At 40.4% G+C, this 48,070-nt stretch carries 49 protein-coding genes; 16 read left to right on the top strand and 33 right to left on the bottom strand.

What is annotated here, in order from left to right; all coding sequences use genetic code 11:
* On the bottom strand, positions 1–476 hold a 476-nt coding region (locus EG2_RS14750; RefSeq protein ID WP_156424246.1), incomplete at its 3' end, for a hypothetical protein.
* A gap of 115 nt (positions 477–591) precedes the next feature.
* Here EG2_RS14750 and EG2_RS14745 point away from each other — a divergent pair.
* Positions 592–1,161 carry a hypothetical protein gene (locus EG2_RS14745; protein ID WP_060815223.1) on the top strand — a complete coding sequence of 190 codons (570 nt, stop codon included), beginning with the start codon at positions 592–594 and terminating at the stop codon, positions 1,159–1,161.
* A gap of 210 nt (positions 1,162–1,371) precedes the next feature.
* Here EG2_RS14745 and EG2_RS14740 read toward each other — a convergent pair whose 3' ends face one another.
* The 13 genes from EG2_RS14740 to rpsP form a co-directional block, all read right to left on the bottom strand.
* The gene (locus EG2_RS14740; protein WP_060815222.1) at positions 1,372–1,803 is read right to left on the bottom strand and encodes a DUF961 family protein; all 432 of its coding nucleotides are present in this window, start codon (positions 1,801–1,803) and stop codon (positions 1,372–1,374) included.
* A complete protein-coding gene (locus EG2_RS14735; RefSeq protein WP_060815221.1) occupies positions 1,803–2,153 on the bottom strand; it encodes a hypothetical protein in 351 nt (116 codons plus the stop codon). Before EG2_RS14735 ends, EG2_RS14740 begins: the two co-directional genes overlap by 1 nt.
* A gap of 18 nt (positions 2,154–2,171) precedes the next feature.
* Complete coding sequence (locus EG2_RS14730) at positions 2,172–3,110, bottom strand: LPXTG cell wall anchor domain-containing protein (protein ID WP_082709576.1); 939 nt, start codon at positions 3,108–3,110, stop codon at positions 2,172–2,174.
* A 99-nt stretch (positions 3,111–3,209) separates the two neighbouring features.
* Positions 3,210–6,803: a SpaA isopeptide-forming pilin-related protein gene (locus EG2_RS14725; protein ID WP_060815219.1), complete on the bottom strand. Its 3,594-nt coding sequence runs from the start codon at positions 6,801–6,803 to the stop codon at positions 3,210–3,212.
* A 428-nt stretch (positions 6,804–7,231) separates the two neighbouring features.
* Positions 7,232–7,903, bottom strand: coding sequence for a hypothetical protein (locus EG2_RS14720; protein WP_060815218.1), 672 nt, complete (start codon positions 7,901–7,903; stop codon positions 7,232–7,234).
* A 359-nt stretch (positions 7,904–8,262) separates the two neighbouring features.
* Positions 8,263–8,610, bottom strand: coding sequence for a 50S ribosomal protein L19 (gene rplS / locus EG2_RS14715; protein ID WP_002357176.1), 348 nt, complete (start codon positions 8,608–8,610; stop codon positions 8,263–8,265).
* 257 nt (positions 8,611–8,867) lie between these two features.
* On the bottom strand, positions 8,868–9,623 hold the full coding sequence (gene trmD, locus EG2_RS14710) for a tRNA (guanosine(37)-N1)-methyltransferase TrmD (RefSeq protein ID WP_082709577.1): 756 nt from the start codon (positions 9,621–9,623) through the stop codon (positions 8,868–8,870).
* Positions 9,613–10,137 carry a ribosome maturation factor RimM gene (gene rimM / locus EG2_RS14705; protein WP_060815216.1) on the bottom strand — a complete coding sequence of 175 codons (525 nt, stop codon included), beginning with the start codon at positions 10,135–10,137 and terminating at the stop codon, positions 9,613–9,615. Before rimM ends, trmD begins: the two co-directional genes overlap by 11 nt.
* Positions 10,138–10,185: 48 nt before the next feature.
* Complete coding sequence (locus EG2_RS14700) at positions 10,186–10,662, bottom strand: GNAT family N-acetyltransferase (protein WP_060815215.1); 477 nt, start codon at positions 10,660–10,662, stop codon at positions 10,186–10,188.
* A gap of 30 nt (positions 10,663–10,692) precedes the next feature.
* Positions 10,693–11,496, bottom strand: coding sequence for a hypothetical protein (locus EG2_RS14695; RefSeq protein ID WP_060815214.1), 804 nt, complete (start codon positions 11,494–11,496; stop codon positions 10,693–10,695).
* A 74-nt stretch (positions 11,497–11,570) separates the two neighbouring features.
* A complete protein-coding gene (locus EG2_RS14690; protein ID WP_060815213.1) occupies positions 11,571–11,834 on the bottom strand; it encodes a hypothetical protein in 264 nt (87 codons plus the stop codon).
* Positions 11,835–11,945: 111 nt separating this feature from the next.
* Positions 11,946–12,191 carry a KH domain-containing protein gene (locus EG2_RS14685; RefSeq protein WP_003127686.1) on the bottom strand — a complete coding sequence of 82 codons (246 nt, stop codon included), beginning with the start codon at positions 12,189–12,191 and terminating at the stop codon, positions 11,946–11,948.
* An 11-nt stretch (positions 12,192–12,202) separates the two neighbouring features.
* On the bottom strand, positions 12,203–12,478 hold the full coding sequence (rpsP, locus tag EG2_RS14680; RefSeq protein WP_003127685.1) for a 30S ribosomal protein S16: 276 nt from the start codon (positions 12,476–12,478) through the stop codon (positions 12,203–12,205).
* A 278-nt stretch (positions 12,479–12,756) separates the two neighbouring features.
* Here rpsP and EG2_RS14675 point away from each other — a divergent pair, with 278 nt between their 5' ends.
* Positions 12,757–13,308: an NADPH-dependent FMN reductase gene (locus EG2_RS14675; RefSeq protein ID WP_003127684.1), complete on the top strand. Its 552-nt coding sequence runs from the start codon at positions 12,757–12,759 to the stop codon at positions 13,306–13,308.
* Positions 13,309–13,481: 173 nt separating this feature from the next.
* On the opposite strand, the gene EG2_RS14670 is transcribed toward EG2_RS14675, so the two are convergent.
* Both EG2_RS14670 and EG2_RS14665 read right to left on the bottom strand, forming a co-directional pair.
* Entirely contained in the window at positions 13,482–13,997 is a 516-nt protein-coding gene (locus EG2_RS14670; RefSeq protein ID WP_060815212.1) for a dihydrofolate reductase family protein, read from the bottom strand.
* Between the two features lie 34 nt (positions 13,998–14,031).
* Entirely contained in the window at positions 14,032–14,589 is a 558-nt protein-coding gene (locus EG2_RS14665) for a DNA-3-methyladenine glycosylase I (protein WP_060815211.1), read from the bottom strand.
* A 96-nt stretch (positions 14,590–14,685) separates the two neighbouring features.
* Here EG2_RS14665 and EG2_RS14660 point away from each other — a divergent pair, with 96 nt between their 5' ends.
* From EG2_RS14660 to EG2_RS14650, 3 genes are read left to right on the top strand one after another with little or no spacing between them, the layout of a single operon-like run.
* Positions 14,686–15,072: a GntR family transcriptional regulator gene (locus EG2_RS14660; RefSeq protein ID WP_060815210.1), complete on the top strand. Its 387-nt coding sequence runs from the start codon at positions 14,686–14,688 to the stop codon at positions 15,070–15,072.
* Positions 15,069–15,950 (top strand): ABC transporter ATP-binding protein, encoded by an 882-nt coding sequence (locus EG2_RS14655; protein ID WP_060815209.1) that lies wholly within the window; start codon positions 15,069–15,071, stop codon positions 15,948–15,950. The genes EG2_RS14660 and EG2_RS14655 overlap by 4 nt, the downstream gene beginning before the upstream one ends.
* Before the next feature lie 12 nt (positions 15,951–15,962).
* A complete protein-coding gene (locus EG2_RS14650; protein ID WP_060815208.1) occupies positions 15,963–17,120 on the top strand; it encodes an ABC-2 transporter permease in 1,158 nt (385 codons plus the stop codon).
* A gap of 76 nt (positions 17,121–17,196) precedes the next feature.
* Here EG2_RS14650 and EG2_RS14645 read toward each other — a convergent pair whose 3' ends face one another.
* The 4 genes from EG2_RS14645 to EG2_RS14630 form a co-directional block, all read right to left on the bottom strand.
* Positions 17,197–17,400, bottom strand: a complete 204-nt coding sequence (locus tag EG2_RS14645; protein WP_060815207.1) for a CsbD family protein — start codon at positions 17,398–17,400, stop codon at positions 17,197–17,199.
* Positions 17,401–17,754: 354 nt separating this feature from the next.
* On the bottom strand, positions 17,755–19,173 hold the full coding sequence (ffh, locus tag EG2_RS14640; RefSeq protein WP_003127677.1) for a signal recognition particle protein: 1,419 nt from the start codon (positions 19,171–19,173) through the stop codon (positions 17,755–17,757).
* 15 nt (positions 19,174–19,188) lie between these two features.
* A complete protein-coding gene (locus EG2_RS14635; protein ID WP_003127676.1) occupies positions 19,189–19,527 on the bottom strand; it encodes a putative DNA-binding protein in 339 nt (112 codons plus the stop codon).
* On the bottom strand, positions 19,517–19,990 hold the full coding sequence (locus EG2_RS14630; protein ID WP_060815206.1) for a 2-thiouracil desulfurase family protein: 474 nt from the start codon (positions 19,988–19,990) through the stop codon (positions 19,517–19,519). The genes EG2_RS14635 and EG2_RS14630 overlap by 11 nt, the downstream gene beginning before the upstream one ends.
* Positions 19,991–20,133: 143 nt before the next feature.
* Here EG2_RS14630 and EG2_RS14625 point away from each other — a divergent pair, with 143 nt between their 5' ends.
* Together EG2_RS14625 and pnpS are read left to right on the top strand one after the other, a co-directional pair.
* A complete protein-coding gene (locus EG2_RS14625; RefSeq protein ID WP_060815205.1) occupies positions 20,134–20,841 on the top strand; it encodes a response regulator transcription factor in 708 nt (235 codons plus the stop codon).
* Entirely contained in the window at positions 20,838–22,580 is a 1,743-nt protein-coding gene (gene pnpS / locus EG2_RS14620) for a two-component system histidine kinase PnpS (RefSeq protein ID WP_060815204.1), read from the top strand. Before EG2_RS14625 ends, pnpS begins: the two co-directional genes overlap by 4 nt.
* A 74-nt stretch (positions 22,581–22,654) precedes the next feature.
* Here pnpS and EG2_RS14615 read toward each other — a convergent pair whose 3' ends face one another.
* Entirely contained in the window at positions 22,655–23,566 is a 912-nt protein-coding gene (locus EG2_RS14615; protein WP_005471921.1) for a phosphate ABC transporter substrate-binding protein PstS family protein, read from the bottom strand.
* A gap of 589 nt (positions 23,567–24,155) precedes the next feature.
* Positions 24,156–25,334 (bottom strand): pyridoxal phosphate-dependent aminotransferase, encoded by a 1,179-nt coding sequence (locus EG2_RS14610; RefSeq protein ID WP_060815203.1) that lies wholly within the window; start codon positions 25,332–25,334, stop codon positions 24,156–24,158.
* Positions 25,335–25,501: 167 nt separating this feature from the next.
* Between EG2_RS14610 and EG2_RS14605 the strand changes: the two genes are divergently transcribed.
* Entirely contained in the window at positions 25,502–26,236 is a 735-nt protein-coding gene (locus EG2_RS14605) for a DUF2087 domain-containing protein (RefSeq protein ID WP_060815202.1), read from the top strand.
* A gap of 170 nt (positions 26,237–26,406) precedes the next feature.
* Here the strand turns inward: EG2_RS14605 and EG2_RS14600 are convergent, their stop codons facing one another.
* From EG2_RS14600 to EG2_RS14580, 5 genes are all read right to left on the bottom strand, one after another.
* The gene (locus EG2_RS14600) at positions 26,407–26,925 is read right to left on the bottom strand and encodes a prevent-host-death protein (protein ID WP_005471914.1); all 519 of its coding nucleotides are present in this window, start codon (positions 26,923–26,925) and stop codon (positions 26,407–26,409) included.
* A gap of 196 nt (positions 26,926–27,121) precedes the next feature.
* Positions 27,122–29,248, bottom strand: coding sequence for a heavy metal translocating P-type ATPase (locus tag EG2_RS14595; protein WP_060815201.1), 2,127 nt, complete (start codon positions 29,246–29,248; stop codon positions 27,122–27,124).
* A 141-nt stretch (positions 29,249–29,389) separates the two neighbouring features.
* Positions 29,390–29,599 carry a copper chaperone CopZ gene (copZ, locus tag EG2_RS14590; protein WP_060815200.1) on the bottom strand — a complete coding sequence of 70 codons (210 nt, stop codon included), beginning with the start codon at positions 29,597–29,599 and terminating at the stop codon, positions 29,390–29,392.
* 3 nt (positions 29,600–29,602) lie between these two features.
* The gene (locus EG2_RS14585) at positions 29,603–30,049 is read right to left on the bottom strand and encodes a CopY/TcrY family copper transport repressor (RefSeq protein WP_060815199.1); all 447 of its coding nucleotides are present in this window, start codon (positions 30,047–30,049) and stop codon (positions 29,603–29,605) included.
* Between the two features lie 114 nt (positions 30,050–30,163).
* Entirely contained in the window at positions 30,164–31,150 is a 987-nt protein-coding gene (locus EG2_RS14580) for an aldose epimerase family protein (RefSeq protein WP_005471910.1), read from the bottom strand.
* A gap of 145 nt (positions 31,151–31,295) precedes the next feature.
* Here EG2_RS14580 and EG2_RS14575 point away from each other — a divergent pair, with 145 nt between their 5' ends.
* A complete protein-coding gene (locus EG2_RS14575; RefSeq protein WP_082709575.1) occupies positions 31,296–31,658 on the top strand; it encodes an iron-sulfur cluster biosynthesis family protein in 363 nt (120 codons plus the stop codon).
* A gap of 92 nt (positions 31,659–31,750) precedes the next feature.
* Here EG2_RS14575 and EG2_RS14570 read toward each other — a convergent pair whose 3' ends face one another.
* Genes EG2_RS14570 through map form a run of 3 tightly spaced genes read right to left on the bottom strand, consistent with a single transcriptional unit; the run spans position 31,751 to position 34,705 of the window.
* Positions 31,751–32,965, bottom strand: a complete 1,215-nt coding sequence (locus tag EG2_RS14570; protein WP_060815197.1) for a glycosyltransferase family 4 protein — start codon at positions 32,963–32,965, stop codon at positions 31,751–31,753.
* 19 nt (positions 32,966–32,984) lie between these two features.
* Positions 32,985–33,908 (bottom strand): YihY/virulence factor BrkB family protein, encoded by a 924-nt coding sequence (locus tag EG2_RS14565; RefSeq protein WP_003127661.1) that lies wholly within the window; start codon positions 33,906–33,908, stop codon positions 32,985–32,987.
* Between the two features lie 32 nt (positions 33,909–33,940).
* Positions 33,941–34,705: a type I methionyl aminopeptidase gene (gene map / locus EG2_RS14560; protein WP_003127660.1), complete on the bottom strand. Its 765-nt coding sequence runs from the start codon at positions 34,703–34,705 to the stop codon at positions 33,941–33,943.
* Between the two features lie 171 nt (positions 34,706–34,876).
* On the opposite strand from map, the gene EG2_RS14555 reads away from it, so the two are divergent.
* Positions 34,877–35,317 carry a flavodoxin gene (locus EG2_RS14555; RefSeq protein WP_060815196.1) on the top strand — a complete coding sequence of 147 codons (441 nt, stop codon included), beginning with the start codon at positions 34,877–34,879 and terminating at the stop codon, positions 35,315–35,317.
* A gap of 68 nt (positions 35,318–35,385) precedes the next feature.
* Here the strand turns inward: EG2_RS14555 and EG2_RS14550 are convergent, their stop codons facing one another.
* Entirely contained in the window at positions 35,386–35,973 is a 588-nt protein-coding gene (locus tag EG2_RS14550; protein WP_003127658.1) for a TetR/AcrR family transcriptional regulator, read from the bottom strand.
* 231 nt (positions 35,974–36,204) lie between these two features.
* Between EG2_RS14550 and EG2_RS14545 the strand changes: the two genes are divergently transcribed.
* The 6 genes from EG2_RS14545 to EG2_RS14520 all read left to right on the top strand — a co-directional run bounded on the left by EG2_RS14545 (position 36,205) and on the right by EG2_RS14520 (position 41,752).
* On the top strand, positions 36,205–37,440 hold the full coding sequence (locus EG2_RS14545; protein WP_060815195.1) for an aminopeptidase: 1,236 nt from the start codon (positions 36,205–36,207) through the stop codon (positions 37,438–37,440).
* 197 nt (positions 37,441–37,637) lie between these two features.
* The gene (locus EG2_RS14540) at positions 37,638–38,285 is read left to right on the top strand and encodes a metal-dependent transcriptional regulator (protein WP_005471905.1); all 648 of its coding nucleotides are present in this window, start codon (positions 37,638–37,640) and stop codon (positions 38,283–38,285) included.
* A gap of 12 nt (positions 38,286–38,297) precedes the next feature.
* On the top strand, positions 38,298–39,821 hold the full coding sequence (zwf, locus tag EG2_RS14535) for a glucose-6-phosphate dehydrogenase (protein ID WP_060815194.1): 1,524 nt from the start codon (positions 38,298–38,300) through the stop codon (positions 39,819–39,821).
* Positions 39,822–39,919: 98 nt separating this feature from the next.
* A complete protein-coding gene (gene thiD, locus EG2_RS14530) occupies positions 39,920–40,726 on the top strand; it encodes a bifunctional hydroxymethylpyrimidine kinase/phosphomethylpyrimidine kinase (protein ID WP_060815193.1) in 807 nt (268 codons plus the stop codon).
* Positions 40,708–41,187 carry an ECF transporter S component gene (locus tag EG2_RS14525; protein ID WP_029487174.1) on the top strand — a complete coding sequence of 160 codons (480 nt, stop codon included), beginning with the start codon at positions 40,708–40,710 and terminating at the stop codon, positions 41,185–41,187. Before thiD ends, EG2_RS14525 begins: the two co-directional genes overlap by 19 nt.
* 7 nt (positions 41,188–41,194) lie before the next feature.
* On the top strand, positions 41,195–41,752 hold the full coding sequence (locus EG2_RS14520; protein WP_060815192.1) for a TIGR01440 family protein: 558 nt from the start codon (positions 41,195–41,197) through the stop codon (positions 41,750–41,752).
* Positions 41,753–41,895: 143 nt separating this feature from the next.
* On the opposite strand, the gene EG2_RS14515 is transcribed toward EG2_RS14520, so the two are convergent.
* Both EG2_RS14515 and gltB read right to left on the bottom strand, forming a co-directional pair.
* Positions 41,896–43,329 carry a glutamate synthase subunit beta gene (locus EG2_RS14515; protein WP_060815191.1) on the bottom strand — a complete coding sequence of 478 codons (1,434 nt, stop codon included), beginning with the start codon at positions 43,327–43,329 and terminating at the stop codon, positions 41,896–41,898.
* A 1-nt stretch (position 43,330) separates the two neighbouring features.
* A complete protein-coding gene (gltB, locus tag EG2_RS14510; RefSeq protein WP_060815190.1) occupies positions 43,331–47,818 on the bottom strand; it encodes a glutamate synthase large subunit in 4,488 nt (1,495 codons plus the stop codon).
* Positions 47,819–48,070 lie beyond the last annotated feature (252 nt).

Raw genomic sequence — 48,070 nt, 5'->3', positions numbered from 1 at the left:
TTTTTCTCTCGTTGCTCTTCTACTAAATCACAAAAAAAGGCTTCTTCTAGTTGCCCAGCCATCTCATTAAACCGATCTTGAAAGGGGCCTAAATCTAACGGCAATCGAACATGAATCAAGCCATTTTTATAGTGATAAAAAATTTTAGGATAGTACACCACTTTCCGACGACCATTTTTCAATACTCTTTCAAGAATCAATCGTCGACTATGTACCATCCCTGCTAATTTTCCTTTATGAATCAATCGTTGATAAATATTATAGGACCAAAAATACAAACACATATATGAAAATAGACCAGCTAAACCAAATGCGATTATCCAATAAACACAGCACCATTCCCATGTGATCGTTGTGTAAAAGAGAGAAAAGAATCCACTCATTAGCAACAGAACCGGCAACATAAGATAAAAAATAAATCGTTCAGAGGCATGTTTATGCCTGTTTCGAATACGAGTACCTTTGTATTGAAACATTTATTCTCGTCTCCTTTTTGTCTTTAAAAACTATCAAAAGGTATTTATATGAATTAATGTCCACTTTTTTCTTTATTTATCTTTGTTATAATAAAAAAGAAAGGAGGATACTCACATGCAACATTCTGATATTTCTTCATACTTAAATATTATTTTAATCGCTATCAATATAAGCATAGGGTTATACACATTTAGTACTAATCAAAAATCTAATCGAATAAATCCTATCATTGACCATTTGTTACACAAAGTTTTTATTCCTTTTCAAAACACTATTGGCAAATCTTTATTTAAAGAAGTGGACGACCAAAATATCAATACAATTCATAAAAATCTAACTCTACTATATGATGAAATTCACAATACTGATTTAGAATTTGCTTTGTCCTATACAACTACGTATTATTTACAAAGAATATTAAATTTAGGTATTCCAACTAATGTTAGACAATTCAAAAAATATAATTATGAATATAAAAATTTTTCTCATTACTACTACAAAGACTTAAATAAATTTAGAAGAAAATCTGGACTTCCTCGATACAACAACATGTATAGAATAAACTTTGGGCTTTATAAAAATAAAATATGGGTTTATTCTCGTCATTTTTATTATTATTTATTACTAATAACATCTATTTTTTTCATTGAATTATTAATATATTGGATGAAAAATTTTAATTAAAACTAGTGCCATAAAAATCAGCCAATGCATATACAATACAATACTTAAATAATACAAAATGCGTAAAGGATAAATTATATCTAACCACCATCTAAATCCTAAATAAATCCAAAAATTTACCCAAGCAATGCTGAAAACTAATCTAATTCCCCCATATCGTCTTCTCCTTCCTTATTCAATTCTACAAAAAAGAAAGAGTAGTGGTATTCACTACTCTTTCTTTACATTACCTTTGTTTGGTTCTGTTTTTTCTTTTGCAGAAAGAACATGATTTGAGGTAGCCATTTGAAAAATGTTTTTTCCTGTTTTTTTATAACGAAGCGCAGATACTTTCAAATCATTCTCTGCTCGATTACTCATTGATTCGTGATCAATAGAAATCCAAAAACGAAATTCCACCTCTTCTAATTCCACTACATCGCCAAAACTTAATCCATCCAAATTTGTTTTTGGTGGAAAATTCACCACGAACATTGTTTCTTGGGTAGCACTTGAAAATTCAACTGGACGCTCTTTAATTTCTCCTGTGTTTTCATTATCTTCATACAGCATACGTGGACGTTGTGCCTTGACAAAATAGATTTCTCCTAGTGTTTCTTTTACCAACCCTGGGACAATTCCTTGATCAAATTCTAGTGTCATTAGTTATTTCCTCCTTTTACTTCTACACGATCGACTAACAAATAAAACCTATTACGTGCTATTTTGTTTGTTTCACCGTCATTTCCAATATTTCGTACATCTGCTCGACGAGAAATTCTAGGATTTGCCAGTAACACTTCTGCATTGTATCGCATGGCTTTAGGCGCACCACCGACAGCTACACGCACTTCAATTTCTCCCATCTTTTCAGAGTTCATCTGAAAAATCTCCCACTCTACTTTCTTCATATTTCCTCGACGATCTCGTTCACCTGTCGAGCCAACGTGTTTTTGATTAAAACACTTTCCCAATACTTCTTCCTGACTAATTGCAACATAAGATAAACCCATTTTTATTCTCTCTCCTTACTAAATAGTTTTCTTAAACATATGACGCAAATGACGCCATTGTTTTTTACCATAAAAAATGCCCCCGGTTACTGCTGTTAAAAGAGAACCAAGGATAGTTAAACTAATTTGAAGTTCTTCACCTGTTTTTGGCAATACTTTTGTTTTCCCATCGATTGTTTTGATTTCAATATTGCCGCTAGGTAGTTTTTTTACAGGAATGGATAAATCTTCTACCAAATTCCCTTGATTATCTTGTACAAGTGGTACACCATCTTGTACCCCAACAATCGCTTGACCAGTCGCTACTTGTAAAGGAGTTTCAGGTGTTGGGACATGATTAATTTCTTCTAAATTACTTGTCACAATAGGAATTGATTTTTCGGTACCCGTTCCTTGTACAATTTTTCCATCTGAACTGACTGAAACAGTCATTTCCTTTTCCGATACAGTCTTTATATGATTTTCAGGTGTTAAATTTTTGGGAGCTCCTAAATCATTTTTCTTTTCTGTTTCTTTTGGTGTATCTATTGTAGTAGATGAAGAACTAAAATCGTCTATTTTTGAATCATTATCTACCGAACTAGTTCCCGAATAAGACTCACTTGTAGTTGGTGTAGTATCTTTATCATTCGTTGTTTCTCCAGTAGAAGGCGATACAACTGGTGTTTCATTTTCTGAATTTTCCGTTAGATCAGGAACAACGGGTGTTGTTGGTTCAGTTACTTCTGAAGATATATCCGGATTAACAGGAGTTGGTTGATCCGGAACAGACTCATCTATTTTAGAAATATCTGGAATTGGAATAACAGGTGTTGTTTCTTCTATCACAGGTGGCGTAACTGGTGTAATACCTATTTCATCTGCAAAAACGTTTATTCCACCAGCAAGAACTACGGAACTAAATAAACATGCGAAAAATAGCTTCTTCATTCTCTTTTTCCTTTCTTTTTTCTTCATAAAACGAAGAACATTTCTTATCTTTTCAAATGTTACTTATGCAATAACTTTTTTAAAACCAAACAAGCGATTAGGCATCTAACCGCTTGTTTGTCCTACTTAGTCTTTGACTTTGCGTAACTCGTAAAATGTAAGACCTGCTGCTAAAACAAATAGCACACCAATGATCATCCATAATACAGTATCTTCTGATCCTGTTTTTGGCAACATTGGTACTACTGAAGCTTGTTTCACCTCTTTAAAAGGTTGTGATTTTTCAGGAATTTTTGGTTCCGGTACTTTTGGAACTTCTACAAAATAAACCGTTTGATCTTCTGATTTTAAGTCTACGTTGTGGTTTGCGATTTGTTCAAATCGAACTTCATAATCGTTTTCATCTTTTGGTTCACTTTGGGCTTCTAACCATTCTGCAAAAGATAATCCTTTGCCTGCTAGCTTACGTCCATCTACCAAAAATTCAAATAAGAACTCTAAAGTTGTCTTATCTGCTTTGAAAATTTTTTCAGCACTTGTACCGTCTAATTTCACACCATCAGGTGTAATATAACCTTGTACGAGCACTTTGTACGTTTGACCAACAATTAAGTCGTTCAACTGTACCCATTCTTTCACTTTTTGATTTGGTAAAGCTTGTAATTGTTTTTCGCCGTTTTGACCTGTTGCTTTTGTATGAATCATAGGGTTCACAATACGAACCGTTTGTCCTTTATCGTGAATATCTGTATGAGACGCAACTAAGCGTCCGTCACGATAGATATTTTCAAATACGACTATCTCTTTTCCAGCTAATGCACTAGCATCAAAGACAAAGTCAAGGGAAATCATTCCGTTAGGATTTTTTGCGACAAACACTTTACTTGCGGTAATTTGTTTACCATTTACTAACAACGGTACGTCTTTTCCTGCTGTGATAGATTCTTCCTTATCCATCAAAACACCATTGACGGTATAAGTTTTTCCGATGATTAGATTACTGTATTTTACAGTGTCTGTAATCGTTACTTTTTTCAATGGGGTCACTCTTTGTTGGTTTGTATACTTACCGATAGCTGTAGTACCAATTTTAGGTGGAATCCGTTTGTTTTCCACTTCTAGTGCAATCACTGTACCGTCTTTATCAACCGTTACAGTAAATGGTACGTCTTTATCTAAGACCAGATACCCTGCTAATGGTTTCACTTCTTTAAAGAAGTAATCGCCAACCAATAAGTCTTTCACATTGATTTTACCTTTTTTGTCTGTTTTGAATGTACCAACAAAGGTTGTGCCTGTTTCATCTTTTTTGAATAGGTCAAATTCAACACCAGCAATCGCCGTTTTTTGATCAAAATTCGTACTAGTATCATATTTGAAAACCTCTACGTTGGCTTTCGCTAAACGGTTAGCGAAGTAGATTAATTCAATCGTATTGGTGTCGTCTGTTACTGAAAAGACATAAGGCGTTTTATTTAGAACATATTTTTCAGGTGCTTTGATTTCTCGTAACTCGTAACGATTTTTTCCGTATTTCAATGTATCCGTTGTGACAAAGTACCCTTTCTCGTTTGTTGTAAATATGTCTGAAACCTCTGTATCATTCGGTAATGCCATCGATACATAGCCACCTTTACCATTGTTTGCGTATTTATCCCAAATTTTGAATTGGGTACCAGATAGAGCAATGACTTTCCCTGTTTCTTGATCCACTTTCACCACTTTAAGACGTTGTTCGATTACTTTGTCTTCTAAAACATAATGGAAGGTTTGCCCATTTTCAGAAATTGTGACTTCGAATGGTTCAAACAGTTTATATCCTTCTTTTCCTTTGGTTTCAGAAAGAATGTACGTATCAAAGACAACGGTATTTTTACCAAAAGTAGCGTAACCATCATTATCTGTCACAACTGTTTTCACCACTTTTCCAGTTGTTTTTGACGTCAAAGAGATTTCAATACCAGCTAATTTTGGTTTGTTGTCTGGATTGGTTGAATCGACTAAATCTTTATTTGCGACTTTGACTAAATCAATGGTTCCTTTGATCACTTGATCTTTTGCGATCGTATTGACAGTTTTTCCAGGTTCAACGACGATTTCAATTGCTTCATCAGAAAGTACATAACCTTTTGGTGCTTTGATCTCTTTTAAAACATATTTACCAGGATCAAGATCTTTGATTTCTGCCTGTACCTTGCCATTGATATTTTTCAATGTAATTTCTTTGATTTTCTTCCCATTTGCTTGATACAAGCCATACACTGCATTTTCTAAAGAAGCTGCACCTTGTGCTTTCACACCGGTTTCTGCATCTTCTTTAAAGACACGAATGTTTCCTTGTTTCAAAGTGGTCAAATTGACAACAGAGTCACCAGGTACAAAAGGATTCAGCACCCCAATTGTTTGAGCACCTGGACGACGATACGCTAATGGCACGCCTAATGCTTCAATTTGATTGAAATGAATTTTTGCCTTTTCTGGTGCCTCTTTTGTGATTGTAATCCATACTTCATTATCATGAATAGATACATTAACACCTTTTGGCTTTTGAATGTCTTTTACACGTTGTAGAAAGTCATTGCCACTTTTTACTTTTAACGTTTCGCCAATTTTTACCGTATGTGTTTGATTATGAAAAGTAGCTCTTACATCAAAATTATTAAGCAAACGTTGAATTTCTGCTTTTCGACGATCATAGTCAATACGGATATTTTTAATTGGAATTTTTGTGCCCAAAACTTCCCAAATCATAAATTGTGCCGCAATGTATTGTTCATCGGATTTGTCTTTGCTTGTGACATATCCTAAATAAGAGATCAAGCTTGTTTTTTTTCGTATATTTAAATCTTTCAAATAGTTTTCTAAAGCAGTAGCTGTATAAACTTGACCTTCTGCGGCTGCGACACCAGGTTCAATACAAAATGCTACTTGTCCATTAATCTCAAAACGAACCATGTAATTTAAAGTGAAATTGGGATTATTGGCACTAGAAATAACACCAATATTTTCGCCCCAATCAATTTTCCGACCACCCAAAACTGCTGTATTGGTTGCACGTCGCACCCGTGCACTTCGAGCGGTTTGTGGTACAATCAATGTAACTTCTTTTGAAGAAGTAGAAGAAACAGCTTCTTTTTTTATTTTCTCTTTTTGTGTATCACCTGATTCCTCAACTTTTTTCAATTCAGGTTCATGAGATTCTGTCGAAAGAGCTGTTTTCTCTTCTTTTTCAGAAGAAAGTGAAGTATTAGAATTCATTTCTTCTTTCGTCAATTCAATCGGAGTCGTTGCCTCTTTTGAATCTTCTGATTGAACTGATTCTGTTCCTTCGTTTATTACAGTAGAACAACTTTTTTCTGATGAATTTTCCTTTTCAAAAATTGTTTGAACTTCAGGTGTTTCTATTGGTATTTCTTCTGCCACAACTGGACTATCTCCTGGTTGTTGGCTTTTACCGATGGTTTCATCGAGTACGCTTTTTTCGTTCATTGAAGGTGCTTCTGTTGGTGGAACAAATTCTGTCGATATCTCTTCTTTGGCAGTCTCTTTTGGTAAATCGGATTGTACTTCAACTTCATTTGAAGTAGGAGAAACTTGAGAAACAGTTGTTCCTTGAGTTATTTCTTCTGCTTGTGTTGTCAGTGAGCCTACCCAAAAAAATACTTGACAAAAAGCTGCCAATAAAGCAACTTTCAAGCAAAGCTTTTTGTTTCTTATCATATCAAGAAACCTCCTTTTATAAATTTTTTATAAAAAAAACGTCGATAACTTAATAAGTATCGACGTAAACTATTTATTGTGTTCTTAATCAAAAAATCTAAAGAAGCATAGCCTATTATGCATATTGTATCTATCTTAATATTTGATATATTCCTATCATACCTACTACTCTCATTTTGAATTTGAAGGAGAAAAATTCAAAACTCATCTGTACATTTAGCTTTTAAATCAAATTTTTTACCTTTTGTAATAGAAATAAATATTTTTCGTTCACATCTCTATTTTCTATTAAAATACAAAGTTTAAGCAGTAACATGAAAATAAGCAGTGAATTCAGTATTGTATTTTAAACCTCATAAATCATGAATAAACTGCTATGGATATTTAAAATAATGGTACAGATAAAAATATGCTGAAAAATACTTTGTTTATTCATATCTTGAACATATTTTTTTTGATCTACAACGCAAATTATTTCTCTGTTTTTTTATTTTTATTTCTTTATAATCATACCCAATTTCGCTCATCAATTCTTCCCATGTCTTATTTGTCCGTCTCATAATTGTATATACAGATGGAAGATGTTTGGATTTTGAATAGTTTTGAAATTTTGTCATAGATAAATCATCTTCCATATTAAGTCTAATTATTTCATTCTTAAGCTCTAAAAGTATCTCAAAATTAGTTAATCCCTTATTCACTTCCTTTTTAAAAAGAAAACGAATGTCGCCCAATCTATTCTTTAAAGTGCTTAAACACGGAACATCTTTACCAGCAGACTTTTTTTCATAAACGCGTTGTGATTTTATTTTTTCTGAATCAATAAATATTTGTGCCACTTTTATTAATTCATCGGTCTCCATTCTAGCCCATTTTTTAGATCCGTTATTATCAATTCCAATGCTATTCAGCAAATTATTCCACGAGCCATATTTATTAATAATAAACCACATGCTGGGAGCTGAATGTGGATTTTTCGATAACTGTTTCTGATATTCTCGACTAGATTTTATTTCGTAAGTTTCAATAAACTGACTAATTGTTAATATAATTTTTAAATCGCTTTGATCCTTCCAAACAATACGCTTATCTTTTCCCATTACAAAAAACTCCTAAAATTATTTAAATAGAAACCTATCACATAAACTTTTTAGCACAATCGTATATGTTTTGCTTTTTTCGAAAGCATTCAACCTTTTTAGCAACTCGGGTTCAAAAATTGCTAAATTCGGTAAGTGTTTAGGTATTTTTCGTATTAAATTTGTCGTCAAAATGACTACTAATTTTTTCGGTATTTTGACGATAATAGTAGTCAATATTGGGAGATTCAGGACAATTTGAGAGAACATTAGAAAAAAAGGCCCAAAACATATTAAAAATGTGATAGAGAAAAAAGAAAAAGTCCTTGATATACAAGGACTTTTCACAGATTTCAGATTTCCAAGGAAGTTTTCCGTGTTTATCTTCTGATTTCTTTGATACGAGCTGCTTTTCCGTGTAATGCACGCAAGTAGTACAATTTTGCACGACGTACTTTACCGTAACGAACAACTTCGATTTGTGCAACACGTGGTGTGTGCAATGGGAAGGTACGTTCAACACCTACACCGTTTGATACTTTACGAACTGTATAAGTTTCGCTAATACCAGCTCCGCGGCGTTTGATAACAACACCTTCAAATAACTGGATACGTTCGCGAGTTCCTTCGACAACTTTCGCATGAACGCGAACAGTGTCCCCAGGACGGAAAGCTGGGATGTCAGTACGTAATTGTTCTTGAGTTAATTCTTGAATCAATGGATTCATCTTTATCATTCTCCTTATTCCCAAACATTCTTAAAGCAATTTGCTCCAGCGGAATATCGTAATAGTTGAGTTTACACTCACTGAAATATCTTACCATAACTTTCCAGCTCATGTAAAGACAAATTTCTTGTCACCAGCGTTTTTTTCCGACATTTATTTTGTCTCTGTAAAAAAGACAACGGACTAGACTGGTGCTTCTAGTACCCGTTGTGGTGGTTTCATTTGATTGCAGGTGCGATTCCAGCGACTGAGATTTTTTACTTTGATTCATCCTCTGCAGAAGCTTCTTCGGCGATCTCTTGTAACATTTTTTTCATTTCTGCTGTTAGGGGATAATCCACCAACATATCAGGTCGTCGATAATAAGTTCGTCTCAAGGATTCTTTTAAGCGCCATTCTTCGATCAATTTGTGATTGCCGTTCATCAAAACTGATGGGACCGTCATTCCTTGAAATTCTGCTGGTCGCGTGTACTGCGGATGTTCAAGCAACCCTGTGGAGTGAGAATCAGTCTGCGCAGACGTCTCGTTTCCTAGTACTTCGGGCAACAGGCGAACCGTCGCGTCGATCATCACCATCGCGCCCAATTCCCCGCCAGTCAAAACATAATCCCCGAGAGAAACTTCATCCGTCACTAGCGAACGGATTCGTTCATCATACCCTTCATAATGTCCGCAGATAAATACCAGATGCTCTTCTTGTGAAAAGGATTCAGCCATTTTTTGATCGAATTTCTTACCGGCAGGGTCTAACAAGATAATACGTTTTTTGGTTTGCGGAGTGGCAGTTTCGATCGCTTTTAAATTATCATAGATCGGCTGAACTTTCAGCAGCATCCCTGCCCCTCCGCCATAAGGGTAGTCATCTACTGTTTGGTGTTTGTTGTCCGAAAATTCGCGAAAGTTCGAGACATTGATTTCTAGAAGCTCTTTTTCCCGAGCTTTTCCAATGATCGATTCCCCCATAGGGCCCTCAAACATTCTTGGGAATAAGGTTAAAACATCAATCCTCATCATCCAACAACCCTTCTGGGATCTCAATATGAACTTCGCCTTTATCCAAATCAATTTTCTTTACCACTGATTCGATGTAGGGAATCAACGCATCTTTTTTCCCTTTGCGTTGGACTACCCAAACATCATTGGCTCCGGGAGATAGAATCTCTTTGATTTTGCCTAGTTCTCTGGCTTGTTCATCAATGACGGTCAAGCCGATGATTTCATGATAGTAATATTCATTTTCTGCAAGTTGTCCCAACTCATCTTTTGTCACTTTTAAGATACCGTCTCGCAAAGGCTCCACATCATTGATTGTGGGGTACCCCTCGAATGTCAATAAATCAAAATTCTTGTGTTTACGATGACTAGCGACGGTTAATTCCAGCGGTGCTTTATTTTCTCGAAACAGTGTTAATCGTTGCCCTTTACGGTAGCGTTCTTCTGGGAAATCGGTTTGCGAGATCACTCGTACTTCTCCCCGGATTCCGTGGGTATTGACAATTTTTCCTACATTTAAAAATTCAGTCACGATTGGTCCTCATTTCCTTTATAATCCTTCTCATTTTAGCATGGGCAGTTAAGGAATTCTAGTGTTTTCCCGAGGTGGAACTGCTTGGATCATCAACAAGCATGGATTTTCCGCTCCCCAAAGGGTGGGAAATGTTTCGACAGGCAAAAACCCCATCGCCTCATAAAAACTTCGTGTACGTTGGTAGTGTTGGTCTGGATGCGTCTCTGCCAATGTCTTAACCTGTAAAAAGGCCATACTTTCTCGTTGGCACCAACGGATGGCTTCTTGGATCAATTGGCTGCCGATTCCTTGATGGTGATCGGCTTTCAATACGCCCATAACATAAATCTCAGCAGTCGCTGGACTTGTTTTTACAAGGGTCAAAAAACCTTTGTTTTCTACAACGATCATTTCTTGATAGGCACTTTTTTCAATATAATCGGCAGTGCTTTCAGGCAGACCAAACCATTCCGGCAAGTCAGTCAGAATGGTTTGTGCGATTTGTTTCTTTTCTTGAGGATCAGATAAATACGTAATCTGCATGTCTTCCTCCTACACGTTAGATTGGCTCTTTTATTGATTCATTGAGACAGCCATTTTCAATGCGGATAAAGGATCTTGATGTTGCAAGGTATAAGTGATCTTACCGTCTTGCCAAGAAACGGTGTTAGCCGTGTAATCTGATTTTCCCATATCAATGGTGATTTGCCCAATACCTGGAGCAGGCAGCATAGCTTCTTCTAAGTAGGACACGATTTTTTTTGCTACTGGCACGGGGTCTTGATTCTCTTGATTGACACCACGGACCGTCAAATGCCAGTTGCCTTCTTGCCAGCTTAGATAACTAGAACCAGCAGCACCTTGCATATGACCAGTGATGTTATGTCCTAGATCGACCGCCTGTCCGCCTTCATCAAGGTTCGCATGTACAGCGGCCGCTGCTTGGTCTTCATTTTCGTAAGCAGCATTTTTGTAGCTAGCGATTGGTGTCTCATTGTTCAATGATGGATCATTCAATTCTCGTTGATCATCTAACTGATAATAGAGGATAGAGAGTTGATCTGCCCCTTCGTCGGTTGCAGCATTCAAGGTCTTTTGCTCCGTCATCGGTACCTCTGATGGCAAGCGATCCTGCGGAAAAGCAGCTAACAACTGATCCAGTGTTCCTGCTTGGGTAACTCTCTTACTTGACTCAGTTTGCGCGGCACTGCTGGAGACTGCCTCACTACTACTGCTACTGCTTTCAGAAGAAATGATTGTACTAGTATGAGTGCTTGAATGGGTTGACTCAGACGTATCCGTATTATTTTTCGTGTCACATCCTGCTAATGCCCCAATGGCCAATACTGTCACTAGGAGTCCTACTTCTTTTTTCATGATGGTTTCCCCCTTTTTATTGAGCATACCCTTTCCAAAATAAAAAGACAAACAACTTTGCTTGTCTTTAAATACTAGCTGATTACGCTCGAAATCCAATTTTGTAAAGCCTGCCAACCGTCTTTCAGCCATTGAATTCCTTGATCCAGATAGGTTGATAACTGATCCCAGCGGAAATCTCGTGTCCATTGACTAACTTGAGTAAAAATCACATCCCGATAGATCCATAATAAAAATAGCAAAAACAGCACACCTAGCGTGCGCCAGATAAATGAGCCTACTTTATAGATAAAAACTAAGACTAAAATAAAGATGATCCATGCGACTATTTGTGACATACTCCCGCCTCCTTTTTCTTATTATCTCAAAAATCAGCCGATCTGTCATAGGTCTTGAGCATGAACTAACAGGATAGAAAAAAAGCATCACTCAATGAGTGATGCGATCAATTACTTTCCATCAATGATATTTAAACGGACCTTTTTGGGACCGTTGGTGCGAACCCCGTAAACGATCGTCCGGATTGCTTTAGCCACCCGACCTTGTTTACCAATGATTCGTCCGATATCTTCCGGAGCAACTGTAAGATTATATTCAAAGAAATCTTCTGATTCAACCACATCAAGCTGGATCTCCTCAGGTTTGGTCACTAATGGTGAAACGATCGTTAAGACTAATTCTTGCAAATCATTCATCCGTCGTCACCTTATTTCTTAGTGAATTTAGCTTCGTGGTGTTTTTTCATTACGCCTTCTTTTGAAAGAATATTGCGTACTGTATCAGAAGGTTGCGCACCTTTTGATAACCAATCAAGAATCAAATCTTCTTTGATTGTCACTTCAGCTGGGTCTTGCAAAGGATTGTAAGTACCTACTGTTTCGATGAAACGTCCGTCACGAGGAGAACGTGAATCTGCTACGACAATACGGTAAAAAGGTTTCTTTTTAGAACCCATGCGTTTTAAACGAATTTTTACTGCCATTATTTACACCTCCATTGTTTTAATCACAAGAGCTAGTTTAACAGGTTTTACTGACGGTGTAAAGAGTTTTTTCTTTACAGTCTCTTTTTTTCTGTTTCTTTCTTCTATAGGTTATCTTTTGCCAGATTTTCCTGCAACGCGTATCATTAGAGAGAGACAGTCATTATAGCTGAGACATCGCTTTATGACTGGATTTTCTAGGCAAAGGCTTTTTATTTGTCAGTTTTACTTACTTTTGGTAAGATAAAACATGTAAAAGATATGAGGAGGAATTCAACATGACAAAAAAAATTGGTTTTATCGTTGGTAGTTTACGCGAAGGCTCTTATAACAAGCTGGTAGCGAAGAAATTTGCAGAATTATTGCCAGAAGGTTTCGAAGCTGTCTTTTTAGAAATCGGCAATCTACCATTTTATAATGAAGACTTGGAAGTAGAAGGCAAAGTGCCTACTGAATGGACAACATTCCGTAATGAATTGCAAAGTGTGGACGGTGTATTCTTCTTTACACCAGAGTACAATCGTTCTGTACCAGCAGCATTGAAAAATGCCTTGGATGTTGGTTCACGTCCTTACGGAGCAAGCAGCTGGAGCGGGAAACCTGCTTTAGTCGTAAGTGTTTCACCAGGTGCGATCGCTGGTTTTGGTGCGAACCATCACCTACGTCAATCATTGGTATTCTTAGATATGCCAACCTTGCAACAACCAGAAGCTTATATCGGTGGAATCATGAACTTAATCGATGAAAACAATACGATCAAAGAAGATACCGTCAACTTCTTCCAAACAATCGTTGACAATTACATCGACTTGTTCAACCGTTACAACTAAAAACCGGTCACGATTTTGTGACAGTCAAATAAGAAACGCACACTCACTGATCTATCCCATAAAGGAAACCAGTGAGTGTGCGTTTTTTTGGTGGATGGTTCAATGTAAACTCTGAGTGAATCATAAGGAAGTATCTGGAACACAGAAAAAGAGAAACTCAGAAAGCACACCATCTATTTTCGTTGATAGTGGATCTCTACGAGTTCACCCATTTGCGTCATATCCACGAATTGTAAACGAGCAGCATACTCTCCTGGCTCAAACAAGCGCTTGCCTGTCCCTAATAATACAGGAGCGATCTGTACATACCATTCATCAATCAGATCTGCTTCCAATAAAGGATGCAGTAAATTTCCACCGCCAACCAACCAAACCGTTTTCTCTTTTTTCAATTGTGATAAAAAAGCAACCGGATCTTGATCCACAACCACTGCGTCCGTTAAATCGGTCTGCATCTGACGGGAAAACACATAATTTTCTTTTTCCGGATAGAGCTTCTCCGTCGCCAGCATTTTTTTTGCTTCTTCGTACGTCTTACGGCCCATTGCTGTTGCATCAATCGTTTCAAAAAATTTCTCATACGTAGTACTTGTCCCCGTATCGGTCTCCAACAACCACTCCAATTGATCTTTTGCTCCAGCTAAATAGCCATCTAAACTGATAGCGCCATAAAAAACCAGTTTTCCCATATATGACTCCTCCTCGATTTTTCTCGTCTTCTTTCTAAAGTTCCTCGTAACAGATACAGCTTGTCAGGTGATCGTTAACCATTCCTACAGCTTCCATGAATGCATAGATCGTCGTCGTTCCTACAAACTTAAAGCCACGGGCTTTCAAATCTTTCGCCAAGCGATCAGAAATTGGTGAATGGGTGGGTACTTCTGATTGTGTTTGAAAATGATTGATTACTGGTCGATGGTCGACATAACGCCATAAAAAATCAGAAAAACTGCCGATTTCTTGCTGAATCGCTAATACGAGTTGTGCATTATGAACTGCCGCTTCTATTTTTCTGCGATTACGAATAATACCGGGATCATCCATCAGTGCTAGAATTTTCTCTTCCGAATAATTGGCCACTGTCTCAATATCAAAGTGATCATATGCTTGATCAAAATTTGCCATCTTGTTCAAAATCGTTTGCCAACTCAGCCCTGCTTGATTCATATCTAAAACCAACTTACGAAACAACTGCTGATCATCATACTCCGGTTTCCCCCAGATATGATCATGGTACTCTTGCATTGCGGGACTACTTGTTGCCCAACCACAACGAGTCATAGTCACTCCTCCTTTTTGTCTTATTTTAGCAAAAGTTCTTTACTTTTGATAGTGTACTACGTATACTAGTACACATAAATGAAAGGGGCTGAGTACATGGTCATGATCAACAAGACAAGCAGCAAACCTTATTACGAGCAGCTGATATTGAGCATTAAAGAAGACATCTTGCATGGTGTTTTGAGACCGGGTGATCAAATTCCTTCGGTTCGTGAGATGGCCAAACGCTTGTTGATGAACCCAAATACCGTCAGCAAGGCCTACAAAGTATTAGAAAATGAGCAGGTCTTGATCACCATCAAAGGCAAAGGAACGTTTGTCAAAGCACTGGACAGTGTTCCACGCGACGAGCGGCGCATCCAACAATTAAAAGAACGATTGAAAGAATTAGTGATCGAGGCAGGACATTTGCAGATCAGCATCCAAGAAATCACTGCTTGGGTCACTGCTTTTGAAGAAGAACTGGGAGGGATCGATAAATGAACCTAGAAGGCGTTACAAAGAAAATTGAAGGGACTACTATTCTAGAAGATGTTACATTTTCATTGCGCAAAAATGAAATCGTCGGTTTGATTGGGCGCAACGGCTCTGGAAAAACCACGCTTTTCCGTACACTCTCAGGACAGTATGCTTTAGACGGCGGCGAAATCATGATTGATGGTCAATCATTGGCTCAGAAGCCACAACTAAAGGAAAACTTATTTTATATCGATGAAAAAGAGAACTTTTTAGCGGCGTATTCATTGAAAAAAATCAATGCCTTTTATCGTCTCGCTTATTCCCACTTTAATCAAGACCTTTATCTTGAGCTGATGCAGAGCAATGGATTGCCGCTTGGCCATTCGTATCGCCGAATGTCTAAAGGCATGCAAGGATTGTATAAAATGATCTTAGCCATTGCTTCAAATGCCGATTACTTGCTATTAGACGAACCTTTTGACGGTTTAGATATTATTGTACGCAAAAAGGTCATTGGCCTTTTGTTAGAAAACTTGAGTGAATCTAATCGCACAGCCATCATCGCTTCTCATAATCTAAATGAGCTTGAGAACATTATCGACCGAGCCCTTTTAATCAAAGGAAGAACAATCGCTAAAGATTATCGGTTAGAAACGATGCGAGAAAATGCCCGTAAAATTCAATTCGTCTTTCGTGGGAAACAGGTACCGCCACTGATCAAACAGCATTCGAAATTGATCAATCGTCAAGGACGCGTGATTGTTGCTTTGTTCGAAGAATACGATGCAGCATTAGAAGAACAGATCCGGCAATTAGAGCCGTTGCTCTTTGAAGAACTCCCATTGACCTTGGAAGATTTATTTGAAGCCAATTTGAGTCAAGAATCCTTGTTGAAAGGTTAGAGGTGAAAGAAAATGTTAAAACAAATTTATCGTCAACGATATGGCAAACTGTTGCTTGGCTTTTGTCTAGTCTTGGTTTTGATTTATGCAGGAATGGGCTGGGATACCCAACGTTCTTGGCACAATCAGAAAACCTATTTTGATTCAGAAGAATTCAAGAAAGATTTCCAAGAGCATCCTGATTACTATATTAAGGACTATAACGGAGAAAAACCAGTCTATTACTCATCGATCGATGAATACAAGGATGAAAACTTGCTCATTTATAATAGGCCGGTACCAGAAAGTGATGGACAGGATACGTATATTGCTAATTTCAATATCTCAGGTGCTTTTTTTATTCTTCCATTATTGTTTGTTTTTGGTTTTCTTAGTTTTTTCATTGATCAAAAGACAAATTTCAATCGTTTTTTATTCTCATTGCCCTTTAAAAAACGACAGATTTTCCGTCAAAAAGCTGTTTTCTTATTTGCACCGGTCAGTTTCGCTTTAATCATTGGTATTTTGAGCAATATTTGCATTCGCTACTTGATGATTCCCTCCGAATATTTCCAAATTCCGTTATCAGACCTATTCGCATCTGGTGTTGGTACGTTTGTGGGAAATTTGGCAGTGACAGCCATCGGGTGCTTTTTAGGAGTTCTTTTAGGCAATCTCTTTTTCGGTCCATTAACGATCGTTTTGATTTTTTTCTTGATGAGCGGTTTTTACAGTTTTTACTATAATCTGCAAGAATTTCTGAGCTTTTTCTTCTATGGAAAAGGGGGTCACTTAGTATTGAACAATCTTTGGAATGACTGGCCCAATGGCTTACCAGTCAATTGGTGGGCAATCCTTGCCACGCTGTTTCTGTCTTTCGTATTGATTGCAGCTGCTCAAGAAGTGTTCGCTCGCATCTCCTTAGAAAATGATGGCGACTATCTGACGGTTCCCGCCTTTCGCTTGCCAGTCTTTATAGTGATGGCCATTGGTACTTGGTTCTACTTGATCAATATGAATTGGATGCTGGTCCAACTCTATTACGATGACTTCTCTCAAATGAGAACCATCGTTTCGATTTGTATTTACTTAGTGGTCTGTCTTGTAGTCAGCTTCCTATTGGTTTATCCGAAAGCAATCAAAAAATGGTGGCATGCTCGTCGCTTTATGAATAACCGGTCTGTCAACTAGCTCTTCTTTGACAGTCTTCCTTTTTAAAAGAAAAAAACAACCGTTAACGATTTCGTTAACGGTTGTTTCAGTTAAATTAGCGGTTAGGCTTGTCTTTATCGTCATGCTTATCAAAGAAATTATTCACTTTGCGAGAAACGTCATCTGCAAAGTCTTCTACTTTGTCTTTCACTTTACCGTACTCGTTTTGGGTTTTCCCTTTTAATTCTTCGGAGTCATCGCCCGTAACTTTCCCTTTTGTTTCAGTAATTTTACCTTCAACTCGATCTTTGTTTGTCATCGTAACTTGCTCCTTTCAATTACTATAAATAAATAGTAGCATCTATCCGGCTAAAGCACGAATATTTTGCCTTGCAACGCGTTCAAGTACTTAATGAATCTACTGGATCAGCTAGTTAAACAATCTATCCTCGCTCAGCCGATACATGTTCAAAGGTCGCTATATTACGTTTCAGCTATCGATCCAACTGATAAGTATTCCTTTCCCAAACAAGTAACTGACGAACAGAAGACTACAAACGAAAAAAGCAACCGTTGTCGACCAAACCATCTTCTAGTATCAGAAATGATCCTGGGATCCTTTCGATACTTTTCATGGTGATCAGCATAACGGCTGCTTGCTTATTTCAGTTAATTATTTACGTTTTTTCTTTTTCTTCTTTTGTTTTTTGACCATTCGGTTCATGGCCATTTTACCTAATTTTCCTTTAACACCGCCGCCAAACATTTGATCCATACCCGGGATATTCATATTCCCTTTGGTCATTTGTTGCATCATTTTCCGGGATTCTTTGAATTGTTTAATCATCCGATTGACTTCGACCACGCTATTTCCAGACCCCGCTGCGATCCGACGACGACGACTTGGATTCAACAAATCAGGATTTTCCCGTTCTGCAGGCGTCATTGAATAGACCATCGCTTTCTGACGCGCGATTTGTTTCGGATCGACTTTGACGTTTTCGATACCTGGCATTTGACTCATTCCTGGAATCATCTTCAAAAGATCTTCGATAGGTCCCATGCCCATCACTTGGTCGATCTGCTCAACAAAGTCATTGAAGTCGAAGGAATTTTCTTTCATTTTTTGCGCTAATTCTTCTGCTTTTTTCTCGTCGTAATCTTGTTGGGCTTTTTCGATCAGCGTCAACATGTCTCCCATACCTAAAATACGGCTGGACATCCGATCCGGGTGAAAGACTTCTAAGTCTGTCAGTTTTTCCCCAGTACCGGTAAATTTGATTGGCGCACCAGTCACTTGTCGAATGGAAAGCGCAGCACCACCACGAGTATCCCCGTCTAGTTTCGTAATAACGACCCCAGTGATACCTAATTGTTGATTGAAGCTGTCGGCGACATTCACAGCATCTTGTCCAGTCATCGCATCAACGACTAAGAGGATTTCATTCGGCTGTGCCAACTCTTTGATCTGCTTCAATTCATCCATCAATGTTTCATCGATGTGTAAACGACCGGCAGTATCGATTAGGACATAATCATTTTTCTTTTCTCTTGCCAATGCCATCCCTTGACGAACGATCTCAACAGGACTGACATCGGTTCCCATATCAAAAACTGGTACATCTAATTGTTGGCCTAAAACTTTCAGCTGATCGATCGCTGCTGGACGGTACACGTCTCCTGCGATCATCAAAGGCCGCGCATTTTCTGTCTTGATCAAATGGTTGGCTAATTTCCCAGCAAATGTCGTTTTACCGGCCCCTTGCAGACCAGCCATCATAATAACAGTCGGGATTTTTGGTGATTTCTCAATACCAACTGTTTCTGAACCTAATGTTTTGGTCAGTTCCTCATCAACGATCTTGACGATTTGTTGCGCGGGAGATAAGCTGTCTAAGACTTCTGCTCCAACTGCACGTTCACGAACATTTTTGGTAAATTCCTTGACTACTTGTAAATTAACGTCGGCTTCTAATAAAGCCAAACGAATCTCCCGCATCATTTCTTTTACATCTGCTTCAGAAACTTTCCCTTTCTTACGCAGTTTGCTCATCGCCTGCTGTAGGCGTTCTGTTAAACTTTCAAATGCCATCTTTTTTTCATTCCTTTATTCTTCGATTTCTTGGATCTCTTCGATCAACGAGCGCAATGTCTCATCTTTGGGATAGTGCGTCTTGGTGTACTCAGATAATTGCTCCAACAAGTCTTCCCGCATCATATAATCCGAAAACATGTGTAGTTTTTTTTCATAGTCTTCAAGAATTTTTTCCGTTCGTTTGATATTATCATACACGGCTTGCCGACTTACATGGTATTCTTCTGCAATCTCACCTAATGAGAAGTCATCTGCATAATACAATTCCATATAATTCATCTGCTTCTCAGTTAACAGTGTAGAATAAAATTCAAACAACGCGTTCATTCGATTGGTTTTTTCAATCTCCATTATTTTCCTCCTGCTCAGCAAGCCAGTCGACATCCGACAGCACGGTCATTCCTTGTTGTTGAAAATAAGCACTGGCGACACCAACACCTTCTTTTTTGACTCCTGAAAAATTGCCGTCGTAAACAATCCGACTGCCGCAAGAAGGACTTTTTTCTTTTAAGATCAGTTGCGTGATCCCAAGATCGCGCAATTTTTGATAGGCAAGCTTTGCGCCGATCATAAATTGTTCTGAGACATCTTCTCCAGTGACAGTAATGACTTTGGCTTTTTGTGACCAAACATCTCTACCGTCCCCACCAACAATTTCTGCTGGTTCACGAGGAATTGGCAATCCGCCAAGGACTTCTGGACAGACCATCACTGCTTGACCAGTTTGAACGAGTTCAATCAGTTGAGCAACTGCTTGATGCTGCCCGTCATAGCGGCACATGACCCCACCTAAACATGCACTGATTCCAATCATCGAACACCCTCAGCTTTCTTCTCAAATCGTCCTTTATTATAGCATTTATTTGTGGTAGACAATAGTACCAATTCTTTATTCATGCTAAAATATAGCTAGAACAACGTAAAATGATTGTTCCTTTGTTAAGAAAGGAGTTCATGATGAAAAAAATTCTCGTGGTAGATGATGAACCATCTATCGTTACTTTACTTACATTCAATTTAGAAAAAGAAGGATACCAAGTCGTTTCGGCTGTCGACGGTAAAATGGGGTATGATCTGGCACTATCTGAAGATTTTGACTTCATTATCTTAGATGTGATGTTGCCGCAAATGGACGGTATCGAAATCACCAAGAAACTACGACAAGAAAAAATCGAGACCCCTATTTTAGTTTTAACCGCTAAAGATGATCCGATTGATCGGATTCTTGGGCTTGAAATCGGAGCAGATGATTATTTGACCAAGCCCTTTAGCCCTAGAGAAGTGCTCGCTCGGATGAAAGCAATCTTTAGACGGTTGGAACCACGAGGCACTGCAGATCTTTCGGATCAGCCAGCAGAAATGTTGCAGATCGGCGACATTTTAGCAGACTTGACCAATTACCAAGTAAGCGTCAAGGGAGAAAAGATTTTTCTGACTCCAAAAGAGTTTGAACTGCTAGTATACTTCATGAAACGGAAAGGCCGTGTGATCGACCGCGATACGCTGCTGAATCGCATTTGGAATTTTGACTTTGATGGCCAAAGCCGAATCGTTGATGTGCATATCAGTCATTTACGCGAAAAGCTGGAACGTGACCCGAAACATCCCGAGTATTTAGTGACAGTTCGCGGATTTGGCTATAAATTTCAGGAGCCTCATTCATGAAACGCTTTGGCTATGGCCTATGGAGTCTGCTATTAGCCGCGCTATTTATCATCTGCTGGCAGTTTCTTAGCAGCTTCTATCGTCAGCAAGTGATTGCCCAACAAGTAGACTTCTTGGAAGAAAAAGCGGCGATTTTCTTGAACCTTTCTGATAATCAACCAGCGACATTGCAACAATTTGCTGATGCCTATGTACAGGATAGTTCCAGTCGGATCACTTTATTGGACAAGGATGGGCGAATCATCTACGATACTTACGATTCGTCCTTAAAAGAAAGCCGAGCCAACCGGCCTGAAGTGCAGGCAGTCTTAAAAGGTAGTAATCTGGGCCAGTCTTTGCGAAAAAGTGATACATTGAATGAAGAACTGCTGTATGTTGCGATCCCTGTCAAAGAAGATGGCAACTTGCAGCAGATTTTGCGGATCGCTGAACCAACGGCACCTTTTTTTGCTAAAAGCCAAACCATTCAGCGTTCGATCTTTTTCGTTTATCTCCTATTTTGTTTATTTGTCAGCTTTCTGACGTTTCATGCGTTACGTCAAAGAAATCGTCCTGTGCAGACTATTTTGCCTGTTCTAAAAAAAATGATTTCTTCTCCTGATCAACAGGCGATCATTATGCAAGAAACACCTGAGCATGATGACTTATACCAGACGATCAATCAATTGAGTGAACAAATGAGTCGAACCTATCAAGCTTATGCCGCTTCTGAACAACAATTGTATGGCCTGTTGAATGAACTGATGATTGGGGTTTTTATCATTGATCAGGAAGACCGATTATTATTGCTAAACCCTACCATGCAAGAGCAATTAGGGATCAAAGCGTTGCCTAAGTTGCCACAGCCATTCACTGAAGTGATTCATGATACACAGTTGATTCAATTAATTTATCACATGAACGAGCAGACCCCTTCTTTACAAGAAGAAATTGCTTTAAGTGATGATCATCCGCGAGTTCTTGACGTGACATTGCGTCTCTTTAATGAAAATGAGTTGTTAGGGATCTCTTATGATCTGACTCGGGTGCGTCAATTAGAAAAAATGCAAAAAGATTTCGTCGGTAATGTTTCTCATGAATTGAAAACGCCAGTCACTTCTTTGATTGGTTTTACGGAAACATTATTGGATGGTGCCTTAGAAGATCGGGAAACATTGGTTTCGTTCCTTAAAATCATTCAAAAAGATGCCTATCGTCTAGAGAATTTGATTCAAGAGATTATTCTCCTATCCAAAGATAGTCATTCATTTGATTACACCGCGCAAGAAATCAACCTTCGAGCATTGATCGAGCAAATCATCCGCTCCTATGAACCAATTGCACGAGAAAAACAGTTGTCCTTTATCATCAATGGTCCCGAAGAGTTGATTTTCATCTCAAAAAGAGAGTTACTGCAACCAATCTTAAAAAATTTGATTGAAAATGCAGTCAATTATTCCAAATCACAAGGAGCCATCCAAGTTGACTATTCGTATCGAGCAAAACAATTACAGCTTTCAGTTCGTGACCAAGGGATCGGTATAGATCGAGAAGATCAAGTTCGGATCTTTGAACGTTTTTATCGCGTAGATAAAGCTCGTACGCGTAATTCAGGAGGAACCGGCTTAGGACTAGCCATCGTTAAAGATTATACGAAACTGTTAGGCGGCACTATCACAGTTGACAGTTTCCCAGGGGCTGGCTCAACATTTACGATCACACTTCCTCTTGAGACCAAAAAAAATTCAGGACCTGCGTAATCTATACGCAAGTCCTGGATTTTTTAGTTTACAGTCTTTTTTATTAAACGAGCCAACTTCTGTTATCAGTCAGCTTAGTTTATATTCGTAACTTCCCCTTCAACACTACGTTCAACTTTCATTTCTGTGATTGGTAAGTATCCTAATTCTTTCACCACACCTTGTTGAATATCGTCACTCAACATGTAATCAAGAAATGTTTTGACGTTTGCATCTGGTTCGCCATTTGTATACATATGCTCGTAAGACCAAATTTTCCAGTCATTTGTAGCAATATTTTCTGGAGTAGCTTCAACACCGTCAATCGTTAATGCTTGTAAAGAATCATCCAGATAAGATAGAGCAAGATAGCTGATTGCTCCTGGTGTTTCTGCAACGATTTTGCGAACCGTACCAGAAGAGTCTTGTTCTTGGGTTTGAATTGTTTCGGCCCCGTCAAGTCCCCATTTTTCAAATGTTGCTCGTGTACCACTACCAGAGGCACGGTTGATCACTGCGATCTCTTGGTCTTTTCCACCAAGTTCAGACCAATTTTTGGTTTTACCAGTGAAGATATCAATCAAGTCCTGTTTGCTGATATCTTTAACACCAACTTCTTTATTCACTACAGGAGCCATTCCAACTACGGCGACTTTATGGTCTACCAATTTGCTAGCATCTACTCCGTCTTTTTCTTCAGCAAAAACATCAGAATTACCGATTGTTACAGCACCAGCTTCTACTTGGCTCAGTCCTGTGCCGCTACCGCCGCCTTGAACAGTAATCATATAGTTTGGATTTTCAGAGGTGAAACTTTCTTGTGCAGCTTGAACTAATGGTTGTAGTGCAGTTGATCCAACAGCCAAAATTTCTACATTTCCAGACGCTGCTCCTGAAGCACTTGATTCATTTGATGCTTGACCGCTATCAGCAGCATTTGATCCGCTATTTCCACAGCCAGCTAGTAATAGTCCTGTTGCTAAAATTAAGAATCCCAGTTTTTTCATTTGTTAAATCTCCTTTCGTTATATGCTTAGTTTAGCAACCCCTTGTAAACCCATGATTGATTTAAAGTAAAGAATAGATAAACCCATGTAAATCTTTTGTAAACATTAAAACGTATCACTCATCATTGTTCCTCTCTTATCATTAAAGTGAAAATAGCTTGCCTGATTACTTCTTAAAAAAGCAAAAGGTTCAAGTGACGCTGTGTGTTGTTCGTTATGACTCCATATTGGAGCTACACTTACTTTGCTTCGCACTGGCTTCTAGCGCGTTTGCGCTAAGAAGAACTTGCATATCACTCTTCAAATGTTAATCGCAGTGATTCAGTTGAATGTGACTACGCTCTCTTTGATCGCCCCTGCTCATCATCTGCTCGTCTACGCTTTACTTCGCCTACAGTTGCTTCTAAGCCCAGTTCGCTAAGAAGAACTTGCATATCACTCTTCGAGTGTCAATCGCAGTGATTCATTTGAATGTGACTACGCTCTCTTTGATCGCCTAGTACTGCTCATCATCTGCTCTGCCACTCTTCGAGTGTCAATCGCAGTGATTCGCAGCAAAAGAGCGTCCCAATGGGACGCTCTGATGTGTTTATTGATTTGGTTGTTTCTTCATATAATTACTTAGTCGCTTCATGGCTTCTTGCAGGCTTTCTTGGCTGGCTGCGTAGCTTAGGCGTACATACCCTTCGGCTTCTGGTCCGAATGCGATCCCTGGTATGATTGCTAATTGATTTTTTTCTGCTAAATCAACACAGAATGCCATCGAATCTTGTTCATAACCGGTTGGAATTTTTGCAAATAAATAAAAGGCTCCTGACGGCTTGGCGATTTCAAAACCTAATGCCGTCATTTTTTCATAGAGAAAATCACGTCGCTGTCGGTACTCGGCTTTCATAACTGCAGCATCATTGATTCCTTCAACTAACGCTCTTACGGCTGCTTTTTGTGAAATCGTTGAGGCTGCCGTTACTAAATATTGATGAACTTTGATAATTTGGGCAGTTAAGGCAACAGGAGCAAAGATAAAACCAATCCGCCAGCCAGTCATTGCATGTGATTTTGATAACCCATTGATCAAAATGGTCTGTTCCGGTAAATATTCTGCGATCGATACATGGGGTGCATCGTAAGAAAGTTCACTATAAATTTCATCACTAACGACAAACACAGGATATTTTTTCAGAACTTCCGCGAGTGCTTGAACTTCTTCACGAGAATAAACCACGCCGGTTGGATTACTAGGATAATTTAAGATAACCGCCTTGACCTGATCCCCATGCTCAATCAAAGCCGCTTCCAACATCTCCGGTGACAATACAAAATCGTTCGCTGTGGTATCTAAATAAATGGGGGTAGCGTGAGCTAGTTGAATCACGGGCTCATACCCGGGATAAATAGGTGCTGGCAAAAGGACTTTATCTCCGGGTTCCAGGATTGCTAATAAAGAAGCAGAGATTGCTTCAGTTGCACCGATAGTCACTAATACTTCTGATAACGGATCATAACTCAATTGATATTTTTCTTTTAAAAAAAGGCTTGCGGCTTCTCGAACATCCGTTAACCCGGCCATTCCTGAGTAATGGCTGTAATTTTGCTCAATTGCTTGAACACCAGCATTTTTGACATGATCCGGTGTATTGAAATCCGGTTCGCCTAATGTTAATTTCAAAATATCTGGTATACCAGATACCCGCTCATCAAATTTTCGAATCAAAGAAACTGCAATTTGATAGACTTCTTTGTTAAAACGTTGACTGACATCTGTCATCGTATCACTCCTATCCACACAAAGTTACCTTTTGTTATTGCTGTTAATCCTATCACATTTTGATCCGTAATTTAATACTTTCGCTAAAACAAAAAATAAAAATTCTATCTGTTTATATATTTGCAAACAAAATCCATAAATGTTAGTATATAAACAAACGAAAGGAGATGATTAAAGTGAGTACTATTCCCGCAACCTCTTTATCAGACTATGAACATGGGTATCGTTCCACAAAAACACATTATCAATGCCTATTCTGCGATGTTAATTATGAGAAAGAGCAGATTTATCCAACCTCTGATCGCTTTTATACCGCCAAAAAAAGCATCTCATTACATCTAAATGAGGTCCATGGTGGTTTGCTGAATGCTTTGCTGTCATTAAGTCGCGAGCAGACAGGTTTGTCAGAAAGCCAACAAGAGATCTTATCATTATTTGCGCAAGGACTCAGCGATGCCGTCATCGCGCAACGTCTAGGTATCTCTAATTCGACAGTACGAAATCACCGCTTTAAATTAAAAGAAAAAGAACGGCAAGCGAAAGTCTTTTTAAGCATTATGGCACATTTAGAGGAACAAGATTTTGTTCTTCCCCATACAGGAGCAACCATGTTGGATGATCGTTATGCAATCACCAGTGAAGAAAGAGAAAAAATCATTGCGACTTACTTCGATCAAGATGGGGTGATTCATCAATTTCCAAGTAAGGAAAAACGTAAAATCGTGGTATTGAGTGTTTTGGCTCAAAAATTTGATTCTCAAAAAAATTATTCCGAAAGTGCCGTCAATGATATTTTGAAACAGTTTATTGCTGATTATGTCACTGTTCGCCGCTATTTGATCGAATACGGATTCATGCAGCGAACCAAAGATGGTAAAACCTATTGGTTGACGGTTGCTTAGAGGGTCGCTGAAAAAGGCTGAGACTTAGCTGTTATCTGATGGTCCTTTTTGATCCTAGGCAGGAGTATCCTTTTCACACTTTTTTTGTCTCAGCCGTTATTTCTATCAGTATCGACTAAACTCACACTATTACATTTACGCAAAAAAACAGTTATGCTGTAGCATAACTGTTAGTTTTCTTTAAGGAATATTTTTTTGATGATCAATTTATCAAAAAGCTGAGTTTGATTGTCTTGCTCGCCGATGACTTCGGCACTGACAGATTTTCCATCGGGCTTTTTGCGCAATTGATAGACAATCTTTCCGGTTTCTTTTAATTCATTGATCATGTCAACTACACCGCCAAAGCCTGTTTTGCGGGTAATAAAGCCTAACGCGACCATTCGTTCGTCCAAATTTTTTGCAGAAATCGTTGCCCCTGTGATCAATGCTTGCCGCATAATCTGTAAGAATTCTTCCAATCCCGCCACAGCTGGTTGATCCGGCTCTTCTTCCGCTAATGGCCGTTGATCCAGTTCCTGTAAGAGTGTTTCATATTGCTCTTGTGTCAGCATGACCCCCGCCACTTTTTCACGATTGAATACATATACTGCTGTTCCCGCTTCTCTCGCTTGATTAAATACATCCATCGGAGATTTTTTTACTTCAGTGATCGAAGTAGTGGGAACCTCTAACTTCTTCAGTTCCATTCTCAACGTCCTCCTTGTCTCAACGAACACATTATAGCATAAAGTCACTGGTCGATTGTAGGTTTATTTCGACTGCTTTGCTGTTAAATCACCAAAGAACCCTCGATTCTCAACTGACTAAAAAACCGAATCAGTTTGTTTCGGTCGTTCTCCTGCTTACAAGAGAATCAATGGAAACAAACGATTCGGTTTTTTGTCACTCATCAATTTTGAGTGTCATAGCATTGATTGCTACTACGATCGTGCTTAGTGACATCAGAACGGCGCCGACAGCGGGATTTAAAATGATACCAATTGGCGCTAGGATTCCTGCAGCTAAAGGAATCGTCACAATATTGTACCCTGCTCCCCACCAAAGGTTTTGAATCATTTTTCGTCTAGTTTTATGAGCCAGTTCAAGAAAATGCAGAATATCATTAGGGTTACTATTGGTCAAAACAACATCCGCAGAATCAATCGCGACATCTGTTCCAGCACCGATAGCAATGCCGATCGTTGCCCGAGCCAAGCTTGGTGCATCGTTGATACCATCACCAACCATCGCTACCCGTTGTTTTTTATTTAGATAATCAGCAACGATTCGTTCTTTATCTTCTGGCAATAACTCAGCAAAATACTCATCGATGCCTAAATAAGTTGCCACTGCCTTAGCAGCTGCTTGATTGTCTCCAGTTAACATCACTGGTGTGATCCCTTGTTTCTTCAATGTTTCAATGAAATTTACCGCCTCTGGTTTGATTTTGTCTCCCAAAGCTACGAGTCCTTCGACTTGATTGCCTTTCACCAAGTAGCTAATGGTGTTCCCTTGTTCTTGATATTTATTCAATCGGTCCGTATCAATGGTTGTCTGATACTTTTCGATCCCTTTCTGATTGACGATCTGCCATTTCTCCCCAGCAATCATCCCTTCGATCCCGATACCAGAATGAGTTTGAATCCCAGTGGCTTCCTTCGGCTGAATATTTTCTTTTTTTGTTTGCGCTAAGATGCCATCAGCAATAGGATGGTTGGCCGATTGTTCCAGTCCTGCTAGATAGGCTAGTAGTTCATCTTCTGGATAGTCACCAAAGCTTTCAATTCCTGTGACTGAGAAAGTTCCTTGTGTTAAAGTACCGGTTTTATCAAGTAACAAATAGTCTAGATCATGGGCATTTTCCAGTGCATTACGATTTTTTAACAATAAGCCGTTTTTAGCAGCAATTGATGTCGAACGTGCGACAACCAACGGAATGGCTAATCCAAGTGCATGAGGACAGGCAATGACAAAAACAGTTACCATCCGATCCAACGCTGTTGGCAAATCCGCTGCGAACACCCAAATTACAAATGCGGTAATTCCGACGACCAATGCAATATAGAACAACCATTTTGCCACTTTATCTGACAAAGCTTCCAATTTTGATTTATCCGCCTGCGCTTGACGAACCATTTCCATTACTTTTGAAAGATAGCTCTCATCACCGGTTCCTGTTACTTCAATAGTAATCGTTCCATTCCCATTCACGGAACCCCCGATTACCTTCGAACCGGACTCTTTCGCTACTCTACGGGATTCACCCGTAACGGCGGATTCATCAATCGTGGTTGCCCCTTCTTTAATGATACCGTCTGTAGGGATTTTGTCACCCGCTCGAACGATCAAACGATCATTTTTCTTCACTGCGTCCAGTGGTATCTTTTCTTCAGAACCATCTGACTTTTTGCGAGTTACTTCATCAGGCAATAATTCAGCTAATTTTTGCAATGCATTCCCTGCATTGGATACAGCATTCATCTCGATCCAATGCCCTAAAAGCATGATCACAATCAATGAAGCCAGTTCCCAAAAGAAGTCCATGACATGTGCGCCATGCATGAAATGATTCGCGATAAACGCGTAAATACTATAGACATAAGAGACTGTGATCCCCATGGCAATCAACGTCATCATTGCTGGACTCTTTTGCTGCAGTTCCATCTTCGCTCCGCTCAAGAAAGGCTGACCGCCATAGAAGAACAAAATCGTGGCTAAAATCAGCACTAGCCAGTCAGATCCTGGAAAAGTGAACTGAAAAGGCAATTCAAGCCCCATCATAGGGGATAAAAGAATAATCGGGATTGCTAAAACCAAGGAAAGCCAAAACTTTTGTTTGAAATTCCCCATATGCATACTATGATCCATTCCACTCATGCCATGATCCATGTGGCTATGATCCATCTTGTTGTGATCCATCTTACTGTGATCCATCTTACTGTGATCCATCTTACTGTGATCCATCTTACTGTGATCCATCTTACTGTGATCCATTTCCGAATGTCCTCCGTCCATTTCGTTATGGCTCATCTCAAACTCCTCCTTTTTACTGGAAAATTTTGCGCCCTACTGGAACGCGCAGAAGGTGACAGAAGTTGCCTATCGTCTTTCCGCAAACAATTAAATGAACTTTTTTTCATTCCATATCTTTCAAGAACAGCAGCGAAAGACTTAGTCAACCGTGGCTGTGTATCCCGCCTCTGTTACTTTAGCGATGATGTCATCATCTGTAACAAGTTGTTCGTCATATTTGACTTTGGCATTGGCTTTCTTTAAATTTACCTTTGCTTTTTTGACACCTGGCACTTCAGACATTGCTTTTTCTACCCGAGCAACACAGTGGTCGCAGCTCATTCCTTCAATGTGATAGATTTTTTTCATGATTTATTCTCCTTCATTCATTGTACATTGACATTGTCCTGGTATACAGTTGCAAGCAATAGCGGCTACCGGTTCTTTTTGCGCCAGTGCCTCTTCCAACATTGCTAGATCTTCATTCGTTAGTTCCGATTCACGAATCATTTCTGCCAATGTTTGTCCGATTTTTTTTGCACAGATATGAGAGAATAAACTCTCTGTGGCACTTTGAATCGTAGCATCCTCGGAAACCAAAGGATAATAAACAAATTTTTTCCCTTGGGTTTCTGTCCGCAATACGCCTTTTTTCACTAGACGGCCTAATAATGTTTTAACGGTTGCTGTTTTCCAGTCTTTGGATTCGCTAAGAAGTGCAGTGACTTCTTGGGCATCGGATTTTCCTAATGTCCAAATCACTCGCATGATCTCCCATTCGGAATCACTGATTTTTATAGGAGCACTTGATGATTGCATATTTTTTCCTCCTTGCTTGTTCACAATTTAAGTTTACATCTGTAATCGAAAATTGTCAAAAAAAACCTCTGCAGTGTTTGAGATCAACTGACAGAGGACATATATTATCTATGATTAATAAAAAACACGATAACGAGTCACAGAATGGAAAGGTTTTTCTGGACGTAAGAGGATCTCCCCAAACTGCGGATATTTTTCTGTTCCAGGAACGCCTTGGGTCTCAATAGCCATTCCGCCATGGTTTGCAAAAGGTCCGGTTTTCATTGGTGCTCCTTCTTCGCCATCTCGTGTGGTATAGATGACTACTGCCGGGCGATCCGTTGTAACTGTGATGGAAACTTTTTCATCAGGGCTCGTCACTTTCAAGTCCCAGTCCTGAGTATGATCCAATAAGAATGGGTCATCAAGTAATGTTGTACCCATTTTTCGTGCTACACGAAAGTCAAACTTCGTATCAGCAACAGGTTGTTTTTTTCCTGTTGTTGTGACATCAGGATTCGTTTCAGCCACATATTCCGCATTGATTTGAACCATGTGATCATCGATTGGGTTTCTAGTGTCACCGGTCAAATTGAAATAGCCATGATTCGTGGGATTATATAGTGTAGGCTGATCGGTTGTGGCATCGTAAGTAATCGTAAATGAATCATCATTTTCCAATGTATAAGTCACTGTGTATGAAACATTGCCTGGAAATCCACTATCGCCGTCTTTGCGTTCTGTCCGATAAATTACGCCAGCTGCGGTTTCTGTTTCAAATGTTTCAGCTTTCCAAGTATCGGTATCCAATCCCTTAAATCCACCATGCAATGTATTACCATTATCATTATCTTCTGTTTGATACTCTTTCCCGTCGATAGTAAATCGGGTTCCTGCAATTCTGCCGGCAACTGGCCCAATCGTTGCGCCATAATAACGCGCTTTCTGGTGTCCTGCGATCGTATCATACCCAACAACTAAGTCTCGCCCGCCATCAATCGGCACGATCCAATCCAGTAAGCGCGCTCCTTCCGGGCTTGTTACAAGTTTGACACCGCTATCATTTTCGACTTCATAAACTGTTCCCATTTTTTCTGTTTCTCGTTGCTGTACACTTGGCATTGACCATCCTTCTTTCTTCACTGAAATAACTTCTCATTCAGTATAGACGTTTTAGCCTCAAGACGTCAATAAGCTGAAAGCAGATTACTTTTGTTCTGAGAGAAATGCTCTTAGAATGAAAATGAAGAGAAAGAAGGAGGAACACATGATGGAACTAAAAATGTCGCAAGCAGTCATCAACAAACTAGAAGGATATCATAGCAATGAGGGTACTTTACTGCTGGATCTGGATGACGGTGTCGGACCTTATTCGAAATTAGGGATCTGTTCTCTCGATACAAGTTTTCGTTTCTTGCTGGTCTCAGACAAAGAGGTTCCCGCACCTTACACCATTACTCTCTCATCTGCGGTTGGACCTATTTATATCAAAGACTATACAGCCAATTATTTCGACCAAGAACCAAAGCTTAATTTAAATGAGCGTTTCCAATCGATTATATTAGAAACAGAATCTGGCGTTGTCGATCGTAACGTTGAAATAATCGATTTACGCAAACAATCCTTTTAGGGATAGATACAAAAAAAGAACGATCCTCACGTGACTTTCAGCTTCAACTGAACATGTCATGTGAAGATCGTTCTTTTACTGATGGACCGAGATTATTTTTTATGTCTAGCCCGTCGTTTTCTGCGCGAGGTTCGCTGAGGGGTTTTTGATTCTGTTGGTTCCTTTACTGGCTCCTGGGTTGTTTCTAATGAATCGCCTGTTCGCTTAGTCAAAACTTCCTGACGAAAGCGCCGATTACCAAGAAATTTCAAAGCGCACATCAATGGTTGGCGATTCTCTCCCACCAAACCAATCAATTCAATAAATAATTCAATCCCAAATGCGGTACTAATGATCAGTAGAATAATTGCCGTATTACTGGCATAGTTCATCAACAGTGCAATAAAAGAAAATACCATTGCTAACGCATAGATTGTCAATACTGCTCCCCGATGAGTAAATCCTAAAGAAAGCAAGCGATGATGAAGATGCATTTTATCAGCAGAAGAAATTTTTTGTTTGTTGAACTTCCGTCGAATCATCGCATAGACAGTATCGGTGATTGGTACGCCCAGAATCAGCATAGGCGTGATCACGGTAATAAACGTCGCATTCTTCAACCCTTGCAATGAAAGAACGGAAATCATAAACCCTAAGAATAAAGCACCCGTATCCCCCAGAAAAATCGTTGCTGGATAAAAGTTATAGGGAAAGAATCCGATGATGGCAGCGACTAACGTAAAAATTGTCATAGATATAAAAACCGCTGTATCAGGAAGAAAAAAATAGCTGATAATGCCCAAGGTAATCAAACTAATAATAGATACCCCACTAGCTAATCCATCCAAACCATCAATCAAATTGACAGCATTCGTAATTGCTAAAATCCACAGTATGGTCATCGGCATTCCGAACAAACCTAAATCAATCGTACCTATATAGGGGATAGAAATTGTACTGATCCTTATACCAGCAATAAAATAGATTTCCAAAGCTGCAATCAGCAAGCCAGAGATCTTTTGCAATGGCGATAGTTCATGAATATCATCAATCAATCCAACAATAATCACAATTAACGCCCCTAATAAAATGCGCCAAGCAAAGTTTATCGGAATCATATCGTTCAATTCCCACAAGATAGCAAACGAAAAGGATAGGAAAATAGCTAAACCACCAGCGGTAGGCATCGCTTTTTCGTTGATGCGTCTTTCTCCGGGCTGATCAACGGCACCAATTCTTAGAGCAATAAATTTAACAACTGGAGTTATCACTAAAGATATGATCATCGTGATGAAAAGACGTACAATAAATTTAAATGCAAATTCCATCGCTCATTCTCACTTTCATTTATTTCTCCTTATTGGAAAATGTATCTTCAAGTTTTGATGAGATACGTTCCACGGGATCTTTTCGTTCTTTGATCTCTTGTCCCGATAAATATTCTTCCACAACTGCGTTGATGATGCCGCCTAAAATAATGATCGTTGCTGCCAGATTAAGCCAAATCATCAACACAATGAAACTCCCGATGATTTGATAGCCGCTGATCCTAGCAGCAAAAAAGCGGGCATATAAGCCAAACACTTGCGACAGCAACATCCAGCCCGCGGTAGCAAATACTGCGCCAGGAAGCGTTGACCGAAGTTTTACTTTGGCATTCGGCACCAACCAGTAGATTAGCATCAAGATAAACAGCAACGCAATGATCGTCAAAGGCCATTTGACAGTTTGGAAGGTAGCAATCAAATCATCTTGAATATGGAAGATTGGTTGTAGAAAGTCCAAAATGATCTTCCCTAAACCAATAACCATCGTCACACCTACGATTGCAATCATAAACAAGAGAATAATGACAAAAGAGACCGCACGAACAACAATAAAGTTCGAACGCTGATCGACACCAAACGCTTTATTCATGGCAATTTGTAATGCATTGATACTTTGGCTGGCTGACCAAAGAGCTGCAAGTGCCGAAATAGACAACAAGCCGCCGGAACCAGAAGTCAGCAGATTCTCAATGGCCGGTCCGATAAATTCATACACTTGACCAGGAATCAATTCTTGGACATAGGGCAGCACGTTACTAGGAGCGATTGAAAGAAAAGGCAGCAAGTTTCCGATCGCGATCAGCAATGGAAACAAGGATAGTAATAAATAATAGGCCACGACAACTGAGGTCGTTCCCATTTCAGATTCCGTGATCCGCGTTTGTGTCGTTTCTATAAATCGCATAAGCTTTTGATTGCTTTTCGCCTTATCGATCCATTTCATTTGGGGTTCCTCCGACATCCGTCCATTCTTTTCTAGTAGGTTCCTTCTTCTCCTTGAGAAGTCAAGATCCGTGGACCATCTTTTGTGATAGCTAAGCTATGCTCATATTGACAACTCAATCCACCATCAAGTGTGTACGCTGTCCAACCATTTGGATCCATCTTCATTTTCCAAGTTCCTGTGTTGATCATCGGCTCGATCGTGATGACCATCCCTTCTTTCAAGCGTAGGCCTTTCCCTGCTTCGCCATAATGAGGAATCATTGGTGCTTCGTGGATCGTTGGACCAATGCCATGACCGACAAAATCACGGACAACACCATAGCCTTCACCTTCCGCATATGTTTGGATCGCATGACCAATATCACCGATTCGATTCCCAACTTGTGCTTGTTCGATTCCCAAATACATCGCTTTTTTCGTTACTTCCATTAAACGATCGATTTCTGGAGTCGATTCACCTACGACATAACTCCAGCAAGAATCGGAGATTCCGCCTTTTAGATCAATACACATATCTACTTTGATAAGGTCACCATTTTTTAATACTTTTTTTCGGGGAAACCCATGACAAATCTCATTGTTGATGCTGCAGCAAGTCGCATATTTATAATCTTCAAAGCCGATCTGTGCAGCGATTCCGCCATGGCTTTCAATATAATTTCTCACAAATACTTCGATATCCCAGCTAGTGATCCCTGGTTTAATAAACGTACGAAGTTGTTTATGAACATCCGCAAGTAATGCGCCGGACTCAGCCATTTGATCAATCTCTCTGGCAGATTTTAATGTTATCATTTTCTCGTCTCCCTTATTTAAATTCCTCTTATTTTACCATAGAAAGCAAGAATTTTACAAAGTCTGCTGATTCACCTAAGACTTTTTTCAAGAATTGTTATTCTTGACTGGGTTTGCTATAATCAGAGAGGGTTTTTACTGTTGACCGTTAAAGGATCGGAGGACTTATTTATGACTTTAGCTAAAATCGTTTACGCAAGCATGACAGGCAACACCGAAGAAATAGCTGATATCGTTGCAGAAGCACTTGAAAATCTGGCTATTGAGGTAGAAATCAATGAATGTACGCAAGTAGATGCCGATGAATTCGAAGAGGCAGATATTTGCATTGTAGCCACTTATACCTATGGTGATGGTGAACTGCCAGACGAGATCGTTGATTTCTATGAAGACTTGCAAGAATTAGACCTGAGTGGAAAAACATTTGGTGTTTGCGGTTCAGGTGACACGTTCTACGATGATTTTTGCAAATCTGTCGATGATTTTGAAGCAGCTTTTGCCAAGACCGGTGCTGTCAAAGGAGCAGAAAGCGTCAAAGTTGATCTGGCTGCCGAAGAAGAAGACATTCAAAACTTAGAAGACTTTGCGAAAAAAATCGTTGCATCTTTTTGATGCACATACATAAAAAAGCATGTATCCCACGCTGGGTACATGCTTTTTTCTCTTTACGTATGATTTAATTATTGATCGAATGACTTGTATGAAATATCAATCGGTGTTTCTCGATGAATGATATTTTCTGCGGTCTCGGTCATCAATTTTGCAATTTGGTCTTCTGTCGGATGAAGAATTCCCGAAGACATCAATGCGGCTAATCCAGTGGCAACGATCCATACACCCGTATGCAATGATTTCAGTTCGACTTCTGTTAAATCCTGATATTTCGGATCTTTTTTCACAGATTTGACGAATAAATCAAAAGAAAACTTTTGCATGGAATCGCCACCGCCATACTCTTCAAGGTAAAGCGCGCGATACAAGCGTTTTTCTTTATTCGCAAAACCAATGTAATTCAAAGTCAGATCGACGATCACGTCCCCACGTCTCTCAATGGGAAATACTTCCGTTGCCAGATAATCATAAATTTGATTGATTAAGGCACTTTTAAGGTCATCCATGTTTTTGAATTCTAAGTAAATCGGTTGGGTTGAACACTTCATTTTCGCTGCAATATTACGTGCGGTAAAACGTGTGAATCCTTCGGTTGCGACAACTTCATAGGCAGCTTTTAAAATCTGGTCTCTAGTAATTGTTTTCTTTCTTGCCATAATTTTTTAATCTCCTTAATTCTGCTATACATCGCTTTCAGAAAAACCTTTTATTCATTGTATCATGTTTTTTTAAGATTGCAAAACAACTTTTAAGATTGTCCTAGTCCCTATTTGCTTTCAATTCAGCATGAAAAAATCTGTTTTTTTGACTTCGATTTCATTTGTTTTCAAAAAAAGATAGTGCTATCATAGAGAAAGTTATAGTTAGAAAAATTAGGAGGAATTTTAATGGTTTTACCAAATTTTAATCAAAATCTTGAGAAATATGCCCAACTAATCACAGAAGTTGGTGTCAATGTTCAAAAAGGCCATACGATCGTCATCCAAATCGCTGTTGATCAAGCACCTTTGGCTCGCCTTTTGACAAAAAAAGCCTATGCATTAGGGGCAGCAGAAGTCATCGTTCAATGGACAGATGATGTCGTTCAAAAAGAATTTCTTGCCCACGCCGACAGTGATCGCTTAGAAACGATTCCTCAGTACAAAATCGATCAGACAGACGATTGGGTAGCAAAAGGTGCGAGCCGTATCAGTGTGGTTTCAGCCAATCCCGATGCATTAGCAGGTGTAGATTCAGACCGCGTAGCGACTTATCAAGCCGCCTCGGGGAAAGCCATGATCAACTTGCGAAAAGCGACCCAAGCCAACAAAGTGAGCTGGACGGTTGTGGCAGCCGCTGGGCAAGATTGGGCACAAAAAGTCTTTCCTGATGCAACACCAGAAGAAGCGCAAGACTTGCTTTGGGATCAAATTTTCAAAACAACGCGCATCTATGAAGAAGACCCTGTGGCAGCTTGGAAGAATCATGATGAAACGTTGCAAGAAAAAGCCAACGAACTCAACGAAGAACAATTCACAGCGTTGCATTATACTGCCCCAGGCACAGACATTATTATCGGCTTGCCAAAGAACCATTTATGGGAAGGTGCCGGCAGCTTCAATGCCCGTGGTGAAAAGTTTATGGCAAACATGCCAACAGAAGAGGTCTTTACCGCTCCTGATAGCCGCCGCATCGATGGCTATATCTCAAGTACGAAACCATTAAGCTATGCGGGAACGATCATCTCCGGGATGAAGTTCACCTTTAAAGATGGGAAAGTGGTTGATTTCTCTGCAGAACAAGGAGAAGAAGTTTTAGCAAAATTATTAGCCATTGATGAAGGCGCAAAACATTTAGGCGAAGTGGCCCTTGTTCCTGATCCTTCACCAATCTCTCAATCCGGGATCATTTTCTTCAACACCCTTTTTGATGAAAATGCTTCAAACCACTTAGCTCTTGGTTCGGCTTATGCATTCAGCTTACAAGGCGGAACAGAAATGAGCGAAGAAGAATTGGCCGCTGCCGGTCTCAACCGCAGCCAAACACACGTTGACTTTATGGTAGGATCTGCCCAAATGTCCATCGATGGAATCAAAGAAGATGGCACAACAGTCCCAGTATTCAGAAATGGTGATTGGGCTTAATACACACTAAAAAGACTGAGAGGATGAATCATTCTCTCAGTTTTCTTCTTCTTAAAAAAACTGACTGTCAAAATAAGCGAATAAAGTAAAGCGGTTTATAAAAAACCTTCTCCTTCCCACGGTTTTTTCCGTAGTAATCTTTGGCTTTTTTTGATAGAATTTAGTTTGATAGTCTTTGATAAGAGAGGATGAATACCATGACACCAAACCGCGAAGATTATTTGAAGCTCATCTTGGAATTGGGCGGTGATCAGAAGAAAATCAACAACAAACAAATCGTTTCTGGTCTGGATGTGTCTGCTGCTTCAGTAAGCGAGATGATTTCTAAGCTTTTAAAAGAAGGCTTAGTGGAACACTCTCCTTATCAAGGCGTCCAATTGACCGAAAGCGGACTAGCTTCGGCAAGTGCTCTCATTCGTAAACATCGTTTATGGGAAGTATTTTTAGTGGAGCATTTGAATTATTCTTGGAATGAAGTCCACGATGATGCGGAGGTACTTGAACATGTCACATCAGGGACATTGGCTGATCATTTAGAAGCCTATCTAGGACATCCTAAGTTTTGTCCTCACGGCGGAATGATCCCCGAACAGGGACAACCCGTCCACGAAGGAGAAAAAACGACGATGAGTGCTTACCCTGTCGGGACAAAGATCCGGATTGCTCGCGTGTTGGATGAACGGGAATTGTTGGACTATCTGGTAGCCATCGACCTGAACATTCATGAAGAGTTTGAGATCATTGATACGGCTGCCTACGAAGGGCCGATCACCATCAAAAATGCGGATAAAGAAATTGCTGTCAGTTATAAAGCAGCTAGTACGATTTTTGTAGATAAATTGTAAGGAGTGAAAACGATGGAAAAAAAGGTGCTTTTTACTATTTTTGGCGGAACCGGTGACCTTGCACAACGCAAACTTTACCCTTCCCTCTTCCGTTTGTATAAAAAAGGCGATCTTAAAGAAGATTTTGCTGTGATCGGTACGGCTCGCCGTCCTTGGTCGGATGAACATTACCGTGAAGTTGTTATGGGAACGATCGAAGATTTGATCGAGTCAAAAGAACAAGCTGAGACTTTCGCTTCACATTTTTATTATCAGTCTCATGATGTGACAGATACCACACACTATGACTCATTAAAAGAGCTGGCAGATTCTCTAGATCAGAAGTATCAGCTTGAAGGAAACCAATTGTTTTATCTGGCAATGTCTCCAAACTTCTTTGGTACCATCGTCTCACATTTAAAATCACAAGGCATGCTTGAAACCGAAGGCTACCATCGTGTGGTGATTGAAAAACCTTTCGGAAGTGACTATGCCTCTGCGAAACAATTGAACGAAGAAATCAATCAAGTTTTCAGTGAGCAAGAGATCTATCGAATCGATCACTATCTAGGAAAAGAAATGATCCAAAATATTTCTGCAATCCGTTTTGCCAATAATATTTTTGAATCGCAATGGAACAACCGCTATATCGACAATGTTCAAATCAATATCGCTGAAGATCTCGGCGTTGAAGAACGCGGCGGCTATTATGATAAGAGTGGTGCCTTAAAGGATATGGTCCAAAACCACATCTTGCAGATTCTCTCTTTACTAGCTATGGAACCACCAGTCGCTTTCTCAGAAAAAGAACTCCGTACAGAAAAAATCAAAGCATTGAATGCGATTCGCATTTATTCAGAAGAAGAAGTCAAAACCAATTTTGTCCGTGGACAGTATGCTCACGGGCAATTAGAGGATCAGCAGTTTGCTGGGTATCGTGAAGAAATGAATGTTGCGGAAGATTCTGCCACCGAAACATTTGTCGCAGGCAAGTTTTTGATCGACAACTTCCGCTGGTCAGGAGTCCCTTTTTATGTACGCACAGGGAAACGTTTAACAGAGAAAGGCACCCGTATCAATATCGTTTTCAAGCAAGTCCCAGTGAATGTTTTCAAGAAAGATGTGACTGATTGCGAAAGCAAGAAGAAATTAGCACCTAATGTCTTGACGATTTATATTCAACCGACGGAAGGCTTTTCACTTTCTCTAAATGGCAAAGAAATCGGTCAAGGATTCGACACCCTTCCTGTGAAACTAGATTACCGCAATAGTACTGAAATCGTAGAAAATACGCCAGAAGCCTATGAAAAATTACTCTTAGATGCTTTGAATGGGGACGGCACCAACTTTACTCATTGGGATGAAGTTGCTCAATCATGGCGCATCGTCGATGTCATCCGACATGCTTGGGATAAAGAAACACCTGATTTTCCGAACTATTCAGCAGGAACCATGGGACCAAAAGCCGCCTATGATCTATTAGCAGCTGATGGCTTTGAGTGGATTTGGAAACCAGATGAATGGTATCGTGAACGGAACTTACTAAATAATCAATAAGCAGCAGCCAATTGGATGGGTAAAAAAACAGCCAATTGGCTGTTTTTATTTTTGCTCCATTCGCTATAATAAAATGAAAGACTAAAGGATGTGAATCAATGAAACAAGTATTGACCATTGCTGGCTTAGACAGCTTAGCAGGTGGTGGTGCCACTGCAGATATCAAGACCTTTGAAGAATTCAATACATTTGGTCACATGGTGCTCACTTGTGTCGCAGCCATCAATGAGAAAATCACCATTTATGATATCCCTCCTGCCACACTGAAGGACCAATTAGCTTCAGTTACAGCTTTCACCCGTTTAGCAGCCATCAAAATCGGCCTATTACATAAACTGGAAACGATCGAATTAGTGAAAAATTTCCTAGTGACCCAAGACTGCCCGATCATCTTAGATCCAGTCTTAGCTTTCAAAGAAGGACAGACAAAAGCGAATCAAGAGTATCAACATGCCCTGCAATCCTTATTTTCCTTAGCCACTATCGTTACTCCCAATTTGGTTGAAGCAGAATATTTCGCAAATCAAGCCATTACTACTCGGGAAGAAATGAAGATAGCTGCCAAAAAAATCAAAGCACTGGGGCCTGTTTTTGTGTTGATCAAAGGTGGCGCTCGTCTGAACGGGCAGCAAGCTTGCGATCTGCTCTATGATGGGGATGACTTTTTCTTTTTTGAGACACCAAAATCACCCAAACATACGACGAATGGCGCCGGTTGTACGTTATCCGCTGCCATCGCTGCGCTCTTGGCTACTGACCGCTCAATGAAAGATGCTGTACAGCAAGCCAAAGACTTTGTTTTTGCCGGCATCGAAAATGGGCTACAGCTGACAGATTCTTTAGGAAATGTCGATCAACTTGCTTATTTTAAGAAAGGGGTTAGCTCATGTCTACCAAGAAACTAACAACGTTAGCTATGCTGACAGCACTGACTACCGCTCTTTCTTTATTATTTGTCCTGCCAGTTCCTCAGACAAAAGGTGTCGTGACCCTTTGCGAAGCCGGCATCTATACCACGGCTCTTTTATTAGGCGGTCCTTCAGGTGCGATCGTCGGCAGCTTGAGCGGCGGGATGATTGACTTTTTGTCCGGTTATCCCGAATGGGCATTGTTTTCGATTTTGATCCATGGCTGCCAAGGCTACCTTACTGGTCGTTTTCGTCACTATCCCCTGCTGGCACTTTGTTTGGGAAGCGTGACGATGATTTTAGGCTATGCCGCAGCAACGACCATCATGTTTGGCTTTGGAGCAGGCATTGCTTCGATTCTCAGCAATAGCCTCCAAAATGTTTTTGGTATATTGGTAGCATTTCCGCTTGTCAATTATTTAAAACGAACGCAAAAATTTTCTTTGAATGAGAGGTAAGATTCCAATGAATGATTTTCATCAACTTAAAAATGACTTGGTAACCATCACAACTGAAGTGATTGACGCAGCACACTTAACGCAAAATGATTTATTTGTTTTAGGCTGTTCTACTAGCGAAGTCGTTGGCGGGATGATCGGCAAAAACTCCAGCGAAGAAGTAGGCCACATCATTGTTAAGACCATTAAAGAGGTGTTGGACCCGCTTGGCATTCGCTTAGCAGTTCAAGGATGCGAACACTTGAACCGTGCATTGGCTGTAGAGCGTAGCACTGCTCAGTATTATCAATTAGAAGAAGTGGCAGTTATCCCTGCACTTCATGCGGGAGGTGCTTGTTCTGTAGCAGCATTTCGCTTGTTTGATGATCCCGTTGAAGTGGAGCATATCGTTGCGAAAGCTGGCATCGATATTGGTGATACTGCCATCGGCATGCATGTCAAACACGTACAGATCCCTATTCGGCCAAGTATCAAAACGTTAGGTACAGCTCATGTGACTGCATTAGGCTCACGCCCTAAATATATCGGCGGTCCACGGGCACAGTACAAAGTATCTGCTATGTGACGGAAGATTCAATAAAACCGAAGGATACCTGCTAAGCTTCTTGGACGATTCGTCCTTCGCGCAAGATTGCGCATTGCTTCTCAGAGATAGCCTTCGGTTTATTTGTCATATCTGTCGCATTTTTCCTGTTGTTTTTGCTAAATTTATTGATAAATCAAGGCCCTCAGCGATTGATCGACTTTCTCCGCAGCGAGCCGCCCCTCTCGAATTGCCCAAATCACTAAGCTAGGACCTCTTTTTGCATCACCAGCTACCAAAACCCGTTCATTATTGGTTGTATAATCATCATAGATTTCACGGACATTGAAGGTGTCGAGTAAGTGTGTTTCTGGACCTAAGAAGCCCATTGCCAACAAAACTAAATCGGCTTTCATCACTTGCTCTGTACCAGAGATTGGCTGAAAATTCTCATCTACTTTGACTGTTTCGATCCCAATCACCTGTCCCCGTTCCGCTCCTACAAAAGCAGTCGTCGAAATGCTGTGATACGTATGTTCCTGTAGAACCGTAGCAACTTCTTCTTGACCATATCCGATTTTTGCTGTCATCGGATATTCGGGCCATGGATTGCCGGCTAAACGCTGTGGTGGAAGCTGTGGAGTGATTTCCAATTGACGAACAGAAGCAGCCCCTTGGCGCATCGCAGTCCCTAAACAATCATTTCCGGTATCTCCGCCACCGATCACAACCACGTGTTTGCCTGCCAAGGATTCATTTGCAGCTTTCCCATGGTTCAATACCTCTTTGGTTGCTGCTGTCAAATAATCAACAGCAAACTGAATCCCTGTCAAAGACCTTCCCGGGATGTTTAAATCCCGCGGAACACTGGCGCCAGTAGAAATAATAACACGATCATAAGCAGCTTCTAATTCTTCAGCAGAAATGTCGCGGCCGACTTCGATATTCGTTAGGAACGTCACGCCTAGTTCTGCCATCAAATCGATTCTGCGCTGAACCACTGTTTTATCTAGTTTCATATTAGGGATACCATACATCAGCAACCCCCCGCAACGATTACTGCGTTCATAAACCGTCACTTGATGACCTAACTGATTCAATCGCCAAGCAGCGGAGAGACCAGCTGGTCCACTGCCAATGATGGCGATTTTGAAACCAGTTGCTGCTTGCGGTTCTCCCGATGCTCGGACCCAATCATTCTCAAATGCAGTGTCGATAATAAAACGCTCATTGTCATGAATCGTGACCCCACTCCCATTTAGTGCCTCCGTGCAGCCTTTCTCACAAGGAGCTGGACAAACCCGTCCGGTCATTTCAGGTAATGGATTGGTTTTTGCTAACCGTTCAAAAGCCGCTTGAAACCTGCTTTGATAAACAAGATCATTCCATTCAGGAATCAAATTATCGTTGGGGCATCCAGAAACTGTCCGTTGCCCACCATAGAAAGAACCGGTATGACAAAAAGGAATGCCACAATTCATACATCTTGCTGCTTGTTCTTGCCGCTCACTTGCCGGCAATGGTTCTTGCAGTTCTTGCCAATCAGTGATCCGCTCTGCTACCGGGCGATACGGATTTTCTTTCCGAGGATATTTTAAGAAACCAAAAGGATCTGCCATACTAGTCATGCTCCTTTCCTGGGATCGTCAACTGAGGACCGACAACTGACTCAAAAGCTTTAGCGATCAGTTCATCACCTGAGAGACCTTGTTGCGCCAATTGATGAGTTGCTTCCACCATTTGATGATATTCCTTAGGATAAACTTTGATGAACAACTGCTTATGATAGAGCCAATCGCTTAGAATCTCGGCTGCTTTTAAGGAATCTGTATAGGCAAAATGGTTCTCAATCAATTCCTTCAATACCGCATCATCCCCGCTCTCATCTACCTTAAATAATTCCACCATTTCTAAATTGCATTGAGCAGCAAACGTTTGCTCCGGATCGTACACATAGGCAACACCTCCAGACATGCCAGCAGCAAAATTGCGGCCCGTCTTGCCTAGAATAACAGCGACACCTCCAGTCATATACTCGCAGCCATGATCGCCGATTCCTTCTACAACCACTTTTGCTCCGCTATTTCGAACACAGAAACGTTCTCCTGCCAGACCTCTGAAATATCCTTCTCCTCGATTTGCCCCAAAGCAAGCCACATTACCTACAATGGGCGACCGTTCAATATCATAACTAGCATCTGCTGGCGGAACAATGATCAAACGGCCACCACTCAATCCTTTGGCTACGTAATCATTGGCTTCTCCAACCAATCTCAGCTCAAGTCCTTGCGTTGCAAAGGCACCAAAACTTTGACCCGCAATTCCTTGATAATTGAATTGCAGCAATCCTGGAGGAAGTTCATAGTTCCCAAAGCGTTCTGCAATCCATCCCCCTATGCGGGCACCAACAGAACGTTGAATATTGTTGATCGGTTGACTGATAGCAACAGGATGTTGTTTTTCAATGGCCGCTTTGGCAAAACTATCCAATTCTGGCCATTGTCGTTTCTCCAAAAAAGGATCCGTCACTTTACGTGCAATCGGAAGTGTCGTACCCAAGATGCGAGCGAAATCCAATGATTTTGCTTTCCCTTTGGCAATGAAACGAGGTACCAAGACTTCTGTGTGCCCCACCATCTCATCAATGGTACGAAAACCCAATTCTGCCATGATTTCTCTTAGGTCTTCTGCTAAGAAAAACATAGTATGAATAATATGTTCCGGTTTGCCGGCAAAAAACTTTCGTAAAGCTGGATTTTGGGTAGCAATACCCACGGGACAAGTATTCAGACTGCAGACTCTCATCATCACACAGCCGATCGCAACAAGGGCCAATGAAGCAAAACTGTACTCTTCAGCACCTAAAAGTGCCGCAATCGCAATATCCCTTCCCGTCATCAATTTACCATCCGTTTCTAAGGTCATCCGCTGACGAAGATGATTCAGTGCCAATGTTTGATGAGCTTCTGCTAACCCCATTTCCCAAGGCAAGCCCGCATCTCTGATGGAATTGCGGGGAGAAGCACCGGTACCGCCATCATAGCCTGATATGACAACAACATCAGCACCTGCCTTGACAACACCGGTTGCAATCGTTCCGACACCTGTGCTGGCCACCAGCTTCACATTGATTCGCGCATAAGGGTTGATGGTCTTTAAATCATGGATCAATTGTGCCAAATCTTCAATCGAATAAATATCGTGATGAGGAGGTGGTGAAATCAAGCGAACCCCAGGGGTTGATCCGCGAATCTCAGCGACCCAAGGAAAAACTTTATTTCCAGGCAGTTGACCGCCTTCACCTGGCTTCGCTCCTTGAGCCATCTTGATCTGCAACTCATCGGCACTCATCAAATACTCCGCATTAACCCCAAAACGTCCAGAAGCAACTTGCTTGATCCGACTATTGTAATTTTTACCGTTGACCGCTTTGAAGCGCTCGCGATGTTCCCCGCCTTCTCCACTATTTGATTTAGCTCCGATGGCATTCATCGCCTCAGCAATACACTTATGAGCTTCCTCACTTAGCGATCCATAAGACATTGCTCCTACTTTGAATCGTTTGACGATTTGGACAGCAGGCTCTACTTCCTCCAACGGAATTGGCTGACGCGAAGGTGTGAACTCCCATAGTGAACGAAGTGTCGTTGGTGTGCTTAAAGCCTCTTGATTCATGACAGCTGCATACTCCTTGTACAACTGATAATCTCCTGTGCGCACCGCTTTTTGAAAGTGATAGATGGTTTTTGGATTAAAAAGGTGATGCTCACCTTCTGCTTTGAACTGAAAGCTACCGCCTGAATCTAGATAATCCTGTTGTTTTTCACCATAGGCAGCTTCGTATCGCTCAAAATACTCTTGTTCGATTTGTTTCAACGACAGTCCGCCAATCCGAGAGACAGTTCCCGTAAAATAAACCTCAGTGACTTGTGGTGAGATACCGACAGCTTCAAAGAGCTGAGCACCATGATAACCGGCAATAGTTGAAATTCCCATACGAGACATGATCTTTATGAGTCCCTTCTCACAGGCCTGTCGATAATTTTCGACATGATCACTCATGTCATAATAATGCAGCGTTTCGTAAGCCCCGTAAGGATGAATCCCACTGGCACCGTAGCCAACTAACATAGCATAGTGATGAACTTCGCAGACTTCAGCCGTGTCAACAATGAGTGAGGCAAGCGCTCGCTTTCCTTTTCGTACCAAGTAATTATGCAAACCCGAAACAGCCAACAAGACAGGAATTGCCATCTTACCTAGTTGTGGTGCAATGGGTTCGCGATCACTTAACACGAGAATCGTGGCCCCTTGATCAATTTTGGCTTCACTTTCTTTAAAAAGAGTGTCCAATGCTTGGTGCAGTGTTTGCTGCTCATTGCCAGTCACAGAATAAAGAGTAGAGAGGACCGCCGCCGATTGTTGTTTCTGATTTAGATGTTTGATTTTCAGATACTCGCTTGTGGCTAAAATCGGACTAGCGATTTTTAATTTATGGCAATTTTGGCTGAGATCTTTTGTAACATCACCATCTCGTCCCAGAAATAATTCTGTACCGATTACTAGCTTTTCGCGAATCGCGTCAATTGGTGGATTCGTTACCTGTGCGAATTGTTGCTTAAAGTACGTAAAAAGCGACTGGGGACGTTCACTTAAGATTGCTAATGGTGAATCAAATCCCATGGAAATAACCGGTTCCTCTCCTGTTTGAGCCATAGGGATCAGCAGTGTCCGGATGACTTCGTCGGTGTACCCGTGAAGTTTCCATAACCGCTGTAGTGTCTCTGCCGATAATCCATCAGAAAATGGGGGTTCTGGCAAGTCATCCATCGTTAACAAATTTTCTGTCAACCATTCGCGATAAGGATGAGCTTGCGCATATTTTTCTTTGATCTCTTTATTTCTCAAAATCAAGCCATTTTTGGTATCGACCAAAAACATATTGGCTGGACCTAAAACCCCTTTTTCAACTACCTCCGCTGCGGGTAGATCAACCACTCCTGATTCGGATGCTACGACAACTAAGCCATCCCTCGTAATTGAATAGCGGGAAGGCCGCAACCCATTGCGATCCAAAGCAGCACCCACCAGCTCACCATCCGTAAAACAAAGCGCTGCCGGTCCATCCCATGGTGCCATAAAACTAGCATTGTACTCATGAAAAGCAACTAGTTCTTCTGGTAAACCGGCTTCTTTCGACCAGGCTTCAGGTACCATCATCAGAAGCGCCTGAGGTAAATCTCTCCCTTGGCGATACAAGAATTCCATGCAATTCTCAAGTTTTGCGGAATCCGAATTTTCCTCATCATAGACTTCGATTTGATGACTATGCATCCAATTTTCGGCTCCTCTTAGCGTATTGATTTCTCCATTATGGGCTAAAAAACGAAAAGGCTGCGCGCGATTCCAGCTAGGAAAAGTATTGGTCGAAAAACGAGAATGAGTCAATGCGATACTGGAAGTCATACGCGGATCTTGTAAGTCCGTATAAAACAGTCCGACCTGATAAGCATGTAACATGCCTTTATAGACGATCGTTTGGCTAGAAAGACTGCAGATGGCTAGTTCCTTGGCTGCATAGGTTTTTTCTAATTGACGCCGCAAGTGATACAAACGGTCCTCAAAATCTCTGCCCACTGTCACATCGAGAGGTTTTTCAATAAAGAATTGACAAAAACTAGGCATCACTTTTTGTGCTCCTGGACCACATTGCGAATAGTCATAGGGAACTTCCCGCTGCCACAACACCCGAAATCCCATTTGCTGAATATCCTGAGCAACGGCCTTTCTTAATTTGATTGCAGATTCTCGTTCTTGTGGCAAAAAAAACATGCCCACTGCATAGTGACCTTTCGGCGGCAAAACAATCTCTGCTGCTAAAGAAATTGCTTGAAAAAAGGGATCAGGTAATGCCATCAACACACCAGCACCATCCCCTGTATCTGGTTCGGCTCCTGTTCCGCCACGATGATTCATTCGTTCTAACATCGTCAACGCATTTTCAATCAGTTTTCTCGAGTATAATCCATCTTTTTGTACGATAAAGCCCATGCCACAAGCATCACTTTCAAAACGAGGATCATACATTAATGTCTCTTTTTCCCTCATCCCCTCATCCTTTCTTTAAATATTCTGAATATTCCAATTTTTAACAGTTTACCTTTTCTATGTAAATCTTGCAATCTTTTTCTGCAAGTTGGTCTAGCTTCCTCTCAAAAACGCTGAACTGGTAAAACCTTGGGACAAAGCAAGCAGGATTGCCTAGAGCGCAGCATTTTTGTCACTCCTATGCTTCTTATCATCAGTTGCTGTCATCTAGTTGCTATTGCTAGGAGAAAACGATGAAAAAGACACAAAAAA

Origin of the sequence: Enterococcus gallinarum NBRC 100675, from assembly GCF_001544275.1 — a bacterium.
Lineage (GTDB): Bacteria > Bacillota > Bacilli > Lactobacillales > Enterococcaceae > Enterococcus_D > Enterococcus_D gallinarum.
Note: the sequence above shows the minus strand (reverse complement) of the source record. Positions and strands in the feature narration are given on the sequence as shown.

Excerpts from the sequence above, each read along its gene's own strand:
- EG2_RS14745 (WP_060815223.1), top strand. The coding sequence starts at position 592 with ATGCAACATTCTGATATTTCTTCATACTTAAATATTATTTTAATCGCT.
- EG2_RS14740 (WP_060815222.1), bottom strand. The coding sequence starts at position 1,803 with ATGACACTAGAATTTGATCAAGGAATTGTCCCAGGGTTGGTAAAAGAA.
- EG2_RS14735 (WP_060815221.1), bottom strand. The coding sequence starts at position 2,153 with ATGGGTTTATCTTATGTTGCAATTAGTCAGGAAGAAGTATTGGGAAAG.
- EG2_RS14730 (WP_082709576.1), bottom strand. The coding sequence starts at position 3,110 with ATGAAGAAAAAAGAAAGGAAAAAGAGAATGAAGAAGCTATTTTTCGCA.
- EG2_RS14725 (WP_060815219.1), bottom strand. The coding sequence starts at position 6,803 with ATGATAAGAAACAAAAAGCTTTGCTTGAAAGTTGCTTTATTGGCAGCT.
- EG2_RS14720 (WP_060815218.1), bottom strand. The coding sequence starts at position 7,903 with ATGGGAAAAGATAAGCGTATTGTTTGGAAGGATCAAAGCGATTTAAAA.
- rplS (WP_002357176.1), bottom strand. The coding sequence starts at position 8,610 with ATGAATCCATTGATTCAAGAATTAACTCAAGAACAATTACGTACTGAC.
- trmD (WP_082709577.1), bottom strand. The coding sequence starts at position 9,623 with ATGAGGATTGATGTTTTAACCTTATTCCCAAGAATGTTTGAGGGCCCT.
- EG2_RS14700 (WP_060815215.1), bottom strand. The coding sequence starts at position 10,662 with ATGCAGATTACGTATTTATCTGATCCTCAAGAAAAGAAACAAATCGCA.
- EG2_RS14695 (WP_060815214.1), bottom strand. The coding sequence starts at position 11,496 with ATGAAAAAAGAAGTAGGACTCCTAGTGACAGTATTGGCCATTGGGGCA.
- EG2_RS14690 (WP_060815213.1), bottom strand. The coding sequence starts at position 11,834 with ATGTCACAAATAGTCGCATGGATCATCTTTATTTTAGTCTTAGTTTTT.
- EG2_RS14685 (WP_003127686.1), bottom strand. The coding sequence starts at position 12,191 with ATGAATGATTTGCAAGAATTAGTCTTAACGATCGTTTCACCATTAGTG.
- rpsP (WP_003127685.1), bottom strand. The coding sequence starts at position 12,478 with ATGGCAGTAAAAATTCGTTTAAAACGCATGGGTTCTAAAAAGAAACCT.
- EG2_RS14675 (WP_003127684.1), top strand. The coding sequence starts at position 12,757 with ATGACAAAAAAAATTGGTTTTATCGTTGGTAGTTTACGCGAAGGCTCT.
- EG2_RS14670 (WP_060815212.1), bottom strand. The coding sequence starts at position 13,997 with ATGGGAAAACTGGTTTTTTATGGCGCTATCAGTTTAGATGGCTATTTA.
- EG2_RS14665 (WP_060815211.1), bottom strand. The coding sequence starts at position 14,589 with ATGACTCGTTGTGGTTGGGCAACAAGTAGTCCCGCAATGCAAGAGTAC.
- EG2_RS14660 (WP_060815210.1), top strand. The coding sequence starts at position 14,686 with ATGGTCATGATCAACAAGACAAGCAGCAAACCTTATTACGAGCAGCTG.
- EG2_RS14655 (WP_060815209.1), top strand. The coding sequence starts at position 15,069 with ATGAACCTAGAAGGCGTTACAAAGAAAATTGAAGGGACTACTATTCTA.
- EG2_RS14650 (WP_060815208.1), top strand. The coding sequence starts at position 15,963 with ATGTTAAAACAAATTTATCGTCAACGATATGGCAAACTGTTGCTTGGC.
- EG2_RS14645 (WP_060815207.1), bottom strand. The coding sequence starts at position 17,400 with ATGACAAACAAAGATCGAGTTGAAGGTAAAATTACTGAAACAAAAGGG.
- ffh (WP_003127677.1), bottom strand. The coding sequence starts at position 19,173 with ATGGCATTTGAAAGTTTAACAGAACGCCTACAGCAGGCGATGAGCAAA.
- EG2_RS14635 (WP_003127676.1), bottom strand. The coding sequence starts at position 19,527 with ATGGAGATTGAAAAAACCAATCGAATGAACGCGTTGTTTGAATTTTAT.
- EG2_RS14630 (WP_060815206.1), bottom strand. The coding sequence starts at position 19,990 with ATGATTGGAATCAGTGCATGTTTAGGTGGGGTCATGTGCCGCTATGAC.
- EG2_RS14625 (WP_060815205.1), top strand. The coding sequence starts at position 20,134 with ATGAAAAAAATTCTCGTGGTAGATGATGAACCATCTATCGTTACTTTA.
- pnpS (WP_060815204.1), top strand. The coding sequence starts at position 20,838 with ATGAAACGCTTTGGCTATGGCCTATGGAGTCTGCTATTAGCCGCGCTA.
- EG2_RS14615 (WP_005471921.1), bottom strand. The coding sequence starts at position 23,566 with ATGAAAAAACTGGGATTCTTAATTTTAGCAACAGGACTATTACTAGCT.
- EG2_RS14610 (WP_060815203.1), bottom strand. The coding sequence starts at position 25,334 with ATGACAGATGTCAGTCAACGTTTTAACAAAGAAGTCTATCAAATTGCA.
- EG2_RS14605 (WP_060815202.1), top strand. The coding sequence starts at position 25,502 with ATGATTAAAGTGAGTACTATTCCCGCAACCTCTTTATCAGACTATGAA.
- EG2_RS14600 (WP_005471914.1), bottom strand. The coding sequence starts at position 26,925 with ATGGAACTGAAGAAGTTAGAGGTTCCCACTACTTCGATCACTGAAGTA.
- EG2_RS14595 (WP_060815201.1), bottom strand. The coding sequence starts at position 29,248 with ATGAGCCATAACGAAATGGACGGAGGACATTCGGAAATGGATCACAGT.
- copZ (WP_060815200.1), bottom strand. The coding sequence starts at position 29,599 with ATGAAAAAAATCTATCACATTGAAGGAATGAGCTGCGACCACTGTGTT.
- EG2_RS14585 (WP_060815199.1), bottom strand. The coding sequence starts at position 30,049 with ATGCAATCATCAAGTGCTCCTATAAAAATCAGTGATTCCGAATGGGAG.
- EG2_RS14580 (WP_005471910.1), bottom strand. The coding sequence starts at position 31,150 with ATGCCAAGTGTACAGCAACGAGAAACAGAAAAAATGGGAACAGTTTAT.
- EG2_RS14575 (WP_082709575.1), top strand. The coding sequence starts at position 31,296 with ATGATGGAACTAAAAATGTCGCAAGCAGTCATCAACAAACTAGAAGGA.
- EG2_RS14570 (WP_060815197.1), bottom strand. The coding sequence starts at position 32,965 with ATGGAATTTGCATTTAAATTTATTGTACGTCTTTTCATCACGATGATC.
- EG2_RS14565 (WP_003127661.1), bottom strand. The coding sequence starts at position 33,908 with ATGAAATGGATCGATAAGGCGAAAAGCAATCAAAAGCTTATGCGATTT.
- map (WP_003127660.1), bottom strand. The coding sequence starts at position 34,705 with ATGATAACATTAAAATCTGCCAGAGAGATTGATCAAATGGCTGAGTCC.
- EG2_RS14555 (WP_060815196.1), top strand. The coding sequence starts at position 34,877 with ATGACTTTAGCTAAAATCGTTTACGCAAGCATGACAGGCAACACCGAA.
- EG2_RS14550 (WP_003127658.1), bottom strand. The coding sequence starts at position 35,973 with ATGGCAAGAAAGAAAACAATTACTAGAGACCAGATTTTAAAAGCTGCC.
- EG2_RS14545 (WP_060815195.1), top strand. The coding sequence starts at position 36,205 with ATGGTTTTACCAAATTTTAATCAAAATCTTGAGAAATATGCCCAACTA.
- EG2_RS14540 (WP_005471905.1), top strand. The coding sequence starts at position 37,638 with ATGACACCAAACCGCGAAGATTATTTGAAGCTCATCTTGGAATTGGGC.
- zwf (WP_060815194.1), top strand. The coding sequence starts at position 38,298 with ATGGAAAAAAAGGTGCTTTTTACTATTTTTGGCGGAACCGGTGACCTT.
- thiD (WP_060815193.1), top strand. The coding sequence starts at position 39,920 with ATGAAACAAGTATTGACCATTGCTGGCTTAGACAGCTTAGCAGGTGGT.
- EG2_RS14525 (WP_029487174.1), top strand. The coding sequence starts at position 40,708 with ATGTCTACCAAGAAACTAACAACGTTAGCTATGCTGACAGCACTGACT.
- EG2_RS14520 (WP_060815192.1), top strand. The coding sequence starts at position 41,195 with ATGAATGATTTTCATCAACTTAAAAATGACTTGGTAACCATCACAACT.
- EG2_RS14515 (WP_060815191.1), bottom strand. The coding sequence starts at position 43,329 with ATGGCAGATCCTTTTGGTTTCTTAAAATATCCTCGGAAAGAAAATCCG.
- gltB (WP_060815190.1), bottom strand. The coding sequence starts at position 47,818 with ATGAGGGAAAAAGAGACATTAATGTATGATCCTCGTTTTGAAAGTGAT.